At 62.0% G+C, this 56,535-nt stretch carries 61 protein-coding genes (1 of these 61 only partly in view); 5 read left to right on the top strand and 56 right to left on the bottom strand.

What is annotated here, in order from left to right:
* From KR541_RS36215 to ligD, 5 genes are all read right to left on the bottom strand, one after another.
* Positions 1–92: the 5' portion of a hypothetical protein gene (locus tag KR541_RS36215; protein ID WP_176016863.1), read on the bottom strand. 82 nt of this gene lie to the left of the window's left edge; 92 of the gene's 174 nt are visible here — the first part of the coding sequence; it begins with the start codon at positions 90–92; the stop codon falls past the left edge of the window.
* A gap of 45 nt (positions 93–137) precedes the next feature.
* Positions 138–497, bottom strand: a complete 360-nt coding sequence (locus KR541_RS36210) for a hypothetical protein (RefSeq protein ID WP_244138042.1) — start codon at positions 495–497, stop codon at positions 138–140.
* Between the two features lie 299 nt (positions 498–796).
* Complete coding sequence (locus KR541_RS36205) at positions 797–1,207, bottom strand: type II toxin-antitoxin system VapC family toxin (protein ID WP_006482112.1); 411 nt, start codon at positions 1,205–1,207, stop codon at positions 797–799.
* The gene (locus tag KR541_RS36200; RefSeq protein ID WP_089487614.1) at positions 1,204–1,446 is read right to left on the bottom strand and encodes an antitoxin; all 243 of its coding nucleotides are present in this window, start codon (positions 1,444–1,446) and stop codon (positions 1,204–1,206) included. Before KR541_RS36200 ends, KR541_RS36205 begins: the two co-directional genes overlap by 4 nt.
* 123 nt (positions 1,447–1,569) lie before the next feature.
* On the bottom strand, positions 1,570–2,538 hold the full coding sequence (gene ligD, locus KR541_RS36195; RefSeq protein WP_244138043.1) for a non-homologous end-joining DNA ligase: 969 nt from the start codon (positions 2,536–2,538) through the stop codon (positions 1,570–1,572).
* 516 nt (positions 2,539–3,054) lie between these two features.
* On the opposite strand from ligD, the gene KR541_RS36190 reads away from it, so the two are divergent.
* From KR541_RS36190 to trfA, 3 genes are all read left to right on the top strand, one after another.
* Positions 3,055–3,726: a nucleotide-binding protein gene (locus KR541_RS36190; protein ID WP_089430219.1), complete on the top strand. Its 672-nt coding sequence runs from the start codon at positions 3,055–3,057 to the stop codon at positions 3,724–3,726.
* The gene (locus KR541_RS36185) at positions 3,726–4,691 is read left to right on the top strand and encodes a ParB/RepB/Spo0J family partition protein (RefSeq protein WP_089487616.1); all 966 of its coding nucleotides are present in this window, start codon (positions 3,726–3,728) and stop codon (positions 4,689–4,691) included. The genes KR541_RS36190 and KR541_RS36185 overlap by 1 nt, the downstream gene beginning before the upstream one ends.
* Before the next feature lie 756 nt (positions 4,692–5,447).
* Positions 5,448–6,305, top strand: coding sequence for a plasmid replication initiator TrfA (trfA, locus tag KR541_RS36180; RefSeq protein WP_089487617.1), 858 nt, complete (start codon positions 5,448–5,450; stop codon positions 6,303–6,305).
* Positions 6,306–6,360: 55 nt separating this feature from the next.
* On the opposite strand, the gene KR541_RS36175 is transcribed toward trfA, so the two are convergent.
* The 18 genes from KR541_RS36175 to KR541_RS36090 all read right to left on the bottom strand — a co-directional run bounded on the left by KR541_RS36175 (position 6,361) and on the right by KR541_RS36090 (position 26,960).
* Entirely contained in the window at positions 6,361–9,510 is a 3,150-nt protein-coding gene (locus KR541_RS36175; RefSeq protein WP_089487618.1) for an error-prone DNA polymerase, read from the bottom strand.
* A gap of 6 nt (positions 9,511–9,516) precedes the next feature.
* On the bottom strand, positions 9,517–10,995 hold the full coding sequence (locus KR541_RS36170) for a Y-family DNA polymerase (protein ID WP_176016864.1): 1,479 nt from the start codon (positions 10,993–10,995) through the stop codon (positions 9,517–9,519).
* On the bottom strand, positions 10,916–11,632 hold the full coding sequence (gene imuA / locus KR541_RS36165) for a translesion DNA synthesis-associated protein ImuA (protein ID WP_089487619.1): 717 nt from the start codon (positions 11,630–11,632) through the stop codon (positions 10,916–10,918). Before imuA ends, KR541_RS36170 begins: the two co-directional genes overlap by 80 nt.
* A gap of 74 nt (positions 11,633–11,706) precedes the next feature.
* Positions 11,707–12,618, bottom strand: a complete 912-nt coding sequence (locus tag KR541_RS36160) for an SOS response-associated peptidase family protein (protein ID WP_089487620.1) — start codon at positions 12,616–12,618, stop codon at positions 11,707–11,709.
* Between the two features lie 674 nt (positions 12,619–13,292).
* Positions 13,293–14,186: a hypothetical protein gene (locus tag KR541_RS36155; protein ID WP_027811104.1), complete on the bottom strand. Its 894-nt coding sequence runs from the start codon at positions 14,184–14,186 to the stop codon at positions 13,293–13,295.
* 8 nt (positions 14,187–14,194) lie between these two features.
* Positions 14,195–14,332 (bottom strand): hypothetical protein, encoded by a 138-nt coding sequence (locus KR541_RS36150; protein ID WP_153260042.1) that lies wholly within the window; start codon positions 14,330–14,332, stop codon positions 14,195–14,197.
* A 262-nt stretch (positions 14,333–14,594) separates the two neighbouring features.
* Positions 14,595–16,037 (bottom strand): DUF1173 domain-containing protein, encoded by a 1,443-nt coding sequence (locus KR541_RS36145; protein WP_176016865.1) that lies wholly within the window; start codon positions 16,035–16,037, stop codon positions 14,595–14,597.
* 15 nt (positions 16,038–16,052) lie between these two features.
* Complete coding sequence (locus KR541_RS36140; protein ID WP_034192229.1) at positions 16,053–16,265, bottom strand: hypothetical protein; 213 nt, start codon at positions 16,263–16,265, stop codon at positions 16,053–16,055.
* A gap of 29 nt (positions 16,266–16,294) precedes the next feature.
* Positions 16,295–16,963, bottom strand: coding sequence for a hypothetical protein (locus KR541_RS36135; RefSeq protein WP_089487622.1), 669 nt, complete (start codon positions 16,961–16,963; stop codon positions 16,295–16,297).
* Positions 16,964–16,977: 14 nt separating this feature from the next.
* Complete coding sequence (locus KR541_RS36130) at positions 16,978–21,147, bottom strand: YadA-like family protein (protein WP_089487623.1); 4,170 nt, start codon at positions 21,145–21,147, stop codon at positions 16,978–16,980.
* Positions 21,148–21,527: 380 nt separating this feature from the next.
* Positions 21,528–22,010 carry a protein-disulfide reductase DsbD N-terminal domain-containing protein gene (locus KR541_RS36125; RefSeq protein ID WP_034175799.1) on the bottom strand — a complete coding sequence of 161 codons (483 nt, stop codon included), beginning with the start codon at positions 22,008–22,010 and terminating at the stop codon, positions 21,528–21,530.
* Entirely contained in the window at positions 22,007–22,429 is a 423-nt protein-coding gene (locus KR541_RS36120; protein WP_027811098.1) for a hypothetical protein, read from the bottom strand. Before KR541_RS36120 ends, KR541_RS36125 begins: the two co-directional genes overlap by 4 nt.
* 101 nt (positions 22,430–22,530) lie before the next feature.
* Positions 22,531–23,040: a hypothetical protein gene (locus tag KR541_RS36115; RefSeq protein WP_089487625.1), complete on the bottom strand. Its 510-nt coding sequence runs from the start codon at positions 23,038–23,040 to the stop codon at positions 22,531–22,533.
* Between the two features lie 126 nt (positions 23,041–23,166).
* Positions 23,167–23,565, bottom strand: coding sequence for an outer membrane protein assembly factor BamE domain-containing protein (gene bamE, locus KR541_RS36110; protein ID WP_027811096.1), 399 nt, complete (start codon positions 23,563–23,565; stop codon positions 23,167–23,169).
* A gap of 54 nt (positions 23,566–23,619) precedes the next feature.
* Complete coding sequence (locus KR541_RS36105) at positions 23,620–23,889, bottom strand: hypothetical protein (protein ID WP_224755996.1); 270 nt, start codon at positions 23,887–23,889, stop codon at positions 23,620–23,622.
* 156 nt (positions 23,890–24,045) lie between these two features.
* On the bottom strand, positions 24,046–26,025 hold the full coding sequence (locus tag KR541_RS36100; RefSeq protein WP_089487627.1) for a zeta toxin family protein: 1,980 nt from the start codon (positions 26,023–26,025) through the stop codon (positions 24,046–24,048).
* A gap of 14 nt (positions 26,026–26,039) precedes the next feature.
* Entirely contained in the window at positions 26,040–26,300 is a 261-nt protein-coding gene (locus KR541_RS36095; protein WP_027811093.1) for a hypothetical protein, read from the bottom strand.
* 33 nt (positions 26,301–26,333) lie between these two features.
* On the bottom strand, positions 26,334–26,960 hold the full coding sequence (locus KR541_RS36090; RefSeq protein WP_089487628.1) for a phospholipase D family nuclease: 627 nt from the start codon (positions 26,958–26,960) through the stop codon (positions 26,334–26,336).
* Positions 26,961–27,223: 263 nt separating this feature from the next.
* Between KR541_RS36090 and KR541_RS36085 the strand changes: the two genes are divergently transcribed.
* A complete protein-coding gene (locus KR541_RS36085; RefSeq protein WP_027811091.1) occupies positions 27,224–27,616 on the top strand; it encodes a hypothetical protein in 393 nt (130 codons plus the stop codon).
* Positions 27,617–27,653: 37 nt separating this feature from the next.
* On the opposite strand, the gene KR541_RS36080 is transcribed toward KR541_RS36085, so the two are convergent.
* The 31 genes from KR541_RS36080 to KR541_RS35930 form a co-directional block, all read right to left on the bottom strand.
* A complete protein-coding gene (locus KR541_RS36080) occupies positions 27,654–31,589 on the bottom strand; it encodes a conjugal transfer protein TraG N-terminal domain-containing protein (RefSeq protein WP_244138044.1) in 3,936 nt (1,311 codons plus the stop codon).
* Between the two features lie 2 nt (positions 31,590–31,591).
* On the bottom strand, positions 31,592–33,037 hold the full coding sequence (locus KR541_RS36075) for a conjugal transfer protein TraH (RefSeq protein ID WP_027811089.1): 1,446 nt from the start codon (positions 33,035–33,037) through the stop codon (positions 31,592–31,594).
* On the bottom strand, positions 33,037–33,846 hold the full coding sequence (locus tag KR541_RS36070) for a conjugal transfer protein TraF (RefSeq protein ID WP_089487630.1): 810 nt from the start codon (positions 33,844–33,846) through the stop codon (positions 33,037–33,039). The genes KR541_RS36075 and KR541_RS36070 overlap by 1 nt, the downstream gene beginning before the upstream one ends.
* Positions 33,843–34,037 (bottom strand): hypothetical protein, encoded by a 195-nt coding sequence (locus tag KR541_RS36065; RefSeq protein WP_027811087.1) that lies wholly within the window; start codon positions 34,035–34,037, stop codon positions 33,843–33,845. The genes KR541_RS36070 and KR541_RS36065 overlap by 4 nt, the downstream gene beginning before the upstream one ends.
* On the bottom strand, positions 34,034–34,534 hold the full coding sequence (locus KR541_RS36060; protein WP_027814060.1) for a hypothetical protein: 501 nt from the start codon (positions 34,532–34,534) through the stop codon (positions 34,034–34,036). The genes KR541_RS36065 and KR541_RS36060 overlap by 4 nt, the downstream gene beginning before the upstream one ends.
* 58 nt (positions 34,535–34,592) lie before the next feature.
* Complete coding sequence (locus KR541_RS36055) at positions 34,593–34,985, bottom strand: hypothetical protein (protein WP_027811085.1); 393 nt, start codon at positions 34,983–34,985, stop codon at positions 34,593–34,595.
* Positions 34,982–36,205: a conjugal transfer protein TraN gene (locus KR541_RS36050; RefSeq protein ID WP_252996729.1), complete on the bottom strand. Its 1,224-nt coding sequence runs from the start codon at positions 36,203–36,205 to the stop codon at positions 34,982–34,984. The genes KR541_RS36055 and KR541_RS36050 overlap by 4 nt, the downstream gene beginning before the upstream one ends.
* 53 nt (positions 36,206–36,258) lie before the next feature.
* A complete protein-coding gene (locus KR541_RS36045; protein WP_244138046.1) occupies positions 36,259–37,539 on the bottom strand; it encodes a hypothetical protein in 1,281 nt (426 codons plus the stop codon).
* A gap of 5 nt (positions 37,540–37,544) precedes the next feature.
* Positions 37,545–38,333: a type-F conjugative transfer system pilin assembly protein TrbC gene (gene trbC, locus KR541_RS36040; protein WP_089487633.1), complete on the bottom strand. Its 789-nt coding sequence runs from the start codon at positions 38,331–38,333 to the stop codon at positions 37,545–37,547.
* On the bottom strand, positions 38,330–39,361 hold the full coding sequence (traU, locus tag KR541_RS36035; protein WP_027811081.1) for a conjugal transfer pilus assembly protein TraU: 1,032 nt from the start codon (positions 39,359–39,361) through the stop codon (positions 38,330–38,332). Before traU ends, trbC begins: the two co-directional genes overlap by 4 nt.
* Positions 39,358–40,050 carry a hypothetical protein gene (locus KR541_RS36030; protein WP_176016867.1) on the bottom strand — a complete coding sequence of 231 codons (693 nt, stop codon included), beginning with the start codon at positions 40,048–40,050 and terminating at the stop codon, positions 39,358–39,360. The genes traU and KR541_RS36030 overlap by 4 nt, the downstream gene beginning before the upstream one ends.
* A gap of 46 nt (positions 40,051–40,096) precedes the next feature.
* On the bottom strand, positions 40,097–40,738 hold the full coding sequence (gene traW, locus KR541_RS36025) for a type-F conjugative transfer system protein TraW (RefSeq protein ID WP_027811079.1): 642 nt from the start codon (positions 40,736–40,738) through the stop codon (positions 40,097–40,099).
* 253 nt (positions 40,739–40,991) lie between these two features.
* On the bottom strand, positions 40,992–41,501 hold the full coding sequence (locus tag KR541_RS36020) for a S26 family signal peptidase (RefSeq protein WP_089487635.1): 510 nt from the start codon (positions 41,499–41,501) through the stop codon (positions 40,992–40,994).
* The gene (locus tag KR541_RS36015; RefSeq protein WP_125380529.1) at positions 41,498–41,719 is read right to left on the bottom strand and encodes a hypothetical protein; all 222 of its coding nucleotides are present in this window, start codon (positions 41,717–41,719) and stop codon (positions 41,498–41,500) included. The genes KR541_RS36020 and KR541_RS36015 overlap by 4 nt, the downstream gene beginning before the upstream one ends.
* Positions 41,716–42,084 carry a TrbI F-type domain-containing protein gene (locus KR541_RS36010; RefSeq protein ID WP_205713840.1) on the bottom strand — a complete coding sequence of 123 codons (369 nt, stop codon included), beginning with the start codon at positions 42,082–42,084 and terminating at the stop codon, positions 41,716–41,718. Before KR541_RS36010 ends, KR541_RS36015 begins: the two co-directional genes overlap by 4 nt.
* 2 nt (positions 42,085–42,086) lie before the next feature.
* Positions 42,087–44,681 (bottom strand): type IV secretion system protein TraC, encoded by a 2,595-nt coding sequence (gene traC / locus KR541_RS36005; RefSeq protein WP_089487636.1) that lies wholly within the window; start codon positions 44,679–44,681, stop codon positions 42,087–42,089.
* A gap of 14 nt (positions 44,682–44,695) precedes the next feature.
* On the bottom strand, positions 44,696–45,376 hold the full coding sequence (traV, locus tag KR541_RS36000) for a type IV conjugative transfer system lipoprotein TraV (protein WP_089487637.1): 681 nt from the start codon (positions 45,374–45,376) through the stop codon (positions 44,696–44,698).
* A 2-nt stretch (positions 45,377–45,378) separates the two neighbouring features.
* Positions 45,379–46,209, bottom strand: a complete 831-nt coding sequence (locus tag KR541_RS35995) for a DsbC family protein (protein ID WP_089487675.1) — start codon at positions 46,207–46,209, stop codon at positions 45,379–45,381.
* Between the two features lie 77 nt (positions 46,210–46,286).
* A complete protein-coding gene (locus KR541_RS35990; RefSeq protein WP_227745829.1) occupies positions 46,287–46,562 on the bottom strand; it encodes a hypothetical protein in 276 nt (91 codons plus the stop codon).
* Complete coding sequence (locus tag KR541_RS35985) at positions 46,559–46,912, bottom strand: hypothetical protein (RefSeq protein ID WP_089487639.1); 354 nt, start codon at positions 46,910–46,912, stop codon at positions 46,559–46,561. Before KR541_RS35985 ends, KR541_RS35990 begins: the two co-directional genes overlap by 4 nt.
* Positions 46,913–46,914: 2 nt before the next feature.
* Entirely contained in the window at positions 46,915–47,373 is a 459-nt protein-coding gene (locus KR541_RS35980) for a hypothetical protein (protein WP_089487640.1), read from the bottom strand.
* A complete protein-coding gene (locus KR541_RS35975; RefSeq protein ID WP_089487641.1) occupies positions 47,370–47,798 on the bottom strand; it encodes an HNH endonuclease in 429 nt (142 codons plus the stop codon). Before KR541_RS35975 ends, KR541_RS35980 begins: the two co-directional genes overlap by 4 nt.
* Positions 47,795–48,646: a hypothetical protein gene (locus KR541_RS35970; RefSeq protein ID WP_176016868.1), complete on the bottom strand. Its 852-nt coding sequence runs from the start codon at positions 48,644–48,646 to the stop codon at positions 47,795–47,797. Before KR541_RS35970 ends, KR541_RS35975 begins: the two co-directional genes overlap by 4 nt.
* Positions 48,639–49,985, bottom strand: coding sequence for a TraB/TrbI/VirB10 family type IV secretion system protein (locus KR541_RS35965; RefSeq protein WP_252996728.1), 1,347 nt, complete (start codon positions 49,983–49,985; stop codon positions 48,639–48,641). The genes KR541_RS35970 and KR541_RS35965 overlap by 8 nt, the downstream gene beginning before the upstream one ends.
* Positions 49,954–50,700, bottom strand: coding sequence for a type-F conjugative transfer system secretin TraK (locus KR541_RS35960; protein WP_227745828.1), 747 nt, complete (start codon positions 50,698–50,700; stop codon positions 49,954–49,956). The genes KR541_RS35965 and KR541_RS35960 overlap by 32 nt, the downstream gene beginning before the upstream one ends.
* The gene (locus KR541_RS35955; RefSeq protein ID WP_089487642.1) at positions 50,697–51,308 is read right to left on the bottom strand and encodes a type IV conjugative transfer system protein TraE; all 612 of its coding nucleotides are present in this window, start codon (positions 51,306–51,308) and stop codon (positions 50,697–50,699) included. Before KR541_RS35955 ends, KR541_RS35960 begins: the two co-directional genes overlap by 4 nt.
* A gap of 4 nt (positions 51,309–51,312) precedes the next feature.
* Positions 51,313–51,600 carry a type IV conjugative transfer system protein TraL gene (gene traL / locus KR541_RS35950; protein ID WP_089487643.1) on the bottom strand — a complete coding sequence of 96 codons (288 nt, stop codon included), beginning with the start codon at positions 51,598–51,600 and terminating at the stop codon, positions 51,313–51,315.
* A 12-nt stretch (positions 51,601–51,612) separates the two neighbouring features.
* Positions 51,613–52,011 (bottom strand): hypothetical protein, encoded by a 399-nt coding sequence (locus KR541_RS35945; protein ID WP_027811065.1) that lies wholly within the window; start codon positions 52,009–52,011, stop codon positions 51,613–51,615.
* Positions 52,012–52,190: 179 nt separating this feature from the next.
* Complete coding sequence (locus tag KR541_RS35940) at positions 52,191–52,580, bottom strand: hypothetical protein (protein ID WP_089487644.1); 390 nt, start codon at positions 52,578–52,580, stop codon at positions 52,191–52,193.
* Positions 52,577–53,224 carry a lytic transglycosylase domain-containing protein gene (locus tag KR541_RS35935; RefSeq protein ID WP_244138047.1) on the bottom strand — a complete coding sequence of 216 codons (648 nt, stop codon included), beginning with the start codon at positions 53,222–53,224 and terminating at the stop codon, positions 52,577–52,579. Before KR541_RS35935 ends, KR541_RS35940 begins: the two co-directional genes overlap by 4 nt.
* A 567-nt stretch (positions 53,225–53,791) precedes the next feature.
* Positions 53,792–54,043, bottom strand: coding sequence for a hypothetical protein (locus tag KR541_RS35930; RefSeq protein WP_034192245.1), 252 nt, complete (start codon positions 54,041–54,043; stop codon positions 53,792–53,794).
* 282 nt (positions 54,044–54,325) lie between these two features.
* On the opposite strand from KR541_RS35930, the gene KR541_RS35925 reads away from it, so the two are divergent.
* Positions 54,326–54,943, top strand: a complete 618-nt coding sequence (locus KR541_RS35925; protein WP_089487645.1) for a helix-turn-helix domain-containing protein — start codon at positions 54,326–54,328, stop codon at positions 54,941–54,943.
* Here KR541_RS35925 and KR541_RS35920 read toward each other — a convergent pair.
* Both KR541_RS35920 and KR541_RS35915 read right to left on the bottom strand, forming a co-directional pair.
* Complete coding sequence (locus KR541_RS35920; protein WP_227745826.1) at positions 54,930–55,742, bottom strand: VUT family protein; 813 nt, start codon at positions 55,740–55,742, stop codon at positions 54,930–54,932. The genes KR541_RS35925 and KR541_RS35920 overlap by 14 nt on opposite strands.
* Positions 55,743–55,909: 167 nt before the next feature.
* On the bottom strand, positions 55,910–56,535 hold a 626-nt coding region (locus KR541_RS35915; RefSeq protein ID WP_252996727.1), incomplete at its 5' end, for a cupin domain-containing protein.

Raw genomic sequence — 56,535 nt, 5'->3', positions numbered from 1 at the left:
CTGGCGGGCCAGAGAGCCGACAGCCCGCGGTCTATCGCCGCCAGCCCTACCAGCCCCGCCGCGACCGCCAGCAGCCCGATTCCTGGGTTCATTTCCGATCTCCTCTCGGTAGTGGTCGATTCTATCGCGGCAGCCACTCACGCAGCTGGCTCACCGTCCGGCAGCTCGGGGTCCGGCAGGAACGACACCTGGCCGGGCGGGATGACAAAGCTCGGCAACCAGTCGTCCAGGGCCGTACACACGCGCTCGTAGGCCGCGTCGAGCCCGGAACCCTCCGGTGCGTTCGGCGCGTCCGGAAACAGGCGCCGGCCGGTCTCGATCATGTCGTCGCAGAGGAAGCCGTACCGCCCCTTCTGCAGCATGGTCCACAGCGCATCGTAGCGCTCGGCCTCGAGGGACATCAGGCCGACCGACATCGCATCCGCGATCCGGAATTTCATGTAGCCGATGCACCACTCGAGGAACATCTGCTGGACAGCCGTCATCGGCGTTGTCACTTCGCCACCTCCTTCGCCACGCCCACGTATCGCAGGACGGCGATCGGCATACCTGGTTCGCCCGGCGGTCGGCCCGCGCTTATTGCTCGCCTCGGGACGCGTTGACCGTGCACACGATGCACGCGGCGAACGTTATTACCGCCGGTACGTTCCAGCCGAGCGCGAGGCACCCGACCGTCAATGAAAAGGCAAAAATCGCCGCACCGCCGTATCCGTTCATCCCCGCTCCCATTCTGTTGTCAGGCGCACTGTCGTGCGTCGGTGGCTCCGATCGTGCCGCCTGCGGCCGCCACGCCGCATTACGTCGCCGGCCGCAGCCAGTTTTCGACCGGCAGCCCCGCGACGCGGGTGAATTCAGCCGTGTTGTCGGTGACCAGCACGGCGTCGACGGCCAGCGCATGCGCGGCGATCAGCATGTCGTTGGCGCCGATCAGCTGACCTTGCTTTTCAAGCTCGGCCCGCAACCGCCCGTAGCAGCGGTCCGCGTCCGGCTGCAGCGGCAACACCGTCAGGCTTGCGAGCAGCTGCTCGACGCGTTGCGCGAGCGTTGACGAGCCACGCTTCCAGACGCCGAACCGTAGTTCCGCCGCGACGACGATCGAGGTGCACACTTGCTCCGGCGGGGTTTCGCCGATCCGGGTGGCGCATGCGCCGCGCGGGTCGCGGATCACGTTCGACAAGATGTTGGTATCGAGCAGGTACAGCGTCATTCGATGTCGACCGGTTCAGGCGGCAGGTCCTCGATGTCCGGAAAGGACTCGTCCAGCGGGGTCCACTGGGCGAACAGCTCGCGCAGGGGCGCGGCCTCCACGGGCTCAATGATCAAGCGGCGGCCTTCCCGGTGGATGGTGACCTCCGAGACCGGCAGCTCGAACTCGCGCGGGATCCGCACGGCCTGGCTGCGCCCGTTGCGAAACAGGCGCGCGTGGCGGGTGTCATGGGTTGGCATCAGGACGGCCCCTCTTCAATCGGGTTAGCATATGCCACAGCATATACAAGCCGACGCGGATTCGCAATGCGCTCGTGATCATGCTGGCGCGCCGATCGATTGGGCCGTTCTGCTTTGAGGAGATCACTTGCTGTTGTGGGGGCGTTTCGGTTCGCGCGGGTCTTCGCGAATCACGCTCCGTGCCGGCTTGTCGACGCGCAGCCCGCGAAACGACGGATGACGCAGCTGGCCGGTCCGCGTCCATTCAAGAAACGCCACTTCGGCGACCAGATCTGGATTCAGCCAGTGGAAGTCTCGATCCCTTTCGGGTGTAGGGACACTGACGAACGGTGACCGGTTGCGGCCCATGACTGCGAGCTGACTTTCGAATTCCCGCGCTTGGCGGGGCGTGAAACGCGGCGCGACCTGCCCGACGTAACGGAGTCGACCACCTTCCTCGTACACGCCTAAGAGCAGTCCGCGCACGCCCGCTGTTGCGCCCTTACGGCGTGAAAATCCGCCGATGACGAACTCCTGGCGTTTGCTGCATTTGAGTTTGATCCAGCCGTCCGATCTTCCCGAGCGATACGGCGCGTCCGCCAGCTTGCCCATGATTCCCTCTAGACCGAGGGCACACGCCGAGGCCAGCATGGCGTCGGGGTCGGCGTCGATCGCCTCAGAGAAGCGCACCTCGTTCCCGAGAATTTCGGCAACGAGCTTCGTCAGCGTGGCGCGGCGTTCACGCCACGTCCACGGCCGGAGATCATTGTTGTTAAGCCACATCAGGTCGAAGACGACGAGCGAAATCCCTGCAGTTCGACGTCTGTCAAACGCGTTCTGCAGGCCGTTGAAGTTTGGCCGCCCTTCTGTATCGAACCAGACGGCCTCCGCGTCAAGCCACGCACGGTCGACCGGCAATCGTTCAAGGACGGACCTCAGGTGCGGAAGTCGGGCGGTCCAGTCGTGGCCGTTCCTGGTGAAGATTCGGACGTCACCAGCGTCGATACGCGCGAGCATCCGGTAGCCGTCGAATTTGATCTCATACCCCCACTCTCCCGTCGTTGGGGGTTCTGCAGCAAGCACGGCCAGCGACGGCTCGATGAATTCCGGCATGCGACCATTTTCGGGTACTTGCGTCCGGGCACGGATGCCGCGCTCAGTTGTCCACCGCCCCATATGCCCTCCTCGCTTTGTAGGTATGTGGGCAATCTATATGCCCGTTGCGTGGGGCGTTTGACCAGGACAGACGATCTTGGCTCGAGCCAAGACCGGTCGACCAGAGGGTGAATGAACTGTTCAGGATCGGCGGCAATCGTAACCACGGCAATCTCAGTGAGCTACTTCCGCGAGATCTTGGCTCGAGCCAACTCTTGGACATTTTGTGACACTCCCTATGGAAATCCGTCTTGGCTCGAGCCAAGACCGTTCAGAAGTGCGGTCCATGGCGAATCATTCAACATCGGATTGCGATCTTGGCTCGGGCCAAGACGGTGGCATTCTCGATCCGAATCGTTGTTACCTGACCACATTTTATAAAGATCACAAAAAAATATGGTGATTTGATTGACTTATTTTGACTGAAGAATAAAACTCCGAGCGTTGAAACAAACACTTTCCAGTGGAGGTGAAATGGTCATCACGATTGGGGCGGAAAAAGGAGGTGTTGCTAAGACGCGGTTAGCAACGCACATAGCAGCTCTGGCTGCCGCGGAAGAAGTGGATGTCGTTCTTCTCGATACTGATAAGCAGGGTTCTGCGATGAGTTGGTCGCGAATTCGAAACGAAGAGGGCGTTACACCAGCCATTCCAGTGCTCGCTCTCCCGGCAAATCCGGCCCGCGAACTGGCAAACCTTGCCAACAAGTACACCCTCGTCGTGGTTGACATCGGCGCGCAGAACTATCGGACGATGCTGGAATGCGCACTGTTATCCGATCTCGTGCTGGTGCCGTGCGGGCCTGATCAACAAGAAGTGGAGTCGACGTTGAATGTCTTCGCGACCCTTAAAGACATGGGGCCGCGGCATGAAAGCGGTGAGATCCCCGCATACGTGGTGCTCACTCGGGTGTCGCCGGTCGAAGGATCGAAGGCGACTGCGGAATTGCGGGCATATTTGAAGAGCGAAGACATTCGACTTTTCGATTCCCAGATTCCGCAGAGAGAAGCTTGGCGTGCGACCGGCAAAACCGGCCGGGCCGTTCATGAGCTGAAGGGCCGTGATCGGTCGAAGAAGGCGATCGATGAGATGGAGGCGGTCTATCGGGAAATCATCGAACGGATCAACGGTGCGGAGGTCAAGTAATGGCTACTTTTAAGAAAAAAGCAGTGGCGGTCGAGCGAGTTGCGGCGGTGGAGGATGCCGCTTCGTTGGCTCCCATCGTGGGCGATCCGCGGATGGCGCCGCCAGTGGCAACTATCTCCCAGCTTCGTGGGGGCGGGGTTGGCTCGAGCCAAGAGCCTCCTAGATATGAAATCGGGCAAACGTATGAAGTTCCGGTTGGCAAAATTAAATCGAATTCTGTCAATCCAAGGGCCATCTATACAGCCTCTTCTGTATCTGAGATGGCTGAGTCGCTCGCGGCCCGAGGGCAGGGGCAGTCTGCGAGTGCGTATCAGGATGAAGCGGGCGACGTCGTACTCATTGACGGAGAGAGGCGCCTTCGCGGGGCTCGAACGGCAGGTCTTCCTACGTTGCGGCTTGAGATTCGCCCCAAACCAGCAAGTGAGCGGGAACTGTATGAGGAAGCCCGCGCTGCGAACGTAGAGCGCAAGGATCAAAGCCCGCTCGATGACGCGATCAAATGGAAGGAATTGATATCGCGGAAGATCTATCCGACACAAGCGGCTCTGGCCAAAGCGCTGAGGCTCGGGGAAGATCATGTTAGCCGGACTTTGTCGCTTGCCCAACTGCCGAGCAAGATCGTTCAAGCCGCCGCGGAATATCCGGAACTTCTCTCACTCAAAATGCTGAACGCAATTCGAGAATTCTGGGAAGTGAAAGGGGAAGAGGAGACCCTCGACCTTATCGCCGAAGCGGCTAAAAGCGGGATGGGTTACCGCGATGTCGCTGCTCGCCGTAAAGCTGCTGCGAAAGGGACGGTTCGGCGGCCCAGGTCGACGCGCGAGCAACTGACCTTCCGTGGAGCGAAGGGCGAGTTCAAGTCGTTTGAAGAAGATGGCCGGATCGAGTTGAAGCTGAAGGGGTTGGCTCCGGACGTCGCGGCAGAGATCAGCGAAAAGATCTTGGCTCTATTTCCGAAGGAATAGGGCGGTTGCTCCTCCGCGTAACGGGTTGGGGTCGATATCGGAGTGGGCCCCTGGATGACGCTGGGGCGCATTGCTCTTGTGATGGGAAGGTGCACGGGCAGGGGACACGACTATCGGTTATGGAGCGATGGAAGTCAGCGTGGTCCTGTAGCGCGGACTCGTCTCTGGAGCGATGGAGGGTAACGTTCCTCCAGCGATGCGCTATATGGGACGGGCGTGAGCGTGAGAGTGTGTACTCACCTTGCGTCGGGGCAGCTTGGCGGTATCGTGTCGTTCTTCCAGCGATGCTGATATGGCAGGGTCGTCTCTCCAGCGATGGCCGCGACGGCCTCTTTGTTCAACACTGTCGTTCTTCCAGCGATGATCTACCGTGTCGGCGCTGCACTTTTGGCGCGGAGGTATCGTGCTTACAACGATGGACAGGTCGATTAGAAAAAGATTAAAAGAAGATTAGGCTCTGTGGACAACAGCGGTAGCCATTTGATTGCAAAGGTGTTTTTTGAAAGGCCTGCTCGCTGGAAGAACGATAGCGGCATCGCTGGCAATACGAGTGTTACCTCGCTGGAGGCACGATTGACCACGCTGGAAGCACGATAGGGGCATCACGCTGGAGGAACGAGGAACATCGCTGCAGTGACGAGTGCGCTGTGATACCTCGCTGGAGGCACGATAGTCCCGTAGTTTTTTTGCTGAACCATCGCTGGAGAGACGAGACAAGGGTCTTGATGGCGAAATTCACGTACTTATACTTCTCGCATGGCAAATTCCATCGTCGACCAGGTGAAAGCGATCGCAGCACGCGCTAGCAGCGCGGGTGTGGAAACGCAATCTCATCCGACACAGATTCCACTGTGGCCGGCGAACGTTCGTGGGATGCCAAACGCCCTCGCGCGCTCGGCTCTGTTCAACGTGAACAAATCGAACGCGCCGCGTATCCGAATGGAGAAGGCGCTTATCGCAAGCGTTGATGGCGTCGAAATTTCGTTTAGCGGGGAAGAACTGAGACAGGACGACGCGGACGTCTTTCTTGAAGTGCTTCACCTGGCCCGGGATACTCAGCTGAACGAGAAGGTGGAATTCACAGGCTACAGCGTGTTGAAGTCGCTTGGCTGGGGCACGTCGGTAAAGTGTTACGACAGGCTCGTGACGACGCTGGAACGGTTGCAAGCGGGGCAAGTCAAGGTCCGCTTCACGGGCAACAAAAAGGGGTTTGTCGGGTCGTTGATCCGTAAATTCCTGTGGAAGGAAGGCACCGAAACGGGAACTGACGGCAAGACGCGGTGGGTGGCGTACGTCGAACCAGAAATCGTCGCGCTATTCTCTGACGACGACTACACGCGGCTGGCGCGCGAGCAGCGTCAGCGACTGCGATATGAGTTGTCGAAATGGTTGCATACGTACTACCACACGCATGCAGTGCCTTTCGCGCATTCCGTACGTTTCCTTCATCGTCAGTGCGGCTCGCAGACGAAAGAGTTGTTCCACTTTCGCGCGAACTTGAAGAAGGCGCTCGACGAACTCGTGAAAGAGGGCTTCTTGGTCAGCTGGATGATCGACAAGAACGACCTGGTACATGTCGTGCGTGCGTCGTCGCGTGGCGCGATTGCGGCCTGAAAAAGAGGCGGTATTCGCCGGGCAGTGACGCGGCTTCTAGTTTGGTGATGATCGCTTAACAGAATTCCCGCGCCGTCGTCGGTAGCGCGCCGAGCAACTCGGTCCTGTCGATGAGTTTGCTCGCGATCAGGTGCCGCACCTTGCCTTCGGCCTGCCACACGCCGTACACGGCGAGCAGCGCGGCGCCGAGCGCCTCCTTTCGAAACTTCTCCAGCAGGCCCGGCCAGAGGATCACGTTGACCTGGCCCGTCTCGTCCTCGAGCGTCATGAACAGCACGCCGTTCGCCGTGCCCGGCCGCTGTCGCACCGTGACCAGTCCGCACGCGCGTGCGAGCTGCCCGCTGCGCAGCGTTGCGAGCTGCTCGGCCGACTGCAAGCGATCAAGCGCGAGGCGATCGCGCAGCAGCGCCAGCGGATGCCGGCCGAGCGTGAAGCCCATCGCGCGATAGTCCGTTACGATCTCGTGGCCCTCCGATGCTTGCGGCAGCGCCGGCACCGCGTCGTCGCGTTCGGTGCCGCGCAGCAGGTCGCGATCAGGCACGGCAGCGGCCGCGAGCCAAAGCGCCGCGCGTCGGGTGCCGCCGGCGAGTGAGCGAAGAGCGTTCGCGCGCGCGAGCACCTGCAGGTCGTGCCGATCGAGCCGGGCACGGCGCGCGAGGTCCGCGACGTCGACGAACGGGCGCGCTGCGCGTGCGAGCTCGATGCGGCCGGCGACGTCCTCGCGCATGCCGCGCAATAGCGAGAAGCCGAGACGCACGGGCGCCGAGGTCGTCGGCCCTTCGATCGCCGAATCCCATGTGCTGACGTTGACGTCGACGGGCAGCACCTCAACGCCGCTGCGCCGCGCGTCCTGCAGCAGCTGCGACGGCGTGTAAAAGCCCATCGGCTGGCTGTTGAGCAGCGCAGCCAGGAACACGGCCGGTTCGTGTCGACGCAGCCATGCGCTCGAGTAGACGAGCAGCGCGAAGCTGGCCGCGTGGCTCTCCGGGAAGCCGTATTCGCCGAACCCCTTGATCTGCGCGAAGATCGACTCGGCAAACTCGCGATCGTAGCCGCGCTCGAGCATGCCGCTCACGAGCCGTTCGTGGTACGGCTCGAGCCCACCCTTGCGCTTCCATGCGGCCATCGCGCGGCGCAGCTGGTCGGCCTCGCCGGCAGAGAAGCCGGCCGCCAGCATCGCGACCTGCATCACCTGCTCCTGGAAGATCGGCACGCCGAGCGTACGCGCCAGCGCCTTCTCCATGCCTTCCGACGGAAACGTGACCGGCTCCAGCCCTTGGCGCCGACGGAGAAACGGATGCACCATGCCGCCTTGCACCGGGCCCGGCCGCACGATCGCGACTTCGATCACCAGGTCGTAGAAGCACTGCGGCCGCAGTCGCGGCAACATCGACATCTGCGCCCGCGATTCCACCTGGAACACGCCCATGCTGTCGCCGTCGCACAACATGTCGTAGGTCGCCTTATCCTCGGCCGGGATGTCCTGCAGTTCGAACGTCTCGCCGCGCTTCTCCGAGATCATGTCGAGCGCGCGGCGCACCATCGACAGCATGCCGAGCGCGAGCACGTCGATTTTCAGGATGCCAAGCGCCTCGATGTCGTCCTTGTCCCACTGGATGATCGAGCGATCCTCCATTGCTGCGTTCTCGATCGGCACAAGGCGCGTGAGCTTGCCGCGGCTGATCACGAAGCCGCCCGAGTGCTGCGACAGGTGCCGCGGGTACCCGAGCAGCTGCGCGGCAAATCCAGCCCACTGCTGGTTCAGCGGCGCTCCGGGATCGAGGCCTGCCTCCGCAAACCGCTGCAGCAGATCGGCGCGCGAGTCGAACCAATGGTGCTGCTTCGCCACGCGATCGACGATCGCTGGATCCACGCCGAGCGCTTTGCCGGCTTCCCGCAACGCGCTGCGCGGTCGGTACGTGGTGACGGCGGCCGTCAGCGCTGCGCGATCGCGGCCGTACTTGCGGTAGATGTACTGCATGACGATTTCCCGCTTTTGATGCTCGAAGTCGACATCAACATCGGGTGGCTCATTCCGTTCCTTGGAAATGAATCGCTCGAAGAGCATCGATTGCCGCGACGGATCTACTTCGGTCACGCCGAGGCAGTAGCAGACTGCCGAGTTCGCAGCCGAGCCGCGCCCCTGGCACAAGATGCCTTGCTCGCGCGCGAACTGCACGATGTCGTAGACGGTCAGGAAATACGCCTCGTACTTCAGGTCGGCGATCAGCTGCAGCTCGTGCTCGATCTGCGTCTGGACGTCGATCGGGATGCCGGCGGGAAAGCGCCGGCGCGCGCCGATGTAGGTCTGCTCGCGCAGGTACGTCGCCGGGTCGGTGCCGGCCGGTACCAGTTCATCCGGATACTCGTACTTCAGATCGTCGAGCGAGAACGTGCAGCGCCGCGCGACGCGTACGGTTTCCTCGAGCGCGCCGGCGGGATAGAGGTTGGCGAGCCGCAGACGCGATCGCAGGTGACGTTCCGCGTTCGGCGCGAGCTCGTATCCGCACTCCGATACCGGTCGGCCGACCCGGATCCCCGTCAACACGTCCTGCAGCGGCTTGCGCGATCGCACGTGCATGAGCGGCCAGCTGGTGGCTACCACCGGCACGCCGTGGCGCGCGGCGACGCGCTCGACCACGCCGCGGTGGATGTCGTCCATCGCGCGTGCGTGCAGCGTCAGCGCGACCCATGCGCGATCGCCGAACACGCGTGCGAACCATTCGACCTGCGCGTCGAGGCGCTGCTCGTTGGCCGGGAAGTCTGGCGACAGGATCGCGATGCAGTCGGGCAGGCTGCGGAGGTGGGTGTACGGCGCTTCTGGGTGCTCGAGATCGAGCGGCGCCAGCCGGTACGTGCCTTTCTTGCCGCGCATGCGACCGAGCGAAATGAATTCGCAAAGGTTGCCGTAACCGTCGCGGTTCATCGCGAGCGCGGTGAAGGCGAGCGCGGGGGCACCGTCGGCGCCTGTCAGCCGGAAGTGCGAGCCGATGATCAGCGGCATGTTCGCCGCCTTCGCTTCGACGTGCGCGCGCACGACGCCGGCGAGCGAGCATTCGTCGGTGATCGCGATCGCGCTGTAGCCGAGCTGCGCCGCGCGCGCGACGTATTCCTCGGCGCGCGACGCGCCGTGTAAAAACGAAAAATCGGAGGCGACCTGAAGTTCCGCATAGGCGGGCAGGGCGCCGAAGCTGCCGGCGTCCATGATGGATCAGCCGAACAGGCCGTGCAGGAAGAAGCGCGCTTCGCTCTCGTCGCTGGCCGTCGGCCGCTCCTTGTAGATCCAGTAGCAGACGCCGTTGTCGTCCTCGGCGACGAAGTAGTCGCGCGTCACGGTCTGCCCGTCTTGCCAGCCGCCTTCGATGCGCTCGCCGGGCGATACCATGCGCAGCGGCGTGCCGTAGAACGGCCGATGCTGGCGCGTGAGCAGCGGCACAGGCTTGGCAAGCAGCCAGGCCGGGCGCGGCAGATCCGCGGGCAGCGGCGCCGGCTTCGGCGCGTCGCGCATCGGCACCCATCGGGCGGCCGGCTCCGGACGGTAGTCGGCCATGGGAGCCGGGACGAGCACGTTCTCGGCGCCGAGCCGCGCAGTCAGCAGTTCGAGCAGCCGCGCGTGATCCTGCGGTGTGCCGCCGGGGTCCGGGAACAGCGAGTCGCTCGGCGCGGCCGCTTCCTGCACGCTACGGGCGACCAGGCGAACCGCGATCACGGGCCCGGCGAGCTCGACGTGGCCGAGTCGTTCCTTGACGAGCCGCGTGAGGTGTTCCTCGAAGCGGGTAGGGGCGCCCAACGCGATTTCGATTTCGGTCGGCGCGATCGCGTCCCGGCCGCGCTCGTGCTCGAGCAGCAGCGCAAACGCGGCGACGTCCAGCTGCTTCGCGGTGAGCCACCCAGTCAGCTGCAGGATCAGCCGGCGCGCGACGAATAGCAGCGCCTCGGCGTGCTCGACGCGATCCATCAGTTCGACGCGCGTATCGAATGACGGCGGCATTTCGAGCCAGTCGTAGGCGGCCGGCGCGGTGCCGGCGACCTGGTCAAGCCAGTCGAGCAACTGCGTGCCGCAGCGCTTTTTCAGCCCGGCGCGCGGCAGGCGCTGCAGATCGGCCAGCGTTTCGCAGCCGAGATCCTCGAACCAGTTCGCGTAGCGTCGGGCGTCCGGCGCTACGACGAGCGGCACGCGCGCGAGCGCGCGGCGCAGCGATCGCGCGGACAGCGCGAGGCCGCCGCGCAGGCCCCGGGCAACCATCCACGCGGCCGGGCCCGACGATGCGACCGATATCGCCGCGGTGACGCCGAACGACGCGACGACGTCGCGCACGCGCTGGCGCAGCGCGCGGACGCCGTGAAAGAGGCGCAGGCTCGCGGTCACGTCGAGCACCACGACGGCTTCCTCGGCGTCGACAACGCTCGGCGTGAATTGCAGGAGCGCATAAGCAACCCCGAGCACGAACTCGCGCTCGCGCGCGGCGTCGCGCTCGCGGATCTGCGCGTCCGGCGCGAGCGACAGGACGCCACCTCGGCGCATGCCGGCGACCACGCCGAGCGCACGTGCGGCGCGATCGAGCGCCACGACGCGGCCGCCCTCGAGCACGACGAGCCCGCGCGCATCGTCAGACGACGGCGCCGGCGATCGCGGCCGGAACACTTCGAGGTTGAGGTGCGGCAGATGCACGCCGATCCAGACTTGCATGACGGTTCAACAAAATCGGCGAGGGGGACACGGGAACGAACAGGGGCGTATCGCGTGCCGGTCCGCGGCGCTTCACGAACGTGACGTCGACGCCGTCACGCTTGGGCGCCAGCGCGAGCCGCAAGGGTGCCGGCGACGCGTCGCGCGCGGCGGCCGCCGGCCGGAAGAGGTAGAACAGCGCTTGGCCGCTCTGCGCGGCTAGGTTGAGCCGTCGCAATGCGTCCGCACGGACATGCGGTTGCCAGAGCAACACAGCCGCGCACGTGCCGGCGCGCAGCGCCTGTTCGGCGGCCCACAGCGCATCGGCCGTGCGCGGTGCCGGCAGCATCACGAAGCCGGACGGATCGATACCCCAATACGCGAGCGCCAGCGGTTGCAGCGCATGCGGCGGTTGGATCAGCATGACCGGCTTGCCGGCCGCGCGTGCGAGCACCGGCGCCAGCAGCCGAAGCTCGCCGATTCCAGGCTGCGGCGCGAGCAACTCGATCAGCGCGCCGGCTGGCCATCCGCCGCCGGGCAGTTCGGCCGTCAGTTCCGGATGGCCCGTGTCAACGCCACGCGTGCTGGAGCGAGCCAGTTGGCTGGCTCGCCAGAGGGCCGGGTGTATAGCCTCGGGATGGGCAAGGGCGGGGTGCATGGGGTCAGTTACGCAAAATACCTGTATGTTTATACAGTATATGCCAGAGATAACCGCCCCTCCAACCCCCGCGTTTACGCTGCGAGCTGGTGCTCGTAGTACGGCCGCTCGCGGTCGGCCAGGATCTCGCGCAGCTGCGCGCGCTGGCTTGGATCCGGTGCGAGCCAGGCGTCGACGTTCGAGGATTTAATGGGGACAATACATCTGTCGTGTCCAGCAGCCGCCACTTCCGGTGGTGGGTCGTCGGTGATCGCCGCGAAGGACCACAAATCGTCGGCGCCAGGGATCTCGGTGCGGGTCCACAGGCAGGCGACCTGCATGTGCTGCGCGGGCGTCGGGTCGAAGCGAAGCACGACATTCTGGCCGTCGCGCTTCACGTTTTCGAAAAAAGCGTCGACGAGCACGAGCCCATGCGTGAAGCCGAAAACCTTGCGCCAGGCCGTGGCGAGCGAATCCGAGCGCGCGTTATAGGTTGCCGGCTTCTGTTTTTCGTCCGCTTCAGTCCAGCCCGGTATCCGGCATCGATACCGCATCGGCACGACCAGGCGCTTGCCGTCGAGTTCGATCAGCACGGGCGCATACCAGCCGGGGAAGATCCGCGAATCACGCTCCTGCAGGTCCTGCCGGCGAAGCTCGTTGAGCCCGCGCGTCGCCGCCTCGATCTTGTTCGTGGCGATCCGGACGTCCTCGCTGGCCTTCTTCGTGATTTTCACGGCGAGCTCTTTCTCGGCCGCGGCGAGGCGCGCTCGTTGCTCGAACAGATCGGTCTCCAGGTCCCGTGTTCGTTGGCTACGAAACGCTGCGATCGCGGCCGAGATTTCGTCATCGACACCAGCGAATGCTGCGTCGACCGCTTTCGGGATCTTGATGTCGGCGCCGGATGCGCGCGCGAAAAAGATGCGCCGGAACGTCTCGATGTCCATGTCGGCGCCGTAACGTCGGACGTACTCTCGATAGTTCGCCTGGATCTTGGCCGAGTAGCACATCGTCGTCTCCCATAACCATTGCTCTTCCAACAGAGTATCGCGCTCAGGCACGGGCTGAACAGAATTGTGCGGATTCCACGAGGGTTGAGGGCGGCCCCGTTCTTGTAGACATTTGGGGCGTGGAGTGGCAGGGGAAAATTTCGGCGGGGGCGATCCGCTTGACCGTTAGTTGCGCAATCAGATTGTCCCCCTCTCTGAAAGCTAAGCTGCCGGGGATAGTCGACGGTGCTTGCGGGCAGCCGGGCGCGCACGCGCGCGCGCTGATTTCGGGGTGCGGCTCTGACGCGCCCCGAAATCTTTTGTCGCGCCGTTAGCGGTGCGGCGGCCAGCGGCCGCCGTAGCGCTTACGGCCTGCCGGTGGAAAGCGCATGCAGCCCGTGGGGGTTTCCTGCCAAGCGGGCGGAGCCCGCGTGACACCGCGGCATTGCCGCGGGTGGATATGGGGTATAGGTAGAGATGGGTTCTGACTAAGCCCCGACACTTAACGGCGAGCCGTCCCGACAGTTAAATGCACTTATCCACAGTTGCGAACGGCCAGGCGGCGACACGGCGTCAGAATCCAGACCGAAAACCAGCGAATGAGACACCAAATACCGGCAGAAGACGGCACGACGGCGGATCCGCGCAAGCGCCATCCTCGCGGTAGCGATAGATAGGAGGAAACCGTTTGGACGCTAGGCGGGTGGGGCGAGCTGGTTATGCGCGACCCGGAAACACCGGTCGCGGTCCCAGTCCGGGTAGATATCTTTGAGTTCGCCGGCGCGGATCATGATCGCGCGCTCGAGATCGGCACGACGATCGTCGTCGGAGCGCGTGCTCCGAGCGACGGCCTTGGCCTGAGCAGCGGCCAGTTTGTCGGTGAGCAGCGTGCGCAGCTGGCCGGCACTGGCATGGGCCTTCCGCTCGGACTTGCGCGCGGCATTACGCCGGCGCTGCGCACGCAGGTGGGCGCGAGTGCGCTCATGGCGCAGCCACTTGCCCAGGCCGAATTGTTCGAACAGTGCAGGCGTCACGTAGCGAATGGCGGCAAGCCCACGATAGCGCGGCCCTTCGTCGCCGACCGCCACCTCGCACTGCGGCCGGCTTTTCACCAGCCGTGCGGTGACCAGGTCGCGCAGCGCGCGCTCGGCACGGCGCACCGAGAGACCCGCCTGCTCGGCCAGGTAGGGCAGGGTGAAATCCACCCAGCCGCTCTGCGCCGGCACTGCAATACGCAACGTCGAGACATCACAAAATTTGACGAGCGCTCGCACCAGTTGCACGCACGCTATACGGCGCTCGCTGCGCTGCTGGCGGCGGCTTCCATTGGCAGCGTTCAGGGCCGGCAACCAGGCCTGCGGCGTTTCGAGATATCGGCCGAGGCGCAACTTCAACTCGCGCAGCAGCCGGGGGCTGTTCGCCGGCGCCGGACACGGAATATCCGCCGGCCAAACGCGCTCGGGCAGCGACGCGCGTCGACGGGGGGCGTGCGTAGGCGCGGCCATCCAGTCGTCGCTGGCGGCCGGACAGGTCGGATTCATCGGGGCGTGCGCCAGATTCGGCGACGTACCGGGAATCAGCCGAGTCATGAGCTGGTTCAGTCCGTACCCGATACCCTCGAATTTTGGATATCGGGGTCGCCGCCAGCCGCTACCACGGGGCGGAGCGGCAGCGCCGTTGCATCTGTTTTCAATGCCTCACCGACAATACGGCCAATGTTGTTCTGGATCATCATCTGATGTGCTGATTCGTTAAGTTGCTGTCACATAGATGACGCTTGACAGGGCACGCTTCTGTTCTAGAATCCGAACTTTCTGGTTTGACGCCTGCGACGCCGAAGGTCCCTGTCGTACGTCATATTGGTCGCGCCCCGAGTGCAATCGGGGCGTTTTTTTTGACTGGCCTATCCAGTCCTCCGTATTCGTTAGTGCTACACAACATTCCAAAAGAATCGCTTTCAGTCCAGCGGAACTAGGCGATTCCATGACCAGTTGCACTCACAACCAATTCGCCGGTCGATCCTCATCGGTATAGGGCGGTTGATCATCGAACCTCGGGGGCGGCTCATCGACGACCGGTGGTTCGGCGAACAGCGGAGTCGAATCCGGTTCCGTTTCGGGCGCCTTAACCACCGTGCGCGTTCTGTTTTCGAGCTCGCGCGCAATCGCGGAGCCCGGTACCGCTAGGGCATTCGTGGCCGCTGCCGATGCGAGCGGCCGCGGTTGCCGTTGGGCCTTCCGCGCCGCGTCGAAGGCGGTCAGGGGAAGCGGGGGCATCACTTCGGTCCCCGGCCGCCAGATCCATGGATCCAGTTCCGACTCCGCGATAAGCGTGTCTAGCTCGGACTGGTAGCCGGACGACACGTCGGCCGGCACAACATAGAGCGCCGTACCGCGCTCGGCGTCAGTCAATAACGCCGTGGCGATTGGATGCTTAGCGGTCTGGTTGTAGCGCAGGCACTTCTGGTAACGACGGGTGGCCAACGCCTTCAGAAGCGCGTTATCGGCGAGCGATTCGAACGGGATCCACGATTCGTTGGTCAGCATCATCGACACCTCCTGGACGGTGGCGATACCGGCCGCTGACAGGCTCGCGGTGGCGATGACCATGAGGTGGGTGCCTTCCGTTGCCGCCCAGATCTCGAGCTCGGACGCGAAGACCTTCTCGACCCGCTTCTTGGTCTTCTCGTCGACCATCAGGCCATAGTCGGGTAGATGCTTGATGACCAGCTTGAAGCCAAAGCGAGCGGTCGCGATTTCCTTGAGCTCACCGATCACCAGCACGAAGTGCGGCTTCCCGGATTCGGAAACAGAAATCCGGGCGAGATGCTCGGTGCGTCGCTGGGCAATGCGGTCCTTCTGGTCGCCGACGAACATCTCAGGGACGTACAGCATGTCCTCGAGGCTCATCTTCTTCGCATTCTTGCCCGCGACGGCCAACAGCAGATATTTGCGGACCACAGACCAGTTCCGCTTGCCGGCCATGGCCGGCGACCAGCGATTCAGGCCGGCCTGTTCCCAGAGGTAGTGCAGCAAACCCCGCAAGGTCAGCTTCTTGCCATCCGTCTTGATGCTGTCAGGCTCGTCGCCAGAGGGCTCCGGCATCTCCCGCGAGGCACCTTTCGCCAACGCGAAACCGAACTTGAGGGTGACCTCTCCGGATTCCGGATCCTCGACGATGGCCGACCCCTCTACATCGCCGTAACCGCTCAGGCCGGGCGGGGTTTCGTACGAGTCGCAGCCGAGCTTGTGCTTCGCGCCGGTACCGGGCATACGCTTGACCTGATACCGCCCCTCGAAACGTGCGATGTACATCGGAATCGGTGGGGTCGAGCACAGGCAGAGCGGACGTGTCTTTGCCTCGTGCGCAGCTGGCAGTTTCGCGAGGAAACTATTGCTTCCCGCCTCGTATTCCAACCCGTCTAATTCAAAGTTCTGCATGCCAGATCTCCTGGTTTAAACGGCGGCTGAGCGCTTGGCCGAGCCCCTCAAGGGCGCTTTGGCAGAGCGGGGATCGGCCTCTCGGACATCTAGGCCGCGCGCGCGGGCCTCAATCAGCAACTGGACGAGTTCCACGGCCTCGTCGGCCGTCATGTCGCCAGCGATCGCGGCCGACACGATGCTGTGTGCTGTCACGGGTTTGCCACTTCGAAACACCTGATCGGGCATGGGAAGCTCCGGTATGGGGATGGGGTGGCTCAATCGCTGTCAGGCGGGACGTCGCCGAATACGGTGCCGAGCGCAATCGCACCGAGCAGTTCACGGGCGTAGGTGACCGACGGTATGGCGTCTCCGAAATAGGCATCGACGCCATACGGATTCGTACACCACAGACCTTCGCCGCTGACGAAGTCGAAACAGTGCCCGTCGACGTCGACCGATTTGCCCGCGGCCAGCGCCTGCACGAAGGCGTCGGGCGTTGGGAGATCCAGCGCCGGCCAATCGCCGGCTTCGATTGCCGCCTTCGTGTTGGCACGTCGCTCGTCGGCCGCCTTCTCTCGCGCCAGCTCGTTCTCGGCTTCAGCCAAGGCCTCCGCCAGTTCAGCCTCGGCGTTGGCCTGGTCGACCTGCGCCCAGTCGACGGCACTTTCGAATGCGTCTCGCAACACGGGCACGTCGGCGAGCAACGGCGAACAACCGAGATCGTCGGCACCGACCAGGACAAGATCTCGGCCGAGATCGCTCGCCCCATAGCGTGCCCGTTTCAGGAGTGCGTTCCGCGCTTCGGATCCCTCATCGGTCGTGCAGATCGCCATCGCGTAGTCGACGCGAGCCTGCAGCGCGCGCTCGAAAGCAATCGGCACCTCAGGATTGCGCAGGCCGATGCCTCTCACCACGTCCGGTCCAGCAGGAAGTTTCGAATTCATGGTGATCTCCTTGGTTACCAGACGAATCCCGCACCTACACCGGCGGCCACGGTGCCGCGCGTATCGGTCGAGCCGTTCGCCTTCAGAATCCAGTGGCCGGCATACGTTGAAATGCCGAGCGCCATGGCGGACTGCCCGCCGTACGTCCCGCCCCCGATGGCCACCATGCTCTTTCCCGGCGCCGGCGCCTGGGGCAGACTGGCGATCGCGACAGCCGCGGCGATGCCGCCATTGGCGTCACGTCGGTCGTGTTCGATGCGGTTGCTCAGGTTCGTCACCGTGTCGTTCAGCTGCTGGACGTTGACGGCATCGGTCGGGGCCGTTCCGGCCGAGACATTGGCCAGTGTTCGCGTCGTACTTGTCGCCGAGTTGCCGATCGACACCGAATCGTCGCGGTCGGCCACTGAGCCGGCGCCCAGCGCCACGGCATTGGCGCCAGTTGTGCTCGCACCGCTGCCGACCGCGATCGAGCCGCTGCCTTGGGCAACGGCACCCACGCCGAGTGCAACACTGCGATCGCCGGTGGCCACCGCATTGCTGCCGATAGCCGTCGCATCCGTGCCGGTTGCAACTGAACCGGCGCCGGTGCTGTTGAACGCGGCATATTTAAGGCTGCCCTGGCCGGGCTCGGGGAGGCTCTGGCTGAACCTCGACGGAAGGATCGCGCCAAGTCGGACAGAAAGTGCATCAATCGCGCTGGTATTGGCGGCGACGTTCGCATTCGTGGCAAAGAGCTGAGCCCCGTTGACCGCATCCGCGCTGGTTCCTGATAACGCGCCGGGCGCCAGGTTATGGATGGTGACGGCCGTCCCGGCTCCGAGCCCTCCAAGCGTCACGCTGAGCTTCGTGGGATCGTCGTAAGACAGCGCGTTACCGGCGATCGTATTGACCGTACCGATAACCTGGTTCAACTGGCCGACATTGACGGCGTCGGTGACATTCACACCCGCTGCCACACCAGAGACGCGGCGCGCGCCAGCCAGGCCGCCGACGTCGATGTTGGTGCCGCCTGTGCCGGCACCGATCGTAATCGCGCCGGCACTCGAGCCGCCGCGTTGTTGCACGAGTCCGACGGTACCCGTAGCGAGCTGGCCAGCCAGGGCGGAGACGCTCTGGTTCGTCGCATAGAGTTGACGTCCCGAGACCGCGTCGGTGCTGTTCGCCGTCAAGGCCCCATCAGCGACGTTGGTTAGGGCGACGGGCGCACCTGCCGTGCCGAATGTGACCCGCGTATGCGAGGCGTCGTCGTAGGCGACCGCGCTCGCGCCGAGCGCCCTGGCCTGAGACGCCACGCCCTGCAGCTGCTGGAGGTTAACCGCATCGGTGGCGTCAGTGCCGGCGGCTACGCCCTTGACCTGGCGCGCGCCGGCGGTGCCGGCGATGTCAAACGCCGTACCGCCGGTGCTGGCGCCGATCGTGATCGTGCCCGTGCTGGAACCGCTGGCTTGCTGCACCAGGCCAATCGTACCGGCCGCCAGTCCCGATTGCAGCGCGGCCAGCGTCGCCCCGCCGTTGGCGACGCCGGTGGACAACGACGACACGGCGAGGCCAGTCGACGTCGACAGCATTGCGATCGAGACCGCGTTGGCGCTGATCGCCTGGTTGGCGGTGTAAAGCTGCCGACCAGACACGGCGTCCGTGCTGGTGGCCGTCAGTGCCGCGTCTGCGACGTTGGTGAGCACGACGGGCGATCCGACGCCGGGGTCGCCGAGCGTGACGCGCGAATGCGTCGAGTCATCATAGGAGACTGCGCCGTCGCCGACGGCGCCCACAGCCGCCGTTACGCCCTGCAGTTGCTGCAGGTTGACCGCGTCGGTGGCGTTTGTGCCGGCGGCTACGCCCTTGATCTGGCGCGCGCCCGCAGTTCCGCCGACGTCGAGCGCGATGCCTCCGGTGCCGGCGCCGACCGTAATCGTGCCGGTGCTTGCGCCGCCGGACTGCTGCACCAGCCCGACAGTCCCGACCGCAAGACTGGACGCGAGGGCTGATACGCCGGCGTTGGCCGAGGACAAGCCGGTCGACAGCGACGCCAGGCCATGGGAGACGCCGGTCGAGAGAGTAGAAAGCGCCGTGGTCGTGCTGGTCGACAGGCTCGCGATCGAGACGACGTTGCTGGCGATGCCCGTGGAAAGCGAGGACGCTGCCGCCAGCGTTGACGTGGACAGGGCAGCGATCGCGCCGACGTTTGCGTTCGTCGCCTGCTGGGCAGCATAGAGCTGCCGACCCGTGACAGCGTCGGTGCTGCTCGCGTTCAACGAGGCGTCCGCGAGGTTGGTCAGGGTCACAGGCGACCCTGATGCACCGAGCGTGACGCGGGTATGCGACGCGTCGTCATAGCTAACTGCGCTCGCGCCGATTGCGCCCGTCTGGCCTGCCACGCTCTGCAGCTGCTGCAGGTTGACCGCATCGGTGCCGTCGATGCCCGCGGCAACGCCCTTGACCTGACGCGGTCCAGATGTGCCGGCCACGTCGAGGGCCGTACCGCCGGTGTTGGCCCCGACCATGATCGGGCCACTGCCGGTCCCGCCGGTCTGTTGGACCAACCCGACGGTTCCGGCCACCAGGCTCGACGTGAGAGACGACACACTTTCGTTGGTCGCGGACAAGCCAGTCGACAGGAGCGAGAAAGTAGCAGCCGTGCTGGATGAAAAGCTTCCGAACAAGGCCGCACTATTAACCGCGCCCGTCGAAAGCGACGACGTGACCGCCTGCGTTGAAGTAGACAGTGCGGCGATCGCACCACTGTTGGCATTCGTCGCCTGCTGCGCGGCATAGAGTTGCCGGCCGTTGACCGCGTCCGTGCTGCCGGCGTTCACGGAGCCGTTCGCGAGGTTGGTCAAAGTGACTGGCACACCCACCGCACCAAAGGTGATGCGCGCGTGGGACACATCGTCGTAGACGACCGCGCTCGAGCCGATTGCGCCTGCCTGAGCCGCCACGCTCTGCAGCTGCTGCAGGTCGACCGCATCGGTAGCGTCTGTGCCTGCGGCCACACCCTTGACCTGCCGCGCGCCCGCGTTGCCGGCGACGTTGAGCACCGTACCACCGGTACTGGCGCCGATTGTGATCGCGCCCGTGCCGGCACCGCCTGTTTGCTGAACCAGACCAACGGTCCCTGCAGCCAAAGCAGACTGCATTGCCGAGAGTGTCGCGCCGTCGCCAGCCAGGCCAGTCGAAAGAGACGAGATCGATCGGCTTGTCGTAGTCGACAACGTCGCAATCGCGCTGGCCGTGCCCGTCGACAGACTTCCGATCGTTTGTGCGGTCGACGTCGAGAGCGACACGAACCCGGCAGCGGTGTTCGTGGACAAGCTCGTGACCGTCGTGCCGATAACGGACAGTCCGGTTGAGAGCGATCCAAAGCCCGATGCCGAGCTGCTCGACAGGCTCGTGACGTTGGCCGTGTTGCTCGAGAGCCCCGTCGATAGCGACGACAAAGATTGTGAGGCGGTGGTTGACAGCGTAGCGAGTCCGGAAGAGACGGCGGCAACTCCCGTGGCATTGTTGGCGGTCGCAGTCGACAGCGACGTCACGGACTGACTCGTCGACGTTGAGAGACTCCCAACTGCCTGTCCCATGTGATAGAGCTCGGATCCGTTGACGGCGTCGAGACTTGTTGCACTAACGGCGCCGGCGGCAACATTAGTCAGTTGCCTCGGACTTTGCGGCGCACCGAAACTCACCACCCCGTTGGACGTTGATCCCGCCACCGAGTAGTTCTCACCAGCAATACCGAAGCTACTAAGCGGATGCGCGGCGCCGGTCGTGGATCCCGATCCGATTGCGACATCCTGCGAATTGTTCGCGACGGCGCCGGTTCCGATCGCGACGGAACCATTGCCCGCGGCAGTGGCGGCGGAACCCATTGCCGTTGCATTCGTACCGGCCGCCGTCGTATTGCCGACCGCTACCGCATTCGTCTGCGCGGTGCTGGACGTCCCGAGCACGATCGAATCGGCTCCGGCCGCCGTCGACGCGTAACCAAAGCTCAACGAGCGCGGCCCGGCAGAGGTAACCGCCGTGCCGATCGCAACGGAATAATCGCCAGAGGCAACGGCACCATTCCCATCTGAAAGCGCACCGTCTCCGGACGTCTGAGCATGCACTGGACCAGCCATCGATGCGATCGCCGCGGCGATCGCGATCGATAAACCGCTTGGTGTAGGGCGTTTCGAAAATTTCATTACAATCCCCGCTTAACAACGAGTGCCCGGTCTACGGGACGTTTACGCCTGCGCTCGCGCAGGACCTGGAGCCCTCTGTTCCTGTCCTCCGCCAAGATTCCGGGAACAGAGGGGGTTTCTTTCGGCAACATCGCCATCGATCTGACGGCGCTGCCTTTGGTGAATCTCAAGCACGGCACCCTCGAAGGCGTCGCGCAGCATCGGGATATCGGCAGTCAGGGGCGGGAATTCCCCATCGTGGATGCCGACGCATGCGCGAGCGGGTGCTATCGCGTGGTGCCGAGCGGCATGGAGGTGGCTGAACCACTTTGGCGAACCGGGGTCTGTCGTACAGACCGCATAGGCGTACTGGGCACGCGAGAAGGGAGAACGGACGGCCGTCATCGCGACGCCTCCGACTGCGACAGCAGTGCAGCAGCAATCACCGGAAAGGTCCGCTGCATCGGCGGATAGCAGATCTGGTTGATTGCACAGCCTTGATAGGTCACCGTGAGGCCGAACATCTCGCGAGCATTGACCGGCACACGCAACGTCACTTCTCGCTCGAACACCTCAACCGGACGCCCAGCACTCGGATCAGCGACGACCTTGCCGGCGCGGTGCTGAATTGAACCGAGGTGCGCGCGGCCGTCATCACTCGCGACCCGGAAGCGGTCGCCGTAAAGTCGGTAACCGTCAGCGATCGCAAAATGGAGGACGACAGCGCCACGTTCTTCGGTCATGCGAACGCGGAACGCTTGCTCGGGCGACAGAAACTCCTGCGCGTGTGCCTGGCGAGCGAGGACACCGCCAACGATCCACGCAAGCAACGCCAGCGACACGGCCACGACTAAACGGTGCAGAACGCGAGTTCGAGCGGTCATCGCGCACCTCGCTGCTTCCACGCCGATTCAGTGCGGGCGAGAATATATAAGACCGGCAGCGCCAGTAGGCTCCAGAAGTACAACGTTGCGCCGGCAACCATTCCGTCGAAACACAAGTCGAAAGCCGATTCCGCCAACCCGGCCGCCGACGAATCGAAGTTCCCGACGATCACGATCATCAACAGCATGCAAATGAAATAGACACACATGCCGAAACGGTGCAAACCGCGTTGCGCACGACGTAGTGCGCTCCACGTTCCACGTCGAGTGCACGTCGAACGTACAGCCGCCAAGAACAGTAGCGCCGTAACAAACGCGGCGATGAACACGGGCTCCGTGCTATTCCAGAATCCGAGCGCATCAAGGTAAGCAATAGGCGCAATCAGTAACCAGGTAACGAGCGCCAACACGCCGAGCATGATTCGCACATGTCGACGATGAACGGGGGGGTGAAGGGGACGCGTATGCATACGGCTTTCTCCTTTACATGCCGCGTATTTGTCCAATTCCATCGTGGTGTTCAGTTCGCAGACCCACTGACCAGATAGCGCAGGGCGTCCTGACCGCCTGCCGCCGCGGCTCGACGCATGAGTTGCATGCCGATTTCCTGATCCGAATCGGTCGCCGCCGTGGTGTGGCCGAAACCCGCGTGCTTTTGCAGGTGCATGCGACCAACCAGGTACATCGCTGTCGGTTCGCCAGCGTCTGACTCGGCCTGGAGCAAGCCCGGATAGTCGCGATTGAAATGAACGGCAAGCCATGTACCGGCGGAACGACTTCCGGCTTTCAGGGCGGCCTCCATCGCAGGTCGCATGTCGAAGTGCTCGCGCGAGCGAGCCCAGGACTGCAAGGGCCCGTTTGTGCAAGTGATGGAAAACAGGCAAGCCGCCGCCGCAAGCGCGACCGCCGCGCCCTTCAGCGTGCGTTGGGCAGAGGGATCCGTGTTGGTCAGGATCAACGTGCCTTTTGGCCAGGCGATCGAGGCTGCAGCTCGCCGGCGCTCGATGGAAGATGCGCGATATCGATTCATTGCGGGTGCCTCTACAGAAACGCGAGATCGGGGAAAAAGACCAGCCGGCAAGCCGGCTGGCGTCAAAGGGAAGGCGCAAGGTAAGGAACAGCACCTTCCCGCCACTAAATTGCGATCAGGCAGGCGCTACTGGCCGATGCCTCCCTTGGCCACGTCGGTGGTCTCGGCAAACGTGTATTTCTTGACGACCCCGCTGTCGTCGAACAGCACTGTCAACGTCTTCTTCCGCACGTCAGCGCCATGTGCAAACGCACCGACGATCGGGACGAAGTTGATAGCGTGCGGCGTGGCGTGCGCCAGCTCGTATGTCCAGATCTCGAGACCCGAATCGGTGAATGTGGTCTTGTTCGGTGAACCGAAAGCATCCTGAACGTCCTGCTTCGTGCTCTTGCCCTGCTGGATTTGGGCCTGAACGCTTGATTGCGTCGCGGATTCGAGGTGCTCGTTGCCAGTGGTGGCGCAACCGGCAAGTAACGCAGTGGCCGACAACGCGACGATCAGGAGCGTGTTCTTCGTGAATTTCATGGTCTTCCCCTTGGTGTGATCAACAGTCAAAAATGGCGGTGATTCGTTGCTGGCCTAATACAGGCGGCCGGATCGCGCCGCTTCACATACAGTGCGATACCAGTCGTCCATGTGGCGCCTGACCTGCAGCTCGACGTAGCTGATGTACGGTCGCCACCACGCGTAGAAAAGCGAAGCGACGAGGCCGGCGAACACGTACATCGGCAGCGAAGCGCGCGGCTCGACGACGATCGGGTAGTCGAGGTGGAATCCGTTGGAGATCAGCCGCCACCAGAGCAACAACGCCGGTGCCCATGCCAACCAGCACAGTGCGAGCCACTGCACGACGTAACGCGTCGCCCAATCGGCTTCGATACGCAGCAGTCTCGGACTGGTCCACAGCCGACGGCGAATGTGTCGACGTTCGGCCAGATAGAGCCGCGTAAAATGCGGAACGGGACGCACACGTCGGGGGGCGATTGAAAATAGACATGGCGGCCCCTATCGCTCGATAGAAAGCTGGTGGTCGTGTGATCGGTCTGCGCGTTCCGCTTCGTGATCGCGCTCCCTGACCTGGTGCAGCGCGCTGTCCGGCGAATACTGAATCGCGATCTGCTCGCCGACCTCGACATCGCGGGACAGACGATCGCGCGGATAGACGATGCCAACGGTCTGACCGATCTTGACCAGCGAGTGGTGCGTCGAGTTGGCGAGCACCTCACCGCGGTAGTGGCGCTCCAGCTGCTGCGCATCGCGCAGAATCAGGTTGTGGTAATCGCCGGCCAGGCCGATCGCCCGGCGCGAAACATCGTCCGGCACGTCACCCTCGGGTAGCTGGCCCCGATGGATCTGTTCGGACAGGTTGGCGCGTTCGATTTCGCTGTGGGGAACCGTGCTGATCGAGGTCCGCGTTTCGAGGTGGTGGTAGGCCGCGTCGAGCTCGGGGAAGAGGGCGAGCGCCTGGTCACGGCCCAGCGTGTCGAACGCGCGGCCGCGCTCCGCGTCGCGCGCGTGGTCAACGGTACGCCGGCGCGGCGCGCGCGCCGTATCGACTTCGACCTCCGTCTTTGGCTGATCCGGTTGGCGTGCAGACGGCAGAATGGCCCGTTCGCGTACCGGCTCTATGCCACCCGGATCGACGACGACCACACGACCGTCCACGATGCCCAGATTGTCGACGCCCTGATCGCTCCAGTGGTATCCGCGCTGACGAAGCGCGTCGGCCGTGCGCGCGACGTCGGCCGATGTCACGCCTCGCATATCGGCGCGGGGCATGATTTCGTATCGCAGATTGCCTTCGGTGCCGCTCGCCACCGGCTGCAAGACCTCGGGAATTTTTGGCCGAACGGCAAGATCGCCGGTTCCGAGCCGCACCACATGCTTGTCGTCGGCCGCCAGCACGACCGACGACGCGCCGGCGTCCAGCGGTGTCAGGTGAGTCATCCCGTGCGAGCGAAGCCTGGCCTCGAGGGCGGGCAGATGGCGCGACGCAGCGATTTCCTCGGCGACCGGATCGGGGAAGTGGCCACCGACGTTCGGCACGTCACGCGTCATCGACCGGAGGACGTCGCGCAAGCCGCGCTCCGGTGCCGGCCGCGCATCCGCATACGCTCCGTTGACCCGTGCTTGCGCATCCCTCTCCGGGACGCGTAGCGCCTGCTCACGACGCAGCGAGATGTCGGCAATCTCCGGCGCCGGCGCGCCTCGGCCTGTACGAGCGTCACGAATGTCATCGAGCATTTGAACGTGATGGGCTATCTCGTCGCGGGTCATCGGACGCTCGCGCTCATGCACGATCGACGCCGCGGCCGCTTGCGGCTCGCGCCATTCACCCTGATGCAGTTCGTTGCGGTATATCTCACGGTGATGCCGATCGACGATCAGGATTCGATCCACTGCCTTCTCACGCTCGAGCAATGCGACCGTTTCCACCATGCCGGCATACGCCTGGTCGTGCTGCTCGCGATTGACCACCCGTCCCACGCCCGTCGTCGCGATTTCGCGCTCGGTACGCATCTGCGCACGCGTAAGCGACACGTCCGCTGGCATGGCCACGCCCCGAACCTCCAGCGTGTAACCGCGGTCCTTGAGCCGCCGCGCCAGATTGCGCAGGCTATCGGGGTTACGCATCGTGCCGTCGACCACAAGATCACGGCGCACGTCGGATGCGGCCGTGGTTAGCCGGCCCGCCCACCGGCCAGCATCGGCATGCGTCAGGTCGGCTGCATGTTGCGGATCCTCGCGAAGAAGCCGGCTGTACTGCGGCAGGTTCTCCCTCATGCGATCGGCGTCGATCAAAACGGCACCACCGCGCTCGTTGAGTTCGCCCATCGCCTGACGCGCAATGGCCGTCTTGCCGGCACCGGGTTGGCCACCGATGAGGATCGCCTTCGGCTCGGCTTGCTCGCGGCTGCCGTCAATCGCCTCGCGCTCCACTCGCGCATACGCGCGCTGCATCACGACATCCGGAATAGTGTCCATGATGGGCTCCGGAATCAGGCGTGACCGATGTTCAAGCGACGGACACGCAGGCCGTAGATGTCCAGCGCACGAGCGATCGCAGCCGCATCATCCGGATGCAGCGCATCGCGAGCGGCAACCAGAGTCTTGCGTTCCGCGTCGGCTATAGCGATGCACTCCGCATCCGGCTCGCTGCGCGACTCCTCTTCAGCGATGACGGCGACATAGTGGGCGATCAGCTGCCCGATCGTCTGGCAGGCGACTTCGAAATCGACATGAGGCATCGTGTTCTCCATTAAAAAGTTCGGCTTACGCGCGTGATTGCCGGGTCAAACACCTGGGTAAGGCTTCGATTCATTCCATAGGCGCGCCCACGCGGCGCGCACGGCTGCGGCGACCGTGGCGTGATGCCAGATGACGAGGACGTTTTCAGCGTTGTGATTGGCACCGGCCTGCGTGTAGTTCATCGAGCCTGTCTGGGTCGTATCGCTATCAGCGACGATGAACTTGTCGTGCATGAGCGGTACGGCCATGTCGATGCGAACCGGTATTCCGGCCGCGACGAGATCCGCGAGCTTCGAGCTGCGGCCGTCAAGCTGGGAGCGGTCGAGGACGACACGGACCTGGACACCAGCGCGGGCGCGCTCGATCAGATGGGTAACGATGCGACGATTGGTGAGCTCGTAAGCGGCGACGTCGAGCTCCGACTGCGCGCTGTCGATCACGCTCAGCACGAGCGCCTCGGCCTGGCCGTCGGGTGAAGTCGCGAATTGGACGGAGGCGTGGTCGCCAGAGCCTGCGCTTTCAGAATGTGAGGCGTTGTCGGCTGGGTGCTTCAGAGAGCTCGCAAAATGCCCAACGGACGACGACAAATTGCCGAGATCCGGCGTCGGCCCGTCATGCAGCACGTAGTAGCCGGCACCGGCCGTGATCGCGAGGAAGAGGAGAAACTTCATGCCGACCTCCCGACGTGGGAGGCGTGGCCATCCGCTGAATAGGAGCGGGCGCAGGCGTCGTAGCTGTGCACCGAGGCGCAAGCAGCAAGAAGCAGGGCAGAAAACGTGAGCGCGACCAGACGCACTCGACTCACCGTCGAGATCGCGCTAATTAAAGACGCAAATGAATTGACACCACGACGAATTACGTCATCAAGGATTAACTTGCCAGTACGAGAAATCAGGCGTAACGTCGATACTAATTGCGTACGGGGGCGCTCATCATGGACTATGTGCTTGCGAATTTCATGGCGATAATGGCAGCAGCGATTTTCTCGGTTTTCACATCGTTTATCGCCTCGCGCAGTGGCCGATTGATTTACCGGAAAATCATGTGGGGCTATCTGACCACGCTCCTGGTTGCGGCCATCGTGATTACGGTAATGCAGCTGCCCTTTACCATTTTGGCTTTTGGCGCTCTCTTTTCCTGCATCTTCGGCGTGTTCGCCCAATTGGGCGTTGCAGTCAAGCTTGGCCATCTCATCATGACCGGCGCGCACTATGATGACGGCTGGAACACCGCTCGTTCGAGCAACAATGCAAGCAGCGACCTCTCGAACGATTGGTTTTGGAGAGACCAAAGAAATCAGATGAGTCATAGCGATTGGCGTCATTGATTGGGGAATTACCGTCCGGGGCCGCAAGGCCCCTTTTTCATTGGTTGTCGGGATCATCGTTTGCAACGCCCGCGCTCGGGAGCGACTTGACTCCACGTGCGTCATCTGCAGAACCGCGTCCTAGTCGACTCGCCGAAGCCAAAACGCTCGGGGAAGTGGCCGCGCCGCTTACCGCCGAGTCGTCGTGCGGAGCAGATGCGTCGGCTCCGACGGTTGCGGCATCGAGGTATTGCGAGGGTGTCGATGGCAAGGCATCCCCTGCAGCAGATGACCCGCCTGGCGCGCGACCGATCTGCACCTTTCTGTCGACGCCACCGACTTCTGACCCGACGCTTGCGAGGCCGATGCCACCGGACGGCGAACTTCTCCGGCCAGCTGGTTCAGGCGCGATAGGCGCCGGCGTAGCCTGCTCCTGACCAGAGTTAGCTGGTTTGACGTTGTCGACTCGTGAACCAGGGTTGCCAGCCGTCGTTCCAGGAGCCATGACTGAGACCCCGCCGCTACGCTTCATTGATGCGGTCGGCAAGCTACTTCCCCGACTTCCATCGTCAACCACCCGGCGACCCCGTATCGAGCCGACGGGCCGCGCTACAGCTTCTTGATCAGGGCTGGGTAGCTCCGGAGACGGCCGGCTGTATGTCCCGTCAGGAGCATCGGGCACTCGACGATCACTCTGCCGATGTGACATGTGATCATTGCCGGCCGGCAGAGTCACGATCCTGAAGTCAGATTCGGACAGACGCGGTTGAGTCGCGGGCGAGCCCGTGCCGGTTCCCGTCGCTCGAGCGGCTTCAAGAGTCGGGCCATTTCCCGTAGTTCGCGGATGTAGGAAGTTTTCAATTGGTGCCGAGGTGGACGTTGTTCCAGCCGGCCCGCTCGGCTGAATCGAGTTCACCCATGCCGACAGGGGCCCCTTGCTATCGGAAGCTGACGGCGCCGCGGGCGGAGAGGAAAGCGAGCGGCCCGGCGCCCGCTCGGGCGTCATGAGCGGCTTGTTGTCGGCCGACGGATCGACGTGGTCACGCACCTGCTTGATCGGCGCGGCGGACTCCCTCGCGACCCGTTGCTGCGTAACATCCACACGGTGCTGTGCGTCGGTCACGATTTGGGGCATCGGCGTCGCAACATCCAGGGGTGTCGTATCCACTGGTCCAACCGCACCTGCAAAACGCTGGAACGACGCGGGGGCACTTGCACCAACGCCGGACTGGTTGCGTTGGTCCAGGCGAACGACGTCGATGCCGCTCGCAGGGAGAGTAGACCCATCACGAGCCGTGGTCGGCAACGTCGAGTTGCGCGAAACGATGTCGCGCATCGCTGCATCTTGGGCGACCAGCTGAGCGATCTGCGGGGACGGCAACGTCATCAGCTGGCTGTATCGGATACCGTTGCGCGCAGCGACCGCCTGCAGGTTCTCAGGCGTCATCAGGTTGGTCGAGGTATCTACGCGCGAAACCACTTGCGTCGATCCGCGCTGGCGCACGTCTGCGCTGCGAGTGAGATCCGCTGCAACGCGAGAGCCGGACGAAACCTGGTCCGTCAGAGACGCCGACCGGTCGCGGCGAACGTGCTGCCCGGACTCCATTCCGGTGGAGTCATTGTGCATCTGCGAGCCTTCGTGAGAGACGTTATCGCTCTCGGTGTAGGCGGCCAAACTACTGTTTTGATCGACGAATTTTTGTGCGTCAGAATTCCGCCAAGACTTCGTATATCCACCTTCGCCCGAAACATCGAGACCAAACTTCAGACTCGACTGCCCTTTCCCCGTGCCACCGCCATTTGCATAATCCGCAGCCCGCACCTTCGATCGATACGCATCCCGAATCGCTTGAACTTCGTTCGGCGATTTTCCAAGTGACTCGGCCTTACGAGCGAGTTTGTCTTCTTCTGCTTGGTTAAAAAGAGGCGAGTTCGAGACCGGATTGCTGCTTCCTTGCCGACCATTGCCGGAAGGCCCACGCCCGCTACCACCGGCTGAGCCGCCGCCTCCACCGCCGGCGTTGCCGGACGGCGCCCCATCCTCGCCAAACGACTTGGCAAAGCCGCCACCAAGCATGATCGAACCTTTGGCTCCTGCAGAAGTTGTACCGTCGACGGAGTGCGACTGATCTATCGCATATTGCTGATCATGTGCGGTCCGCCGCTCACCTGTTTGGCTAGACGAGGCCCGCGTACCCGAACTGGAATCGTCGGACAGGCGCTGTGAGCTTCCACGCTCCTGGCTGCTCGAGACACTGTTCGTGCTGGACGCAAGCTGCTCCCGCCCAGCGAACGTGGAATTCGTGCGGTTTGCCGCGACACCCGTCGAGGTGTCGGTGCCGAGCGACCGCTCAAATGCGTCCTGGGACGTGGCCGAAACGCCGAGGCTGTTCTGAAACTCGGTGCGAGCGATCAGGCCATTGGCAAAGTTCGTGAAGGCCGAGCCGGTCCCGGTATCGACGTTCATCGACCCGGTGCGCGACTGCACAGTGTTGTCGTACTTGTTCGCCGAGGTCACGTTGCGCGACGCGTTATCGATCGACGACGAATCCATGTGCACGTTGCCGATGTTTTCGTCGCCTTGCGCCTGTTGACCACCGATCTGTTGAGCAGAGCCGGTCAACGCGCCGCTCAGTTGAGAGAACGCACCGACAACGCCGGCCGATGCGAAGTTCAGCAACAGCCACGCAAGGGGAGGCGTAATAATCACCATGTATCCAAGCAGCGCCTGCTCGTCGAGCAACGTCTGTCCGAACTTCGCCGCCATGCCGAACGGCACGCCGGCCTGCAGCGACATCGAGCGCATCTCATGGCTCAGGTGAATCAGCGACAGCCCGTTGATGACCGCGAAGAGCATCGGCCAGACAGACACCCATGCCACCGTCTTGGCGTACATCGCGAGGATTCGTTTGGCCCCATCCGCGCCGCTGATCAGGCAGAGCACCAGAATGAGCGGGAAAACCGCATAGATGATCGCTTCGGCATAGTTGCGAACGGTCGGCAGCGTGTTCTTGGCGAGAATCGCCATGGAGGCGAGTGAGCCGTTCGTCGCCACTGCAGCCTGGGCAGAACTCATCAACGCATTGACCTCGGCCACGCGCGCCGGATCGTTCAGCATCGCGGGCAGCTCCGCTCCCGCCTGGCGCCATACGTTGTTGAACATTGCCTGTCGTAGCGCCGACGACGCGTTCTGCGACGACTGGAGGATGAAGCCGTACGAATCTCCAATCGCGTTGACGAATTCCGCCTTCGCCATGGAGGGGTCGGCGATCTCCGGATACATCTCGCTGCCATACATCTGCTCGGCCGCTTGCTCAGCGTCCTGTACGCGCAGCAGCAACAAAGTGCCGGTCGCGGAACAGGTGTCCGTCGTAGGGTTCGCGGTGAGGGTGTTCGTCGTCACATATCGGGCAGGGCTCGTCGACGTGAACACGGTATTGAAGGGGTCGGTGCCGTTCATGATCGTCTTCGGATCAATCGCGCCGTCCTGGATGTCGTAGACCGTGCACTCCTTGAAGAACTGGATAAGGTCAGCGTGCAGCCCCGGATCGGTGATTTCAGCCTTGTTCACCTTCTGCAGCACGGAGATGCCGAAACCCACATCCCCCTTTTTCAGGGTCAGCGTATCCGGCACCGAAAAGATCGTTTCGTACGACTGTGTCAGCACGCGAGAGATGAGCGTGAAGCTCTGGGCAACCGCGGCGAGATAGGCGGGGACGTGATCCACCTCCCGAGTCGGCTGCACGTTGTTGACGTCCGTGATGAACACGTTCTCGACCGGTAGCAAAAGCAGCTGCGTCATCAGCATCGCGGCGGCGAACCACCGGAAGATCTCATAGCCTTTCCGGCCGATCGCGACGATCGTCCAGATTACGACGCCGCTCAACAACGTGTAACGGATGAGACCTGTCCAGGTTCCGCTACCCATGAAAGACGCGATACCCTGCATGACGTAGTACAAGGTATCGACGTTCCCATAGGTGTCAATTTCCATGTTCATTGAGTCCCCCCGCCGTTCAACGTCTGGCCAAAGGCCAACGAGTTCCGAAGCGAGGACGACACATTCGCGTGCACGGCGCGCTCGATCGATTGGAGTTGCTCGACCAGTTGCCACGCGTTCGACGTCTGGCTGAAGGCTTGCATCACTGCGCTGCGTGCTTCCGATTCGACCGTGTCAATGTTGGTATTGAGCTTCGTGGCCTCGTCGAGCAGCGACGTGCTGGATTTCACGGTGCCGTAACGCGCGATTGCCCGGCGAAGATCTTCAGCGGATCCGTGGATATACGCTTCGGCGTACTTGGCAGCGATCAGCGACTGGTAGGTACTCAACAACTGGTCAGCCAGAGACGAGTTGTTCAGACGCGTGCCGACCGCGATCATTTTGTAGACCGGCAGGTCCGTCATGCTCAGGAACCGAAACGTGTCCGCCGGGTTCGGGATCGCGGAGCGCGATGCGATCGCATCCGTGATTACCTGCAGCTTTTGCTGTACGAGCGTACGGAAGGGGGTGTATCCAATTTCCTGAACTGACGGATTCAGGCACTTCGTCGTCTCGTCACACACGTACACCTGAATCGTGGTGCCACTGTTCGCAGCAGGATCGTTACCGACCAACTCCTGCACCGTGAGGCTGCCGATTCGCGGCAGGAATACAGGATTCACCTCCGTGCCGCCCGAATCCGACGGGTCGGGAAAAATGACCGTCCCCACCAGCGACATGAGGAATTCGCGATCCGACGTGCTCAGGTCCGGCAGCTGCTGCAGCGCCTGCCACGTCACATTGCCGTACGGCTGCTTGGCCGCGAGATTGGAATCCGATGCAGTGGCCGTATTGATCGTCTGCGCCGCTTGCGCCGAGCTGTTTCCGGTATTTGTCCAGGCATCCGTCATATCCGAATACAGGTTCGTGAATGGCCCGAGCGTGTCGGCCAGGTTCGCCTGCTCTTTTTTCCATGCAACAGGCGTCACCGCATTGACGATGCCCTCAGCGGCCTGGCACGAGTCGATGTTCATCCGATTGACGTCGCGGGCGATGGTCTGCAACGACTGCATGACGTTGTCGCAGGTCGGGCAGAGGTTCTGCAGGGCAAGCTTGAATGCGTAGCCCAAGGCGTTCGAGCCGATGTTGCGCAGCAGCGCAACAAACTGCTCCTTATTGATGAAGCTGAACCCGCCGGCAAACAGGTCAATCCCGCCGCAACCCGCACCCCATTCCGGTGCGGTGACGCTCGCGAGCTGGTAAGTCTTGTGTGGCGTGCGCATGAACACACTGCCGCCGCTGTACATATCCATCGTCTCGCCCTGCAACGCCCGAGGGCTCGATACGTTGCCCATGGCGTTGATTGAGTCGAAGACCTGCTGCATCGACATCGCCTGCGCACACACCGGGGCGATGGCAACCACTGCAGCCGTCAGTACGGCAAACCAGCGTGTCGGTTTCATCAGAAAAGCTCCCCGGGCTGCGAGGCAGTGAGAACGAAAATGCGGTCGATGATGTCCTGGAGGGACATCGTTCCCGAGCCGATCATTGCGTGGTCGCCGGTCTCTTTGGACGCAATGAAGAGGGCGGGCACCTGCTGCACACCCCAGACCGACGCCTGACCGTGGTCAGGCGTCGGGTTCGGAAACTCGCCAATACCCCGACCGTCCAGAGAGACCGGCAGCACGTCGATGCCATAGCGCTGCGCGAGCAGCACAATCGTCGGGGCCATCGCATGGCAGTACGGGCAGTCCGAGCGGAAGAAGAAAATCAGGCCGTGCTTCTGCGCGAGTGCACGCAGTTGCCCGTCCTGGTCGGAATCCCGGGTCCGGTCATAGGTATGGACAGCGACGTTGTTGGTCGGACGCTTGAGCGAGTAATCGAGGCTCGGGTTCTGCCATACGACTCGGCGCCATTGATCGGCGAAGACAGCGCTCTTTTGCTGGACGTACTCCCAAAGCTTGATGTACTCCTTGATGTGCTCGAGCGTCGGGTCCATGTTTGCGACGTCGAGTCGGTGCTTCAGTGCCTCGCGCATCTCGTCGGCCGACTTGATCTGATCGAAGTCGTCGGAATCGACCGGTTTGGCCGCGCTCGCACCCGCGGGCGCCGCGGGCTTGTCGTCATCGCAGTACCAGTTGAATTTCTCTTGCCCGTCGCAGCTCCAGGCGGACTTGTAGTCCAACCCGTCTGCGTCCGCAAACGGCGGCACCAGCAGCGCTGCAGGAAGCAGGACCGCTACCGCGAGCCGGAATCCACGGAATGCGCTCATGGCCGGCTCCGCTGCGCGTCGACTTCAAAGCCGGCGTCCTCGAGCAACACGGAAATGGCTTCGCGCGACGGCGCGGCGCCGTGCGTTACCCGGAAGGTCGCGCGGTCACTGGCGGCACCAGCAAAGAGATGGCTCGGCAAGTCGGGCGCCGGCGCGGCGCGCATACTGGTGATCGTAATCTGCAGTCTCACTTCACCTCTCCTTCGCGGATTGCACGACTAAGTTCGGCACGCGGCCGTCCGATCGAGTCGAGACGTCTGCGCAGTCCGATAGGCGAGGGCGGGGAAACGCCGAGATCCGTCGCAAGCATGACGACGACAGCAACGAGCCACGCGACGAACAAGCCGTGACCAACCTGAGGGGCGAGCGTCGTGATCGGCACGTCGTCAGTGCGCCAGTGCATACAAATGGCGGCCGACGGCGCGTGGCGAGCCGCCGTATCGGTGCATGTCCGCAGTCGGATCGTGTCCGGATTCGTACCGCTTCCAGCCGCCTGTTCGAGCACGGTCGTTGCCATACCCGTGAAAGACCCATGATTCAGTATTGCGAGCGCGACGACGGGGACGGCCGCCGGCACAATGACGAAAGCGAAGAGGAATCGCCGCACGTAGCAGGGCAGGCTGGCGAGCAGCGCATAGCGCCAGTTCGAGCGGACACGCGAAGGGGGAAACAGGCTTTCGATGGACATGATCAACGCTCCTGGGTAGTGAGGGTTTTGAAATCTGCAACCAGTGGGCGGCCCCGCGTCACGGTGTATCTCCTGCAGGTTGCGCCGGCGCCGCCGGCGCCAAGCCAATCGGCGGAATTCGATCGCGGCAGTAGTTCATCTTCACGTCCAGACGCCCGCTGGTTTCGCCCGCCTCGGTCTGGATGCCGCGGACGTCGAACAGCACATCCAGACGCTTGCAGCCAGGCCGCGGCAAGTCGCCGATCGAGCGAGCCGTGACGTAGACCGGACCGTTGGCGTGCAGCTTGGTGACGAGTGAACCCGCAACGGGTCCACGCAGCGCGCCAAACGCTGACCCGTGATCAATCGCGTCGATGAGAACTGCACTGAAGTCGTCGTAGCTGCCGGCGAAGGCGGCGGCCGGCAGCGCAAAAATCGCAGTAGTAAACGCTGCGGAGACGAGGCGCTTCATTGGGATACCCCTTTGCCGCTTCCGATCGATTGCCGCACGCGCTGCAGAATCGCGTCCTCGTCGACGGCTTTGGACTGGATCGAATTGACGAACTCGGTAAAGTCGATACTCGAAAAATCGATACGCTGCAGCTGGTCGGCCGTGAAGCCACCGCAGCCTGCGAACGGGATGCCGAGTTGCGCCTTGCCTTGCTGGTTGACAAGCTTCGCGATCAGCGAGTTGAAACAACAGTAGCTCTTCTTTTCCTCGACGCACACGCCGAGCACGCGCTTGGAGCAGCCCTGGTTGTACTGAACACAGAGGTTCTGGCCACGCTTCAGACTGAGCACCTGCTCGTCAGGGGAACAGGCGAGCCACATCTGGATCAGCTGCGCAGCGATCTCGGCCGCGAATACGTACGGATTGAAATCGGCAAGCTGAACACCATTGGTGAGGGAGAACGAAAAACTAAAGCCGTAGGCACCAAAGGTTCCGGAGGTAGACAACGCCCTGTCCGCCCATGCGCCCATCTGCAAGAGACCAGAGTTCACGATCGAGCTATCGACCGTTTCGTACAGCTGGTCAAAGACATACTTCGACCCTAACGCGATGCCCTGCTTCGCCGCCGTTCCGCCAACCGACAGTCCAGCGCTGACCGCGGCGCTTCCGATCGCGTTGTTCGAGTAAGCGGCACCGCCGCCGTTGCTGGTGCAGCAGCTCTTGATCTCGAGGCCGCCCAGCACCTTGATCGAGCAGCTGCTGTCGTAGCCTTTGAAAATGTTCACGTTACCGCCACCGACACCGTAGGCGCCGGCTTCGCGCCCGGTTTCCAGCCCTGCTACGACCTTGCCGAGCGCGCCGTCCGCACCACTACTTGACGAGAAGCATCCGGCACCCGGTGCGCACATCGTGTTCGTGCATTGGGTGACGGTCGTCGTGTGCGCCGGAGTATCGAGACACTGGTACGTGTACTGCATCGTGTCGCAGCTTCCCTGCACCGCGTCGTTGTATGACACACACCGCTGGTTCACTAGGCCGCAGCCTTGCTGCTGCAATGGCGCGCAGTCGTTAACGGTGGAAGCGGCTTGGCATTCGTAGGTATCCTGGTAGTTCCAGCAATCCTGGTAGAGCGGAATCCCGTTGATGATGCGTGTGCCGGCCGGCTCGATGCAGGTTGAACCAGTGCGTTGGCAGGTGGGCGCGGCATACGCTACCGGCGCGGCGAGCAGGGTGACGGTCATTACACTGCCGACGAGGGTGAACGCACGCGCAGCGAACATGAGAGCGCGGATATTCATTGTGCGGCCCGCTGTTCGAACGAGCTGCACTGGTCGATCCAGTTCGGCGTGCAAGTCGCGGTGCAGATCTGGTTCAGCGTGAGCTGAACTCGGGCCTGCCCGCCGCCCTGGAAACCGTACCCGCCTATCGCCGCTTGAATCTCGACGGTATTGACGCCCTCGTGCAAATACGAGCGGATGTCGGTGTTGGGCGCAATGGTCGACGGGTTCCCCTCGTACTCGCTACCGAAGGTAAAGAACGGTCGATACTCTGTGAGACCGCCATCTGCCGTAAAGGCAGTTTTATCCGAACACACGCTCCGAATGCCGTTGTAAATCAAATTGTGTGTGAAGGTCACACCAGGCGAGGACGCGGCAAGATAGCCGGTGGTCTGCCGTCCATCAATACCGCCGGCCGACGCCGGCAGCGTCGCCACTCCGCATTGGAGAATGCGCCCGCCGTCCGGCGCATCGGTGTAGACCGTGACGCCGTTAATGTCGACGCTGCGCAGCGTATTGTTTGCCGTGATCTGGCTGATGACTGCGGTACCGATCTGACCAAGGTTCTGGACGCTGAAACTCATCGAGCCGGACACGGTCAGTCCGTTGTAGCCTGAGTTGTCGTGATAGCCCGTGTCAGCGCCGAAGTTCCAGAGCGCAGAGTTCGATGCCAGGCGCGCGGCAAACCCGCCGGTGAAGCTTCCCTCGACGACCCCGCCAGCGGCGCAGCCTTGATAGGGTTCGGTGCAGACGGGGTCATTGATGCGGTTGCAGGTATAGGTTTGCGTACCCACGGCCTGTTCGCAGGTTTCCTTCCGGTAGGTCGCCGGCACCGTCGACGTCACGTTGTGGCAGTCCTGCGAACTCGTCGTAGACCCGGGGTTATTGATCGTGCCCTTGCTTCCGGTCACGATCGGATCGCTCGCGGTGATCGGCATGCGATTGGGAGGCTTCTTCGCGAGGTAATTCACGGCATCGCATTCCTGACGCCAGTAGGCACTCGGGTTCGCTGGCTGCGTCGAGCAATCCGCTTCCTTCCCTGACCCGGCCGGCCCGAGACTGCCCTGCCCACCGCCATACAGCGGCGTCAGCTCGCCGTCCTGGTTCGTGTAGTTCGGCACGTTCGAGCCACCGCCACTGATGCTTCCGTGAGCCGCGTTCATTCCTGACTTACCGAACGACTGGCCTTCAGTAAACGCAGTCCCGGTAGATGGGGCGTCCGCAGCAGCGCACACGGCGACCGCAGCCAGAGCGGTCGCGATGGCCAGTGGTGCGCTTCGGCGCAGGGTTGCCCGCATTCCGTTCATTCGACATCCCCCAGTGCACGGAGATATCGCTCGGCGATCCCCCCGTAGGTAGGGCTGTGATCGACGATCTGGCGCAGGGCATACGCGGGCGTCACGTCTCCCGACAAGGAGACGTACGACGCCGGCAGCGCACATCCGCTGCTGTCGACCTGACTGTTGGCGTCTCCACCGCGTGTGACGACATAGGCGGGCACACGGGCGATGCGATACTGCGTGAACGCCTTCGGGTTGACGACGATGCCGCCGGACGCAATCCCCAGCCGCTGCATTTCAGCGGCCGTCGCCTTCAGCGAGTCGTTCTTGAAGCCCCGGAACACCACAGTTCCCCCGGCCTGATTCATGGTCTTCACCAGGCGTACCAGCGAGGCAGCGGGCATCGAGAAGCTCGCGAACGCGACGAAGGAGTCGGTCACACGACGCTGCGTACGGCTTTCGTACCGTTTGGCGACGGCGAACGGATCTGCACCGGCGGCGGCTGGCGCCGGCGTCGGTAGGTTCGGGAACGCGTTGCCATCGTGAGCTGCCTTTGCTGCCGCCTGGGCCATCTGCCGATCGCGACTGCGCTGGATACGGCTCATCTCGGCATCAATCGCATCCGACGATGGCATCACGCCTCGGTAACGTGCGGTGCCGCTGGCTGCCTCATCGAAGGTCGCTCGGCGCGTGGTATTGATCTGCTGCTGCTCACGCGCGAGCGCGTCATTCGACACGGTTTGTGCCGACACATGACCGGCCGCGAGGGCGATCGTGCCGGCGGCTATGATGGAGAAAGTGAGCCGACTCATTGGGGCAAGTCTCCGAGGTTCGCACCCATGCAGCAGTTGCGCTTGCGGAAAATCTCGTACGCGAAGTCCTCCCCCGTGTACGGGATCATCTTTCCGGCGCCCCAGAGCGCCGACGTGCGGCCATACGGCTGACAGCACTGACCGTTGATCTGGTCGGTTTGCGCAACGGGGTAGAGCATCGTGTACTTGTATTGGGTCTTGTCCATCACCGGCTGCAGGTAGTAGCCGCACATGGCCCCGTCACCTGTCGTGCCCCACATCAAACCCTCGCGATGCAGCTTTGCGGTCATGCGCTCGACCAGCAGTGACGACGCCTGGATCGCGGACACATGGGCCTGAACGTGGCCGTTGAATGGATAGATCGAGCCGTTGCAGCCCGCGCACCAGAAGAGCAGGTTGCTGCCGAAACCTAGGCTCGAGAGCACGCAGTCACCTGCGCAAGCGGCCTGGGCGATCGGACTGCCGAACAGGTAGGTCTCCGGCTCGAGGAGCATGGTGAGATCGTCGTCGCTCCACGTCGGATCGACTTCGGTCATGTACGCGACATCGAAGCTGCCCGTCTCCATACAGGGGTCGTCTAGTAGGATCTCGGTGTAGTACATGACCGGATCGGTGTACCAGTGCACCTGATAGAAGCTCTGCTTGGTGTCGTCCTTCTGCTCGCGCACCTCCCCCTCCGGGGCGTGGATGCCCGGGTTCAGCGAGATCCCGCCGAGCGACACGAAGCAGTAGGGCGAGCGCGTGACGTCGACGCGCCGGATCGGCTCCCAGAAGCTGAACTTGACGCCAAACGTGCCGCTACAGAAGCAGAGGAATCCGCCCGGGTTCGGGGTGTCGTCCTGGCCCATATTGAGGAACGTGACGCTACCGATGGCCATCGGGAAAGCGCATTCCCAGCAGATATCCGTGATCGGATTGGCGAATCGGCCGACACACTGACCGGCATCGGCCGGCGCCGAGAACGAGAAGCAGCTGGCAACCAGCGCGATCGCGAGAATCCAGCGGCGAAGGAGAGGGCGCATGCTCATGAAAGCAGCTCCCGCATCGCCGGATACACGTGGAAGACGAAGTCGATCAGGTATGCGCCGACGTGATGGCCAAGGCGATAGACGATCGGCAGGAGGATCACTGCAAGACCGCCGGTCGCCGCACCGGCAACGCCCCAAGCGGCGACCCATACCACACGTGACGTTACCGTGGCCAGGATGTCGAGCAGCTTCGCTCCAATCGAACGACGTGCGGACTCAACAACGCCGGAGACGGGAAGAGGCTCATCCAACTGGACCGTATGGGTCGATTCGACGCCGATACCGAGGGCGGCCTTCACCCCCTTCTCGATACGACCGATCAGCTCAACGGCTTCGACCTCGCTCAGATGCTCGGCGAGGACCGCAGCAGGACGGTGGATATCATCTACAGCACCCGCCACAACACGAAAGGTTTCCCCGCTGCTGTCTCCTACGATCTGGCGGTCAGGTTGAACGGATAGACGAGCGACCCTGCTGTCGTAGGGGCTCGCGCGCCAGTAGTAAGTCGCGAGCACACCCTTTCCTGAAACGACGACCTGATCATTGGTGACGTCTACGACATACCGGATCGGCTCGACTGTCGCATTGAAGTGCTGAAGAGCAGCAGCGCCGTCGTGGGGCGAGTTCTTCTCGACGACGTCGATAACGGCCGGGTCGGCAGTGAAGTCCAGACGGTCATAGTTGTTCATCGCGATTCCGATAAATTGGGAGGTGACAGGTGATTTGGTCGCCGGGTCAACGCAGTTGCTCCGCAGGTTCTTCCTCAAGAAGCAGTTGGTTGCCGCGCTGGCTGATGACGGCCGGCACGCGGGTGATCCCGAAACGCTGGCTAAGTCGACCCTGCTGATCGAAATACACTTGCCGTTTCCACGACTTCGTCAGGTCAAACCACGAACCAGCAGTCAGGATCGGTTTGATGGAATCGCCGGAGCGGGCCGCGAGCGCCTGCACCGCCTTGACCTGTCCCGCATCGCGGCCGTCGAAGAACACCAGGCGCTCGTGCAGCGTGACAATGTCGAGCGGATTGATACGCGTGCCGGCGGCGACGATCACGGCGCCCTCGTCGTTGGTGACGGGCTTGGAGTAGGTGACCGTCGGATCAATCAGGCGACTCGAGTACGCGCTGACGGTCGAAATGCCCGGCACCGGGGGCAGGGACGTGACGTCATGCAGCGCGCGCTGGCGCGCACGGCGCTCGATGGCCGCCAGCCCACCATTGGCTTGCAGTTCGAGCAGGCGGCGCTTCAGCATCGCAATCGCGTCGTGCTCCGCAATCGGATACGTCGGGCCAACCACGCCCAGGTCCTCCGCAATCGCTGAAATTGGGGATACCGCGACCGTCAGTGCCGCGATCCACAGGACTGCAGCTCGTCGGATAAGCTGTCGTAGCTGCCTCCAACCAACGAGCAAGCAGGCTGGACCTATCCCTGTGTCCACTATTTGGACGATAAAGAAATGAGGTGTACCAATGACATGCCTATAAACCAGGCCACCAGAAACCCCACACCAAGACAGAACACGATCACGCACATCCATACGGCCCATATGAACAAGCCAATTGCAAGCATCAGAAGCGTCATCTGAGCCTCCAGTTGAAGCGCCGGCCGGCGTGCTGAGGGCGCGGCAGCGGTTAAAAAATTTCATAGGCCTCCCCGACGATTGCGGTTTGAGGAACGGTGCCGGCGATCGAGTACCGCGAATCGAGGCTGTTCGGGTTCGGCGTGGCCACGAAGTAGTGTCCCGGCGGAATCACGCCGTCTTCGGTCGGAAACAGCGCCATCCCTGCAAGCGAGAGCGGCTTGGCGTAGCCGATATAGGTCTGATTGACCCAGATGTTGCGACCAACGACGTGCACGACATCGCCAGGCAAACCAGCCACGTGTTTGATGAAGGTCAGTCCTGCGGGGTAGGTCGCCCCACCGTGCCACCGAAATGCGATGGTGTCGCCGAGGCGCGGCCGACAGGGGCCCTTGCGGATGAAGTAGAGCGTCCCCGGCAGACTGGTCGACATGTTGAACGTCAGCCCATACCAAGGCGTGAGGCCCCATGCGACAGCCGCCACGACCGTCAGCGCGACCACGGTGCGAACAAACCGTCGATAGCGAGCCAGGCCGCTGGAGTAGGCGACGAGCGCGATCACTGCTCATCTCCGCGAAGGTCGGTTTTTGCAAAATTCGCGCCCCCCGATCGACGCAAGTCGAAATGCGTCGTTACGTTTGCAAGCGCCGCCGCACAAGTACTGGTCGAGGCGGCCAGATAATCACCAACGGCGGTCGGTGCAAATCGTCCGCCCACCATTTTTGTTCCAAGCGTGCGCGCAGAAAACTGGGAGAGGGCCGTCGATCGGAGACGAGTCATTTCGCGATCCTCTTGGCGATCAGGTCAGTGAGGTCGGGCGCATCACCTGCGAGCACGGCAGCTTTATTGACGACAACGCAGCCGCACTGTGTGCCGAGCTGGTCCAGCGCGGCCGACAGGCGCTTTGCGTAATCGCCGGCGTGTTGGGTCGCCTTATTCTTCGCGTCGTCCGTCATGTGGACGGGATCGCCATTATTGAAGGTCTTCAGCAGCGTTTCCTGCTCATCGCTGATGAGCTTCTGCACGTCAACCACGACGACCGGCGCAACTCTTTCGCGTTGCGTCCATAAGTAGACGAGCGGGGAGCCCAGCACCAATGAAGCGCCGATCGAGATAAGGCCGGTGAGTACGAGGTCGTGTCGCATGTTCACTTCCGTTTGGCTTGGATTAGGGCGCGGATCGCGTCTTCTGTGGACGTGCCGCCGGCACGCAAACGCTGCATGAATTCGTAGTCCGGCCCCTTCGTGGTCGCCATGGCCAGCGTGAATTCGTCAGGGATATGGCGCAGTAGGTGCGTGCCGCCGTTCGGATCGACGAGGACGAACTCGCTATAGCGACCGGGTACCGGGCGTAGCGACTTCAACATGCGTTTCAACCCCGGCGACAGATCCATCACGTCGCCCTTCTCGATCTTCTTGAGCGTGTCGTCGCTTTGCTTGAGGTGGAACTTCCATGCGGAGTTGTCGAACGCGGCCTGCGTTGCCTTGTTCATCCCGGCGTCGGTGATCCCCTGCGTCGCGAAAAAGAAGCTGCCTTCGTATTTGCGCGCACGCCGATAGCCTTCTTCCATGAAGTCGGCCGATTCCTGATCGTCACCGACGATCTGCCAGCCCTCGTCCTGCAGGAACAGCTTCGGTCGCGACCGGTCAAAGCGGTACATTTCGTTGGTGACCTGATTGGTCAGGCCGAGCATGATCACCGTGCGCAGTTGGGGATCGCTGTTGAGGTGCTCGAGCTCAAGTCCAACCACTTCATTGTCGAGTCGTACGTTGGTGCGCCCGTTGACGTAGTCGCCGTAAACACCCCCCTTGCAGAACGGTTCGAGACGCACGGCAAGTTCATACGCGATGCGCTCGGGTTGCCCATTCTGGTCCTTCAGGCTCAGCAGGGCGTCTCGCACCAACGTGGGACTACCTTCCTGGCCGTAGTCCTTCCATACGATGCGCACTGCGACATCGAGCAACGCGCCCTCGAACGGAGTGATAGGAGCGGTCGGCGATACCATGCGCGCGATGATCGGCCGGATGAATTTCACCTCGCTGTCGAGACCATTTTCGGTATCGATGCCAGCGGTCGAAAACGCATTGATGACGATTCGCGACCCAGGCTTGAAGTCGATGTACTGGCCGTCTCCCATGTCGATCTGCTTTTCGTACGAATAGCCCACGTCACAGATCCGGATGATTCCGCCGACCGAGCGGAACGCTCCGATGATGTCGTTCATGAGCACCGATTTACCGGCGCCGGAAGTACCATCGACAAAGCCGTTGTAGTTCGTTCCGCTCGAGTAAATGTCTACAAGCGCGGGTGTACCGCGACGGCCAAAAAAGAGCAGGCTTGCCCGTCCATTCGTACCCGACCACTCGCCGAGCACCGGTGCCATATCGGTCGCATTTACGGTGGTCTTGGTGGTGATCAACCGAAACTTCTTGAGGTCGTCCCGCATGTCGCTTGTCAGCATCATGGGCAGGGCCGACAGGAATGTCGTCAGTTGCTGGGTCAGCATCGGGAACAGCTTGAAGCGCTCCGAACGCCAGATGCCTTTCGCGGCCGCCACACACTGCTCCATCTTCTTGCGCGGCGCGAAGAGCGTGAGCGTGTGATAGAGCTCACACATCGAGCCCCCTTGCGTGAGCTGCATCGAGACGGCTTTCCAGTCCTGATTCTGCAGCGCCAGTTCGGGCTGCAGCTTCGCGATCTTCGATTCGGCGTTCTGCGTCGCGCGCGCACTACGCAAAGCGGCCCGTGTCTCGACGGCGGTCTGATCGAGAATCAGGACGCCGAGCGTGATCAGGTACGGGCAGGGGTATTGATGGACATCGTTGAAGAGCGAGCCGACGATGTTGTTCATCTCCCACAGCTCTTTGCTCTTCGGATACTGGTGCACGCCAAAGCTGCGCACAGCGATGCGTGCGTCGGGCTCGTCGGCATCCTCCGGCGGCACTCCGTAGAGCAAATGCTTTGCCTTCACCCGCATGTGGTGACCGAAAGCCGTCAGTTGGTCACGAATGGGCTTGTCGTCGCTATAAGTCTGATCGATCGTTTCAGCCCCATCGCCAAAGAACGCACCGGGGTTGAGGATCGGCCAGAGAAAACGCAACAGATCGTTGGGCTCCGCGCTACGGCTTGCCAGGCTTGCGGAACTCAACGTCGCACCGACGACGTCGCGAATATTCTGGATTTCTTCGATCAGCTTCAGATCGTCGAGCGAGCCCTTGCGCACGATCGACAGCAACAGCCGCTTGTCCGTGATCGAATAGTTTTGGCCAAGAAACAGCGGCTGGCCGAGTTTGCCGCGAATGAATGCGGCGCGGCGCTCGGCCTGTTCCAGATAGAACGAGGGCGCACGTCCCGCCTCGGCGTACTCGCGCCGAAGGTCGACGTAGGCGTTCAATGACTCCTCGATGATGGGGTCGCCCAACAGCATCCATTGGAGCCCATAGCCGGCCGGAACCGAGTCATATAGGCCGTGGAGACTGCGGATCAACTCCGCGTCGGCGCCCGTCTGCGGTGCAACCGCAAGCACGAAGCCAACCGAATCCGTGTTGTAGTAGAGCTCGGTAGCGGGGTCGTACTGGTCATACGGAAGCAGGTTATGAAGTCCGACCGTCTCTATGCGTCGCTGGTCCGCGGCAACGGGCGCGGGCGGCCCGAGATCGTCCTCGGTGCCGAGAATTGCTTCGCTGATCGCAATTCGCGCGAGCGATTTCGCGTCATCGATCCAGGCCTGCAAGGTGCTCATCAATGACTCCTGGATCAATGGTCCGTCGCTGCGGGCATCGCAGCCGCTGCACGGTCGACTGCGCCGGCAGGCGTGAGAATGCCCTGCATGACCCGATCAGCACTCGATATCGACCCCGACGTCGAATCGCTGTTGGAGCTGAAAGTAGCCGCCTTGCTACCGCTACTGCTAGCATCCCGCGCAGGAGTCGGCGGCATCACCGGCCGGAACGCGGCCTGGATGCGCTGCTGGTTGTGCGCGATCGACCAGTGGCCAGGATCGACGATCAGATAGACGTATTCCTGGTCATGCAAGTCGGAGTCCGCGTCCTGCCACGGCGCGAACCAGACACGCATTTCGCGCGAAGCCGTGTGAAGCGGAGCGCCGCTATCGAGCGCTTTGGGGAGAATCCCGGCGGCGCCGACGACGGGTCGAGAACTGGCACTGACCGCAGCACCCGATGCGCTCGATGCCGGGCCGGTATCTCCGGCATAGCTTCCGAGTGCGATATTGGTCGTCGCGCCGGCGCCTGTATGAACGCGCTGATCGGGCAGGTTATGCGCGATCGCGTTGGCATAGATGCCGGACATGCTGCTGCAGAGCACGCCTTCAGGCGCCTTGCAGGCGAATTGCGAACTCGCGTCGTAGCCGCTGAAGCTGCAGCCGGTCAGACTGAGAAGGGCCGAAAGCGTGGCGAGCATGATCTTGTTTTTCATGGTCACTTCGCTCCAAGCCATTGATCGATTGCTTCGGCGCTGGCGGCGCCCGGCAGCACCCGCCCGTCCTCGCTCACGAGCGCAGGCGTGCCGGAAATTCCAATGCTTGCGGCCAGGGCTTCGTTCGCGTCGATGGGATTTGCGCACGACACGAGCTTCGGCTCGACGCGTGGCGGGGCAGGCGTTTTGGCAGCGCCGCCAGCCGGAGTCGATCCTTGGTCGCGCATCCAGCGCGACAATGCGAGGGGCATCCACGCATGCCAGGCGGCAAGCCTGTCGTCGGCGCACCAGATCGCTATGGAATGGGCGCGGGCACGCGGATGAATCGATTCGAGCGGGTACATGAAACGGTAGATCGTGACGTCCTTCAGCTTGGAGAGGTCATCCTCCAAGGCCAGACAGTAGGGACAATCGGGATCGTCGAAGATCGCGAGCTTGCGACGGCCGCTACCATGAACCTCGACGAACGCGTCCTGAAGCCGATCCGCAGGGAACCGCACCTTCTGCAGTGCTTGCTCGAGCGGTACGGTCAGATCCTGTTGCGTCACCATGTCGAAGAGGTGGCCAAACAGGAAGTACCGCCCGGTGACGTCCGTATAGGCAACCTTGTTACCCATCACGACCTCGTAGATTCCAGCCGACGGCGTGGCGGCGATCTCGCGAAACTGGGTAGCCGGATAGCGTGCATGGAGCGCCGCCTTGAGCGCAGCTACGCCGGGATCAAGGTTCGGGTCGGCAGGGTTGATCTGCGACGTCGCAGCCTGAGCGACGGACGCCGTGGCACCGACTTCAGAGCTTGGCCCGGCGACGCGCGCCGGAACCGTGGATGGCACCGCGGATGTACCTTGGGTGGTGCAGCCCCACGCGATGCACGTCGTCATCAGAAGAGCGAAAGTGAATTTGGCGTGTTTCATTGGATCATTGAGCATGTTGAGGGCGAGGTGCCGGCGGCGAACGTGGGCGCCGACGCTGGAGGGACGGTCATTTGCCGAGATGGCTTCGAAAAAGCGTGATGCTTGACCCCATCGATCGTGCGGCCAGCCAGCTTCTTACCAACGCGCAGCATGCGGGCGTCGCCGTCGTCGTAGGCTGCTGAATCGCTGCCGTCGTAGACCTGGCCAGTCCGTTTGGCCCACGCTCCGAACCACGTGTGGTCGCACCACTCCATCTTGCTGATCTCGGTCATCGCCGCACCATCATGCAAAGGTCCGCCCGGCGCTTGATCTCAGCCGCGTATACGGTCAAGTCGCCGGTCAACACAACATGCGTGCGCGGTGCGGCCGGCACACCGACATACTCTTCAACAGGGGAATCCGCGGTCCGCTTATCTCCGGCAATGCAGACGTTGTAGCCCCGCGAATTCGGAACATGCGCAATCGAGAGCGTGCCCTGCGAGACCATCGCTTCGAGCAGCGGGCGAATCCGTGCCGCGCTCAGGTGAAACTCGCTTGCCAACGCGTAGGCTGCATAGGCGACACGTGGGCGCATGGCAGCCAGTTCATCGTTGGCAGTCGGCATATATTTGGCACGAGGCATGGTCAGTCCTCCAGGGCCTTGCGGCGTTGCACGAAGTCCCACAGCGCTGCCGGCAAGAACCGCGCCTCTGCACCTCGCTGGTCGAGCATCATCGCGACGTTGGCAACATCCACGGGATCGCCCATCGCGACGACCTCGATAAGCTCGCTCGCGAGCGTCATCGCCGAGACGGTCGCGGGGTCGCGCCATCCGCTACGGCCTTCTTGACGCTTCTTGGCGAGCTTGCGTTTCATCCGCGCAGCGAAGAGGTCAACGGCGACATCGTCCGGATGTACTGAGCCAGCGCGTCGGTTCCAGGCGGCTGCAGCGGCAGCGGCGTCGTTGAAGAGCAGCACCATCTGATAGCCGGGGCACGCGAGTTCGACGCAACTCCCACCGAACATCGCCTCGGAAACACGCATGACCGCGTCAAGGTCGCAGTACGGACACGGGACAAGTTGATAATCGCGGGGAGAGTTCATTGAAGTTCTCCAGAGACGGCCGCGCGCGCAGCGACCCGCTCGAAATAGAAGACGACAGGCGCCCCGGTTTCCTCGATCAACCCGTAGCACTTCGCCAGGCGATAGATCGGGTGATACGCGTTGAGGGAGGCGACATGCTTCATGAGCGCTTGGCGCCACTGCTCAAGCGACATCTGCCCCTTGCTGATGTTGCAAGGCGGACAGGACGGCATGTAATTCGACTCGACGTCACGCTCCGGATGCCTCGACGGGCCGCTCACAAGCTTCCATTGGCCATCCGCGGTTCGCTTGGTCTCGACCGCGCGTACAACCGGGTCTACATGGTCGCCATGCCACCGATCGGGCAATGGCACTCCACAGTACGCGCAGCGGCCGTCGTATTTGCGCCGGAGCCGATCGCGCTGTGCTTTCGTCAGTCGGCTCACGCTTTATGCTCCACGGCAGGTGCGGCAGCATCCTGGCAGCCGACCCCACGATCCGCGCCTGCGTCCAGCTTGACGGCGCCGGCGCGGCGCGCTTCGGCCGTGGAACGGATCACAATCTCCACCTGTTCCCAGAGCCAGGGCTTGCAGTCGCGCGCAAGTTCGTTCGGAAAGCCGGTAATGCCAATGGCACCGGCCGGCGTCCTGATGTCGAGTTGGCCGCCCATGACCGGACTGCTGGAAATCTTCGTGAGCTCGCCACCTGCAACGATCTCGGGCGACGCAGGGGCAGGCGCGATGGCCTCGCCCTTGTACCAGTGCATCATGGCGAGCAGGCCGATATCGATGGGGTCGCCCTTGTCGACGTGCGAGCGCAACATCGTCGACAGGTCATCCCGTTGCGCGCCCCACCAGCCGGTACGCCCCTGGGCTCTCCCCACTGCCATCTTTGCTTTCAACTCGCTGGTGAACCCGTCGAGTGCCGCGTCGTCGAACGCTGCCGCACTGGTCAGCGGATTCGCGTCGGTCACGTCGGTAACGGCTGACGACCCAAGCTCGTTGCTGGAGAGGTCCAGCAGATCCGCAGCTTGCTTAAGAAATTCCAGGAAGCCCGATTGAAACGCGGGATCGCCGCGAAATCGATCGGCACCGATATCCGCGAATCCCCGCACGTGCTCGGCAACGAGCAAAGCCGCACCGAGCCAACCGGCAAGCGCCCGGCGCATTTCCGGTTGGTGGTAGTTGCCGTCTCCATCCTGCCTGAACGACGCTTCGTGGTCCGCTTCGTCCGCACACCGCTGCATTGCGGCCTCGAACGCGGCCATGGTCACGCTCTTCGTTTCATCAATCATCGGTGTAGCCCCCATCGTTAGCACGGCCATCGTTGGCCAAGCCATCGTTGATGTTGCTGATATCGGAGAGGGCGCCGTCGTATTCGGCTCCCTTTGTCACGGCGAACTCGACAATGCGACCACCGTCCGTTTCGATCACAGGGAAAAGCTTCTCAGCCGTGCGGATGTAGTACTGCTTAAGAGCGTCGGCGCCTCCAGAGACGCCACTGCCGATAGCAGCACGGCCGACCTGGCTCGGATTGATAATGGAGGTCGACCCAAGGGCGGTGTTACTGAGGGTGTTGGCGGACTGATTGAACGCTTGCCCAATCCCGGACGAGATACCGGCGAACACCGACATGGCCAATGCCGATCCTGCCTTCGAGACGAGCCGCCCTCGCACACCCTCCTTGCCGTCCTCGCCCATCACGTTGCCCTTGATCGGCATTTCCACGGTTCGGCCGTTCTTCAAGATGCAGTCGAGCGTTTCGCCGCGCATGTGAGTGCGCTCGCTAGACACATCGCCATACGCCTGCGTCAGAATCCGGCACTCCGTGATGTCGAGCTTCCGGCTGTTCGGCAGATTGGCTGGGTCCAATACCTGGAGGAACACGGGAAGGGGGTCGTGCTGCGCCTCACCGCCCGTTGGGGCGTCGACACCGTTCATCATGAATACGCGAACAAATGAGGAGCCCGGGATGAAGCTGACTTTCTTCTTGCCGTTGGCCTTCAGGCAGTCCTGCTGTGCGCGTGTCGCCTGATCCAACGGCAACGACGAGTAGCGGGGGTCGACGCAGTCGGCCCCGTTGCCGATCGGTGTATTGAATTGAATGATGGCGAGCTTTGGAGGGGCGGCAGCCATGTCGACACCGGGCTTGCCGGATTTGCCGAATGGCGAATTCAGGATTGCGCCCGTCTTGGCCGGGGCCCCGTTGAGGGGAATTGGCTTGTCCAGGGCCGCGTGGTCTGCCGTCGCTCCGGACGCGGGCGCGGGCGCGCTTGCCGGCGTGCTCTTCATCGCGTCGATCCGCTTGCTGAGCTCGTCCTGGGCTTTCGACAAGGCTTTCATCTGCGACATGGCATCGTCGGCGCGCGAATCTATACTCGACATCCTGCGCGTAAGATCTGCGAGTTGCGCCTCGGAGTGAGCCCGCCAGGCATTGCGATCGTTCTGGTCGCCGAGGCTCGTAAACGGCACCTTCGTGGTGAACTGACGATTGGCCGGCCCGCTCTGCGTGAAAAACATACCAACGGCGAAGAGGCCAGCGAGGACGGCGAAACCGGCCACGGTCAGGATCCGCTGGCGGCGCTTGGTTGCTTGATTGACATCACTCATGGTCGCCCCGCTCACGAACGACATAGACGATCGTGCTGGCGCCGGCCGGCAGGTTTGCGTTTTCGATTGCGATGGCGAGCACACCTGGCGCGTAGAGTTCGCGCTCGTCGATGGCCATGTCGGTGTGCGAGGTATTCGAGAGCGTGTAGGTCTCGCCAATGAAATCGCCGTCGCTGTACTGACGGACCAGCGTCAATACAGCCTCCTTCCAGAGCGGCACGACAGTGTCGAGCGACGTGTACGACAGCTGCGGTGCCCCCCGACCACCGGCCATCGCCAGCATCATGAGTTTCACCCGTCGTTGAAAGGCCGATGCTTGGAGCGCTTGGGTCGAGCGCGCTGCAGGCGGTTCGATACGGATATCTTCGGCCGGTCGCGGACCAGGTACGAGCAACAAACGGTAGGTGGTGCCAGCGTCATCGATCACGAACACCGTGATCGACTCATTCAGCGCGGTGGGATTCGCGGGCATGAGCCAGAGCTTCCCGTCGTCTTGCGTCCACGAGATCGAGCCTGGTACGGCTGGCACGATCTTCGAAAAGCTGCGCCCCCCGGACATTGACAGAACGTTGTATTCCGCCGCGGAGATCGAGACCTGCTGCGCTTGCCGATCCGCTCCCTTGACGACCTGGATCGCATGCGCACTAGCGGTAGTCAGGAACAGCACGGCGGCAAACACGAGACGCGGCCTGAAGGCCGTGCACAATTTCGGCGACTGTCGATTGAAGGCAAATTTCATGATGCGGGAGTCTCCGTTGTGACCAGCGGCTCGACGCCTTGTTTGCCGCGCGTGGCTTCTCGGATGTCGAGGAGGACCAAGCGGCCGAAGACGGTGATTCCGAAATAGACCTCATAAGTCTTTTGTTCCGAGCTCGTGCGTTTGCCGGAGATGTAGGTGGTCAAGGTGCCGGTGATTTTCACGGCCTTGTTGCGGAAGTCCACCTCACCTACCCCCATCGGCTCGAAGACGTTCGTCACGCCGTCGTGCTTGATCTGCAGCGCGTCGGCCTCCCATTCGGTCTTGAGCGCGGCGCGCCGATCGTCGTCGACCATGGACAGGAGAATCCGTACGTTGTTGTCGACGGTGGTCGGCGTGACACTTTTGGAAAGGGAAAGCACGTACGCGGCCTGATCGGCGAGGTACTGGTCGTTTGCATACCGGGCTCCGACGACGTAGGTGCCGCGAACGGCTGGCGGCATGATGATGACGCGCTGCGTGACGACCAGCCATGCACAGGTGAGCGCGATGACCACACTGGTGGTGCCGTTTCCGAGCAGCACTTTCTTCAGAAAGCGGTTCTCGGCCTGCAGCTGTTCGCGTGATTGGGCGGCTTTACCGGGTGTCATCGAATCACCCGTTCAGTTCGCGAAGATCGGACGGCGGAAACTTCTTCGGCGCTGGCTGACCCAATACCCAGTACATGACGTGAGCCGACATACCGGGATGCTGGCCCGAGCTGAACTTCTGCCAAAGCGCCGCGACCGCAACGCCCGCGACTAGACCAAGCAGGGTGTGGTTAAGCAACACACCGCCGATCGTGCCAGTGAGCCCGATCGCTGCTACATCCTTGCGAAAGAACAGAAACTTCTCCGGGTCGTCAAGGCGACTGGGTACGTAGTGACTGAGATCATCCGACATCGCCGCTCCCGGTCAAATCGTCGCGGTATAGCTGGCGTCGATGATGCCGACGATTATCCCGGTCAGGATGCCGATTCCCGACGGGACAACGAAAGCACCGTAGTCCTTCACGAACATCGCGCGCACACTCCCGAACATCAAACCAGCGAGTGCGCAGCTTTTTCCGGGATTGCCTTTGACCCATCCCTCAAGGGTGGTCGACCCTTGCTGGAACTCCACGCCGTCCGTTCCAAATGCGTAACGGGCGACCATCATTAGCGTGACCGCGAGGATCACGGCAACGACGAAGTTCAGCGTTTCACGCACTTCGGATTTCTCCAGAAGCGCCTTCGCGCGATCCTCGAAAGCAACGAGGGCGCTCGCGGCTCGATATTCGAGCATCTCGAGCTGGTTGAATTGAGCGGTATTCATCTAGTCCTCATGTGGTAGCTAGCCAGCAGCGCGGGCCGGGGGTTGTGCTCGCGCCGCTATATGCAGCGCGAGCACGATTCAGGGGGAAAGTAGTTAAACGAACAATCGAAATTTCGTTACGGATTACTTACTATTGTGTTTCCTCCTTGGTCGAGTGGTGAATCGGTGAGCTGCGCGGACTAACGGCCCGCCAGGTGCTTCGACGCCGTCCCGACCGCGGCGCCCGCGGTGCAAAGCGTTCGATTCGCCACCTTCGCGACTCGGTGGACATGTCGGATTCGCGCATGCAGGGATCGGTGGCGCTTGGCGATCGGCGTGGAAAGCGCTTGAATGGGCCGGGTTTCTGCGGCCGATACAGGGAGCGATAGATTCTCTTGAACGACAGGCGTCGGCGCCGCGAGGTGCTTGATCGTCGGTTCAGGGCACGAGTCGCCGGAACAGAACACGTAGCGGCCGGAGCCGGGTTCGCCGATCTGCGTGACGTCGTAGTCCGGAAGACGGGAAGACGCAAAGCAGGCTTGCGTAAGGGTCCCGACAATCAGGCCAAGAAGAGGGACGAGGCGCATCATCGCGCGCCTCCTTCGGCGACCTTGCCGAGCGCCGACCGGGCGCGATAGCCCGCATATGCGCGCTGCACCAGCCGGACATAGCGCGCCTGGGCGGCGATGTTCGTGGAACCGGGCCCTGTGTTGTAGCAACCGACGGCGGCCCAGGTCGCGCCCTTGGCCTGGATGCAGTTGGCGAGCACCCACGCGCTGAGCTTAAGGTTCACGCACGGGTTCAGGAGGTCGCGTTGGGTGACGCCGTAGCTGACGAGTTCGGGAAGATGGACATCGTTGATTTGCGCTGCTCCCCATGCCCTGTGGCCGTCCGGCAAGCGCGGCCCAATGGCGCTGGGCACGCCACGGGATTCGACCCAGGTTATCGCCCGCAGGAGATCGGGATCGAGGTGATAGAGGGCTGCAGCCTCATTGAAGATATTCCCCGTGCAAACGTCCGCGATCGCTGGCGCAGCAGAGAGCAGGGCGATCGTGGCAGCAGCTGCCACGCAGAAGGTGCGCATCGCACGCGATGAGTGGCGACGCACGGAATAAAAAACGTAGCGAACCGGGTCAACCCGGTTCGCTACGAGACCGCCTGCAGTCGAGGCACTGAGAGAAAAAAGCGACAGGCGGGATACGAGCGAAAGCTGCTCGTACCGAAAGAGCAACATGGAGCAAAAAGGGGGTCTGTCCGAATAGATGCGTGACACCGAACCCGCAGGGCAAGACATGCCGCTGCGGAGGAGGTTTGACGCGGAACAGCGATCGAATGTGTTGCTCGCGCGTGATATTCCAGTGCGGTGGACAAGGCGTATCGCCGTCGCCTTAAAAAGGGACGCATCGAACGCGTCAACCCCGAAGGATTGACGTACAATATCTGTAGCCACGAGTGGTCTCTCTCAGCTTTCCCAGCTATTTGCTTGTGGTCAGGACATATGGGGTGTTGGCGCACCCTGTATGTCCGTCTTAATTAACTACAACTGCACAACACAGACATGAATGTTCGGAGACTTTCCGAATCTGCGGCGTGACGATATTCGAAGCGCCGCACATGTTTTTTTGTCCACTTCAAAACCCACGGCGGTCAATTGACCAAGATCGCGTACAGAACAGCTAGTCACACGTGGGCAGCGCTCAGAACTCATTACGCTTTCGCGCGAGCGGCTCAGAGGCCGGGCCGACTTCGCATCGGTAAACCTGGCGACTGCCGCTACCTGGATCTACCAGGTTCGTACCGCTCATCCCTTTGGATTCCACTGCAGGGTGATCACGTTAACGTTCAGCTCGTGCTTCTCAAAGTACTTCATCATGCTATCCAGGCTTGCCCATGTTCTCGGTTCATTGCGGAACGTATACAACGTGTGCAAGCCCTCTTTCCAAGACAGTTCGACGACGAAGAGATAGCCCCTATCCGTGCGCAAAACCGATGCGTGCTTGATAGCGTTGTTCTTCGCGGCATCCCGAAATTCCGCCTCAGTAATCTTGCTCAACCCACCCTCCAATGTGCTCAACTGGAGGATAGTAAAGCGATAGCTACCGATTCGGATGGTTCGATTCAATTTCTACCAACATTACCTGTATTGCACTGCATTAGAACATGAATTGCATTGCAAAACAACATATTTTGCAAGACGCAGCGGGAGACTACGATCTTTTCCTCTCACCCTGACCAGCGCCGATCGGTTGACCAGCAAATGACGTTACCAACTGTAACAGGATGTTGAAAATTTTCAACTCCTTCGTTGAACAAAAATTAGGGTCGGACAAAACGCGTGAAGAAAAAGGAAGAACTTGCAAGCCTAGCGGCCACGTTTGTGGCAACGGTCAAACATTTGCAGCAGGAGGCCGGCGTCAACGACTCGGAACTGTCGCGCGCGATCGATCTTGACCGGGGCACGCTCAGCCGCCTGTTGTCGGGTGAAACTATCGATCCGAGATTGAGCACGATTTCAGCAATCGCCCGGTTTTTCGCCGTTCCGATGTCGTCCCTCTTCGGCGAAGAGAGCAGGGGGTTCGTGCCTGTCTATGAGCAGCGGAGTCTGCGCGACGCGCGAAAAGTATCCGCGGCGCCGCGCCACGGTCAGCTGTGGATCAGGGTATCGAACGCAAATTCGAGTCGATTTGCGATTGCACTCGCCCCCAAGAGCCGCACCGAACCGCTTCCGCACAATGCCATCCTTGTCATCGGAGATTATGCCTCTCTTGATTCAGGCGATTTTGCATTTGTCGAAGTAGATGAACAAACTTACACCTTCGTCAAGTTGACGGATGGCGAAAAACTCATCGGTTACGACATAGAATCAACCTCAAAGCGCCGGCCCATATTGATAAATGAGCAAGCGATCATCGGAAAAGTTGTGGAAATCATAATGGGCGCTAGCTCCGAATGAAATTCACCTTATAGTCGTAATGATCGACACCATCACGCGACTTTATCCAGAGAACGATTCTGGAAAACAAGACAGAGAACGCCATTTCGTACAGCATCTTTATCGTGATTTGTGCAAGGACGATCTTGAGAAGCACAGTCAACGGCACAACACCGTAAAACAATAGTGTCCCAAATAGAACGCTATCGACGACTGCTCCGACTGCATTGGCCGCAAGAAAACGAAGAATCAGGGCGCGGCCTCTTAGTGCGATCTTCAGCCTAGATACGACCAGCGAATTAGATAACTCGCCTGCGAAGTAGCCGACAGCCGACGCGCCCAGCGCCCTCATCATTTGATGGGACACTCCGAGAACGCTACCGCCCAGCCATCCCGCCTTCTCGAGCGACAGAATAATCATAATAACCGGGATGTTCACTAAAAACGCACCCCATATCACATGGCGACTTACAACAAATCCATACGTCTCCGTTATGCAAGCCCCAAAGCAATACGTCAACGGAAAAACGACTAGCGCGGTCGGAAAGAGGACGCTGTACCCATGCAGGAACGGCAGGTTGATGGTGGTGATACTATCTCCAATTAAATTGGTAGTGACCAACATGACGCTGAAAAGTGCCGTAAGATAAATAATCCCGTAAGGGAAGTGCGGCACTCGCTCGGTGATGTTCTGGATATTGACGTCGTTAGCATTCACCGTAGCGAGCAATGCGACATCGTTGGCAGAGAATTTGCCAATCCAATCCGCCTCTAACAGTTCACCAACGGGTAGCTTCATCGAAATACCCGTATCATTCACGCGCACTCTCGCGACCGAAAATCGCTTTTCACCATCCTTCGGAAGAATCGCCTCTACCTGGCATCTCGGGATACTATTTGCCGTTACCATAATTGCGCCTGTTCAAAATCGATCCACCAAACAACCAATAGCACCACCGGCCTACCATGGAAAGCCGAACACTCACGTCACTTGGGCAGATTCTGATACGCCATCTTCAATATGATATCTCGATATTGCGGATACTTTCCCAGCAACTCGGACTGAGTAAGAATTCTATAATCAGCATCGTCAAATCCCGGCACAACAGTGCAACTGACCAAAGTGTAATCACCTGAATCGACCGACGCCCCAAAGATCCATCCTCCGCGCATAACTACAGAAAGTACCTCCCCATGTTCCACGTTCGGGCCGAGACGGACCGTCCGATATGCTCCCGTTTCATCGATGACGTGCATGGTAAGTGGGTCGCCAGCGTGGTAGTACCATATTTCATCGGATATCATCTGATGGAAGTGCGACCGGCTATCATGGGTCACCATGAAATAGATTCCGCTATAATTTTTCCTTTCAGCGCCGCTCGCCGTTTTTCGATAAATGTCAGAACCAAACGCGTATCTAAAATAGCCTCCTTCCGGATGAGGCTCCAGACCGAGTTTCCCCATCCAGAATTCCCTAGATTCGTGAGGTCTGCTGCGATTTGAATTTGACATAACGTTTCCCGCAGATATCATGAAAATTATTACAAAAATCGAAACGAAGGTGACTCTTGGAATCACCCCCTTCGGCCCTCTACACATAAATTTATTGTTTT

The sequence above is a fragment of the Burkholderia sola genome (assembly GCF_905400185.1).
In the GTDB taxonomy this organism is placed as follows: Bacteria; Pseudomonadota; Gammaproteobacteria; order Burkholderiales; family Burkholderiaceae; genus Burkholderia; species Burkholderia sola.
Note: the sequence above shows the minus strand (reverse complement) of the source record. Positions and strands in the feature narration are given on the sequence as shown.

Coding starts and splice junctions, on each gene's coding strand:
- traC (WP_089487636.1), bottom strand. CDS start 44,681: ATGAGCACCTTGCAGGCCTGGATCGATGACGCGAAATCGCTCGCGCGA.
- KR541_RS35955 (WP_089487642.1), bottom strand. CDS start 51,308: ATGACACCCGGTAAAGCCGCCCAATCACGCGAACAGCTGCAGGCCGAG.
- KR541_RS35990 (WP_227745829.1), bottom strand. CDS start 46,562: ATGACCGAGATCAGCAAGATGGAGTGGTGCGACCACACGTGGTTCGGA.
- KR541_RS36015 (WP_125380529.1), bottom strand. CDS start 41,719: ATGACTCGTCTCCGATCGACGGCCCTCTCCCAGTTTTCTGCGCGCACG.
- bamE (WP_027811096.1), bottom strand. CDS start 23,565: ATGAAATTCACGAAGAACACGCTCCTGATCGTCGCGTTGTCGGCCACT.
- KR541_RS36085 (WP_027811091.1), top strand. CDS start 27,224: ATGGACTATGTGCTTGCGAATTTCATGGCGATAATGGCAGCAGCGATT.
- imuA (WP_089487619.1), bottom strand. CDS start 11,632: ATGCACCCCGCCCTTGCCCATCCCGAGGCTATACACCCGGCCCTCTGG.
- KR541_RS36145 (WP_176016865.1), bottom strand. CDS start 16,037: ATGCAGAACTTTGAATTAGACGGGTTGGAATACGAGGCGGGAAGCAAT.
- traV (WP_089487637.1), bottom strand. CDS start 45,376: ATGAAAAACAAGATCATGCTCGCCACGCTTTCGGCCCTTCTCAGTCTG.
- KR541_RS35985 (WP_089487639.1), bottom strand. CDS start 46,912: ATGCCTCGTGCCAAATATATGCCGACTGCCAACGATGAACTGGCTGCC.
- KR541_RS35980 (WP_089487640.1), bottom strand. CDS start 47,373: ATGAACTCTCCCCGCGATTATCAACTTGTCCCGTGTCCGTACTGCGAC.
- KR541_RS36170 (WP_176016864.1), bottom strand. CDS start 10,995: ATGCAAGTCTGGATCGGCGTGCATCTGCCGCACCTCAACCTCGAAGTG.
- KR541_RS36090 (WP_089487628.1), bottom strand. CDS start 26,960: ATGAAGTTTCTCCTCTTCCTCGCGATCACGGCCGGTGCCGGCTACTAC.
- KR541_RS36055 (WP_027811085.1), bottom strand. CDS start 34,985: ATGAAGCGCCTCGTCTCCGCAGCGTTTACTACTGCGATTTTTGCGCTG.
- trfA (WP_089487617.1), top strand. CDS start 5,448: ATGGCAAATTCCATCGTCGACCAGGTGAAAGCGATCGCAGCACGCGCT.
- KR541_RS36070 (WP_089487630.1), bottom strand. CDS start 33,846: ATGAGCGCATTCCGTGGATTCCGGCTCGCGGTAGCGGTCCTGCTTCCT.
- KR541_RS36115 (WP_089487625.1), bottom strand. CDS start 23,040: ATGAATCGATATCGCGCATCTTCCATCGAGCGCCGGCGAGCTGCAGCC.
- traL (WP_089487643.1), bottom strand. CDS start 51,600: ATGTCGGATGATCTCAGTCACTACGTACCCAGTCGCCTTGACGACCCG.
- KR541_RS35935 (WP_244138047.1), bottom strand. CDS start 53,224: ATGTTGCTCTTTCGGTACGAGCAGCTTTCGCTCGTATCCCGCCTGTCG.
- KR541_RS36140 (WP_034192229.1), bottom strand. CDS start 16,265: ATGCCCGATCAGGTGTTTCGAAGTGGCAAACCCGTGACAGCACACAGC.
- KR541_RS36060 (WP_027814060.1), bottom strand. CDS start 34,534: ATGTCCATCGAAAGCCTGTTTCCCCCTTCGCGTGTCCGCTCGAACTGG.
- KR541_RS36030 (WP_176016867.1), bottom strand. CDS start 40,050: ATGAACAACTATGACCGTCTGGACTTCACTGCCGACCCGGCCGTTATC.
- KR541_RS36200 (WP_089487614.1), bottom strand. CDS start 1,446: ATGCCAACCCATGACACCCGCCACGCGCGCCTGTTTCGCAACGGGCGC.
- KR541_RS35945 (WP_027811065.1), bottom strand. CDS start 52,011: ATGAATACCGCTCAATTCAACCAGCTCGAGATGCTCGAATATCGAGCC.
- KR541_RS36135 (WP_089487622.1), bottom strand. CDS start 16,963: ATGAATTCGAAACTTCCTGCTGGACCGGACGTGGTGAGAGGCATCGGC.
- KR541_RS35965 (WP_252996728.1), bottom strand. CDS start 49,985: ATGTCGTTCGTGAGCGGGGCGACCATGAGTGATGTCAATCAAGCAACC.
- KR541_RS36050 (WP_252996729.1), bottom strand. CDS start 36,205: ATGACCGTCACCCTGCTCGCCGCGCCGGTAGCGTATGCCGCGCCCACC.
- KR541_RS36125 (WP_034175799.1), bottom strand. CDS start 22,010: ATGACCGCTCGAACTCGCGTTCTGCACCGTTTAGTCGTGGCCGTGTCG.
- KR541_RS36150 (WP_153260042.1), bottom strand. CDS start 14,332: ATGATGATCCAGAACAACATTGGCCGTATTGTCGGTGAGGCATTGAAA.
- KR541_RS36075 (WP_027811089.1), bottom strand. CDS start 33,037: ATGAAACCGACACGCTGGTTTGCCGTACTGACGGCTGCAGTGGTTGCC.
- KR541_RS36175 (WP_089487618.1), bottom strand. CDS start 9,510: ATGGACGCCGGCAGCTTCGGCGCCCTGCCCGCCTATGCGGAACTTCAG.
- KR541_RS36100 (WP_089487627.1), bottom strand. CDS start 26,025: ATGGACACTATTCCGGATGTCGTGATGCAGCGCGCGTATGCGCGAGTG.
- KR541_RS36185 (WP_089487616.1), top strand. CDS start 3,726: ATGGCTACTTTTAAGAAAAAAGCAGTGGCGGTCGAGCGAGTTGCGGCG.
- KR541_RS36120 (WP_027811098.1), bottom strand. CDS start 22,429: ATGCTCGGCGTGTTGGCGCTCGTTACCTGGTTACTGATTGCGCCTATT.
- KR541_RS36010 (WP_205713840.1), bottom strand. CDS start 42,084: ATGCGACACGACCTCGTACTCACCGGCCTTATCTCGATCGGCGCTTCA.
- KR541_RS36190 (WP_089430219.1), top strand. CDS start 3,055: ATGGTCATCACGATTGGGGCGGAAAAAGGAGGTGTTGCTAAGACGCGG.
- KR541_RS36155 (WP_027811104.1), bottom strand. CDS start 14,186: ATGACTCGGCTGATTCCCGGTACGTCGCCGAATCTGGCGCACGCCCCG.
- ligD (WP_244138043.1), bottom strand. CDS start 2,538: ATGCCGGAATTCATCGAGCCGTCGCTGGCCGTGCTTGCTGCAGAACCC.
- KR541_RS35940 (WP_089487644.1), bottom strand. CDS start 52,580: ATGATGCGCCTCGTCCCTCTTCTTGGCCTGATTGTCGGGACCCTTACG.
- KR541_RS36130 (WP_089487623.1), bottom strand. CDS start 21,147: ATGAAATTTTCGAAACGCCCTACACCAAGCGGTTTATCGATCGCGATC.
- KR541_RS36160 (WP_089487620.1), bottom strand. CDS start 12,618: ATGTGCTACTCGGCCAAGATCCAGGCGAACTATCGAGAGTACGTCCGA.
- trbC (WP_089487633.1), bottom strand. CDS start 38,333: ATGAGTCGGCTCACTTTCTCCATCATAGCCGCCGGCACGATCGCCCTC.
- KR541_RS36045 (WP_244138046.1), bottom strand. CDS start 37,539: ATGCGGGCAACCCTGCGCCGAAGCGCACCACTGGCCATCGCGACCGCT.
- KR541_RS35970 (WP_176016868.1), bottom strand. CDS start 48,646: ATGATTGATGAAACGAAGAGCGTGACCATGGCCGCGTTCGAGGCCGCA.
- KR541_RS36080 (WP_244138044.1), bottom strand. CDS start 31,589: ATGGAAATTGACACCTATGGGAACGTCGATACCTTGTACTACGTCATG.
- traU (WP_027811081.1), bottom strand. CDS start 39,361: ATGAGCATGCGCCCTCTCCTTCGCCGCTGGATTCTCGCGATCGCGCTG.
- KR541_RS35960 (WP_227745828.1), bottom strand. CDS start 50,700: ATGAAATTTGCCTTCAATCGACAGTCGCCGAAATTGTGCACGGCCTTC.
- KR541_RS36205 (WP_006482112.1), bottom strand. CDS start 1,207: ATGACGCTGTACCTGCTCGATACCAACATCTTGTCGAACGTGATCCGC.
- KR541_RS36095 (WP_027811093.1), bottom strand. CDS start 26,300: ATGGAGAACACGATGCCTCATGTCGATTTCGAAGTCGCCTGCCAGACG.